Below are 53,512 nucleotides of genomic sequence, written 5' to 3'. Positions count from 1 at the left end.
GCCACAGCTGGTTTGCCCAGGTGGACGCGCAGGTGGTCTATGTGCTGATGGAGGTGCGCCAGGAAACCGACTATGTGCTGCACCACGCGCAGAAAATCCTCGCCATCTTCGCCGCCATGCGCGACTTTGCGCGCTACTTGCGCGCCGGCGGCCACCGCGTTCGCTACGTCGCATTGGATGACCCCAGCAACCGCCAGTCCATCCCTGGCAACCTGGCGGCGCTGGCCGCGCACTACGCCGCCCAATGCATCGAGTGGCAGCAGCCCGACGAATGGCGGCTGGACGCCCAGCTGCAGACCTGGGGCGCCGCCCAGCCGCTGAAATGGGCGGTGGTGAACAGCGAGCATTTTTTGACCGAACGTGGCGAGCTCGCCGCGCTGATGGGCCAGCGCAAGCAGTGGCTGATGGAACATTTCTACCGCCACATGCGCCGCCGCTGCAAGCTGCTGCTGGACGCCGATGGCGCCCCCGAAGGCGGGAAGTGGAACTTTGACCACGACAACCGCAAACGCTGGCCCGGCACCCCGCCCGAGCCGGCCGACTGGCGCCCCCGTCACGACCACAGCGACTTGTGGCGCATGGTGCAGCGCGCCGGGGTGCAGAGTTTTGGCGACCCGCAAGCGGCCGCCCTGCGCTGGCCGCTGAACCGCAGCGAAGCCCTGGCCTGCCTGGATGCATTCATCGACACGGCGCTGCCGCACTTTGGCGACTACGAGGATGCACTGGCGGCGCAGGCGCCGCGCCTGTTCCATTCGCTGCTGTCGTTTGCACTCAATGTGAAGATGCTGCAGCCGCTGGAGGTAGTGCAGCGCGCCGAGGCCGCCTGGCGCGCGGGCCAGGCGCCGCTGGCCGCGGTGGAAGGGTTTGTACGCCAGATCGTCGGCTGGCGCGAATACGTGCGCGGCATTTACTGGGCGCACATGCCCGGCTATGCGTCGCACAACGCCCTCGCTCAGCACACCTCGCTGCCGCGCTGGTTCTGGAGCGGTGACACGCACATGCGCTGCCTGCATCTGGCCATCACGCAGTCGCTGCAAACGGCGCACGCGCACCATATCCAGCGGCTGATGGTGATCGGCAATTTCGCGCTGCTTGCCGGGTTGGAGCCGCAGGCGCTGCACCGTTGGTATCTAGGTATCTACATCGACGCTTTCGAATGGGTGGAGCTGCCCAACACCCTGGGCATGAGCCAGCGCGCCGACGGCGGCGTGATTGCCACCAAGCCCTATGTGAGCAGCGCCGCCTATCTGCAGCGCATGGGCGACTACTGCCAGGGCTGCGCCTACGACCCAAAGCAAAAAACCGGCGCGCGCGCCTGCCCCTTCAACGCCCTGTACTGGGATTTTTTTGAGCGCCACGCCCCGATGCTGCAAGGCAACCCGCGCCTGGCGCTGGTGTACCGCCAGCTGAAAAAAATGCCCGACGTCGAGCGTGAGGCCCTGCGAACGCAAGCCGGGCATCTGCGCGAACGGCTGGACACGCTCTGACCCCGCCACCCGAAAGGACACTCCATGCAATCACTACCCGCCGGCTACCGCGCGCTGGTGCTGGGCGCCTCAGGCGCTATCGGTGGTGCACTGGCCGCCCAATTGCGAGACGACCCATACTGCGCAAAGATGCTCACGCTGGGGCGCTCCAGCACGCCAGCTGTGGACTTCGACGCCCCGGCTAGCATTGCCGAGGCGGCGCACTCATTGTTTACACAAGGCCCGTGGAACCTGGTGCTGGTGGCCACAGGCATGCTGCAAGGTCCCACGGGCAATCCCGAAAAGCGTCTGACAGACCTGAGTGCCGAGCACATGGCGGCCAGCTTTGCCGTCAACACCATTGGGCCAGCCCTGGCGCTGGCGCATTTCGCCCCGCAGCTGGCACACGGCGAGCGCAGCGTGCTCGCGGTGCTTTCAGCCAAGGTCGGTAGCATTGGCGACAACCGCCTGGGTGGCTGGTACAGCTACCGCGCCTCCAAGGCGGCGCTGAACATGGTGGTAAAGACCGCGGCCATCGAGCTGGCCCGTACCCACCCGCAGTCGGTGGTCGCGGCGCTGCACCCGGGCACGGTGGACTCGGCGCTCTCGGCCCCGTTTCGCGGTGCGCAGATCTGGCGGCCTGCCCGCGACGCTGCGCGCGACCTCTTGGCGGTGATCGATGGCTTGCAGCCCGAGGACAGCGGAGGCTTCTGGGCCTATGACGGCCAGCGCCTGCCCTGGTAACCCCCACAGCGATTGGAAGGAAACGCACCATGCGCATTCTGCTCACCGGCGGCACCGGCCTGATCGGCCAAGCCCTATGCCGGCATTGGCAGCGCCAGGGCCACGAACTATGGGTCTGGAGCCGCAACCCACTCCAAGTACCGCGCCTGTGCAGCGGCGCGCAGGGCATCGCGCAGCTGCAAGCGCTTAATGGCAGCGCGCCGCTGGACGCCGTGATCAACCTGGCGGGCGCGCCGATTGCAGACCGCCCCTGGACCGCTGCGCGGCGTGATCTGCTGTGGCGCAGTCGTGTGGACCTGACACGCGCCTTGGTCGACTGGATGGGCGAGCAAGCCACGCCGCCGCACGTACTGCTATCAGGCTCGGCCGTCGGCTGGTATGGCGACGGCGGCGAGCAATGGCTGGCCGAAGACAGCGCGCCGGGCAACGCCGACTTCGGCAGCCGCCTGTGCGTGGCCTGGGAGCAAGAGGCCGAGCGCGCGCGCCAGTGGGGTGTGCGCGTGGCGCTGCTGCGCACCGCGCCCGTGCTGGCCCCGCAGGGGGGCATGCTGGCGCGGCTGCTGCCGCCTTTCAAGCTGGGCCTCGGCGGGCGCCTGGGCAGCGGCCAGCAGTGGATGCCCTGGATCCATCTGGACGACCAGGTGGCTCTCATTGACCACTTGTTGCACAACGACGCCTGTAGCGGCCCCTACAACGCCTGCGCACCCGAGGCGGTGCGCAACACCGACTTCACCCAGACCCTGGCGCGCACGCTGCACCGCCCGGCCGTGTTACCTGCACCGGCCTGGGCACTGCGCCTGGCGCTGGGCGAAATGTCCGTGCTCCTGCTCGGTGGCCAGCGCCTGGTGCCGCGCCGCACGCAGGGGGCAGGGTTTGCTTGGCGCTATCCCCAGCTGGCAACGGCCCTGGGGCAACTACTACGAAATTCATAGCGTTAGCTGCGCTGATCCTGGGAGGGGGCGAAACCCGTGGTCAGCGCCTGTAATTGCTCAGCGCCCCATCAGGGTTTGGCAAGCAGTTTCTCCAGCTGCCCCAGAAACACGGTGCTTTCTGGCTCGACCGTGCTCGGGTAGTGAGTGACCGCACCCCCCGATCGGTCAATGAGGTATTTGTTGAAGTTCCACCCCGGCGCCTTGCCAGTCATCTGCGCCAGCTGCTTATAGAGTGGGTTGGCATCGGATCCCCGCACGGCAGAACGCGCGAACATCGGGAAGATCACGCCATAGGTGTTGTAGCAAAAGTCAGCGATTTCCTTGTTATCGTTTTTCTCCTGGAAAAAGTCGTTCGACGGGAAGCCCAGGACAACCAGCCCGCGATCTTTGTACTTTTGAAACAGCGCCTCCAGCCCCTGGTACTGGTACGTGAACCCGCAATAGCTGGCCGTATTGACCACCAGGATCACCTTACCCTTGTACTGGCACAGCGATTGCGGGCTGTCATCTTGCAATCTGGGAAACGTGTGCCTGAGCACCGCCGGACAACCAAACACGGCCTGCTCTCCCGCTGCGGCTGCGATAGCAGTCTTTGCCGGCGGGGCACTGGGGACACCCGCGAAGGCCATCGGGTGAGAAAGAACGAGCAAAAAGGCCAATGCACGACCAGTCATATGCAGCATTCGTGGGAAAGACGACGGTTTCATTGTCGTGCAGCGACTCTTGTCCAGTAATAACCATCCCGCCAACCCCGACGTGCCGGTTGCCTGCACGCGCCGCTGCCGTCACAGCGGGTGCCGTGCAAACAGCTTGCCACGCGCGGTGGCGGTGATGACGGATACAGCCGGATGTGTGATGCGCCGCTCCACCGAGATCGCGTAGAACTCCTCTACGAGATCATCCGCCGTACCAAGCCATTCCACCTGGTACTGCTGCGCGATTTCGTCCGCCAGCACCGCTGGCGCGGCGAAGAAGCCCTGGCCTTCGCGGCCAAACGCCTTGAGCAGCGCGCTGTCGTCGAACTCCGCCGCCAGCGGAGGCGTGAGTGCGTGCTGGCGCAGCCACGCATCGAGGCGCGGACGCAGCGCCGCCGGCGTGCCGGGCAGCAGCATGGGCATGGCCGCCAGGCAGGCCGGAAACGCCTGGCGCGCGCGCCGCGCCGTCCAGCTTGTCGCGCGCAACAACCGGGGCGCGGCAAAAAACGCGAGCTGCGAGCGCCCGAGCAGATGGGTGTAGACGCGCACGCTCAGGCTCGATGGCGCGGGCACGTCGGACACCACCAGGTCCAGCCGGTGCACCGCCAGCTCGCCCAGCAGGCTGGTCAAGCCGCCCTCGTGGCAGGCCAGGCGCGGCGGCTCGGCCAGGGCCATGGCCGGCTCCAGCACATGAAACGCGACCGCCTTGGGTACCGAATCGGCAATGCCTACGCGCAGCACCGCAGCCGGCCGGCTGTCGCGACCGCTGGCCAGCGCTTCCTGCAACGAAGCGCCCAGGGCGAAGATTTCATCGGCGTAGCGCATCGCCAGCCGGCCCGCATCGGTGGGCTCCACGCCGCGCCCGGCTTTGCGCAGCAGGCTCTGCCCGAGGCGCTCTTCCAGCTGCTTGATCTGGCCACTGAGCGTCTGGGGCGTGAGGTGCAGCTGCTCGCTGGCGCGCACGATGCCACCGGCGCGCAGCACGGTCCAGAAGTAATGCAGATGTTTGTAGTTCATGGTGTGCGTTGAGGAGCAACGTTTCGATTTATCGGAAATATCGCGTGCATTTTCTGATTTATTTCTGATCGTGCCATTTCTACAGTACGTCCATCGCAACCACCCACAGGAGCACATGCCATGAAATGTCCGCACTGCCCCACGGCCACGCTGGTCATCACCGAACGCAGCGGCATCGAGATCGACTACTGCCCGCAATGCCGCGGCGTCTGGCTCGACCGCGGCGAGCTCGACAAGCTGCTGGAGCGCGCCCAGAACGAATACGAGCCCGCCCATGGCAACGGATCCCTTGCGCGCTCACCGGCAGGCCGCAAGCGCAGGTCTTCCTGGCTCAACGAGCTGTTCGACTGAGCGCCCGCAAACCGTTTGCACACCCCCGAACACCCCTATTTTTTTCCCCTGACCAGGAGATTTCCATGCGAAGCTATCCGCGCAACAGCCCTGAGGCCGCCACACGCATCGTGGCCCTCATCATGGTCGCCGACGGCCATGTCAGCCACAGCGAGGTGGCGGCAATGTACCGCCAGCACGCCGGCAACTGGCTGGGCCTGACTACGGATCAGAGCGCGCGCGTGCTGCGCGAACTCTCGGAAGACCTGGTGAGCAGCGCGTTCGGGCCCTGGGGCAGCGCCGGGCACATCGATGAAGGCCTGCTGCGGTTGCTGCTGGCCGATGTGGACGACCCCGCGCTGCGTACCCAGACGCTGGCGCTGTGCAGGGAAGTGGCCCATGCAGACACACATGTCTCCGGCGCCGAGGAAAGCCTGATGGCCCTCGCCGCTGCCCTGTGGGCCGCGCCCCCCGCAGCGGCGCCCTTGCGCTGACGGGTGACAGCACCTCCATCCGCGCACCCATGCGCACTTGCACACACGCATAACCATGACTGAATTCCTGAACACTCCCTTCCTGGGCCAAGCCGTGTGGCTGTGGCTGGTATTTGTCAGTGTGGTGGTGGCACTGCTGGCGTTCGACCTTGGGGTGCTGCACCGCGACGACCACGAGATCGGTGTGCGAGAGAGCCTGTGGCTGTCGGCCGGTTACATCGGCGCCGCCATGCTGTTCGGCAGCTGGCTCTGGTGGCAGCTGGGGGCCAAGAGCGGCATCGATTACTTCACGGGCTTCATGGTCGAGAAATCGCTGTCCATGGACAACGTTTTCGTGATCGCGATGATTTTTTCCTTCTTCGCCATACCGCGGCAGTACCAGCACCGCGTGCTGTTCTGGGGCATCCTGGGCGTGATCGTGCTGCGCGCGCTCATGATCGGCCTCGGTGCTGCTCTGGTCACGCAGTTTTCCTGGACGCTCTACCTGTTTGGTGCGTTTCTGGTGTTCACCGGCATCAAGATGCTCTGGATGGCCAACCACACGCCGGACTTGGCAAAGAACCCTTTGCTCGGCTGGCTGCGCAGGCACCTGCGCGTAACGCCAGCGTTGCATGGAAATGCCTTCTTCGTGCGCGCGCCGCATCCGGTTCGGGGCGACTCCGTCGTCTGGGCAACGCCGCTGTTCCTGGCATTGTGCATGGTTGAGTTCGTCGACCTGGTGTTCGCCGTGGACTCCGTTCCCGCCATCTTCGCCATTACCACCGACCCCTTCATCGTCTACACCAGCAATATCTTCGCCATCCTGGGCCTGCGTGCGCTCTACTTCGCGCTGGCGGCCATGATCCATCGCTTCGCATACCTGAAATACGCGCTGGCTCTGGTACTGGTCTTCATCGGGGGCAAGATTTTCCTGGTCAACATCGTGGGCAAGATTCCCGCGCCGTGGAGCCTGGGCATCACGACGGGCCTGATTGTCGGCGGTGTGCTGGTGTCGCTGTGGAAGACGCGCGGCGCAGCAGCCGCGCGCCAAGCGTGAGCAGCATCGTGCAGCACTGCCGGGGCTGGGCGGATCGGGGGGGCTGTCCGGCATGGACGCTGTTTTTGGCGTTGGACCCTGGCTGCGGTGCTCACCGTAGTAATCGGCGCCTTCATCGTGCGGGTCGTGAAGGGGTCGGCGCAGTCAGGGCGGCGGCGAATGCGCTGCAGCCGGCAGGTCGGCGGATGGCCGCAGCAGCGGCTCGAGCAAGTCGATGCGGTGCCGGTGCGGCGCAGTGATGGCATAGAAGCTCTCGCGCAGGTCGGGCGACTGGCCCACCGTCACGAGCACGCCGGCGCGCAGTTCGTCCTGCACCACCACCTCGGGCAGCACGGTCAGCCAGCCGCTGTCGCGCGCAATCAGGCGCAGCATGGCCATGTCGTCTACCTCGGCACGCAGCCGGGGCGCCACGCCCGCCGACAGGCACAGCGCATCGAATTGCGCGCGCACGGCATGGCGCGGGCCAGGCAGCGCCAGATCCAGCCCGTCCAGGTCGTTCGGAATGCGCAGGCTGCACGAGTGCCACCGGCTGGCGGGGCCCACCAGCGAAATCGATTGGCTGCCAAGAAATCGGCAGTGCAGCGGGCGATCGGGGTGGGCGGGCACCGTCTCGTTCGCGAGCACCACGTCCAGCTGGTGCTGCAGCAGGCGTTCGATCAAGCCTTCGAGCACACCCGATTCCAGGGTCAGCGTCACGCCCGGGTCTGCCAGCAAAGGGCGGAGCCAATTTTCCTGGTAGTTGCGGGACATGGTCGCCACGCTGCCCACACGCAAGCGCGTGATGCCGGCCGCCTGGCCTTGCAGACGGCCCAGCATTTCCTGGCCCAGGCCAAAGATGTTCTCCGCGTAGGCCTGCACGAGCTGGCCGGTGGCGGTCAACACCATCCTGCGCCCCTCGCGGTCGAACAACGGCTCGCCGATGCGCTCCTCCAGTTGGCGAATCTGCGCCGACACCGCCGATTGCGAGGTGTTGAGCTCTTCGGCCGCACGGGTCAGGTGCTGTAGCTTGGCCACGCGCCAGAAATAAAACAGGTGGTGAAAGTTCAGCTGCTGCAGCTTCATTGTTCTTTTTTTAATATTAAAAAGTTCTTATAAATATATTTTACAGAACGTGATGCGGAAAGCACCATCGGGCCCATCGTTTTACAAAGGGTGCCTCCGATGGATTTTTCTCACAGTCTGCACGGGGCCAATGTGCTGGCCCCTGGGGTATTGATGGCCACGGTGGCCGTGGCGGCGCGGTTTTCGTCCTGGCCCACCGCCATGCTTTGGAAGGGGTTCCAGGCGCTCTCCGTCGCGGCCCTGGCCCTGTCGGTGGTGGCTCTGATTTCCGGCGCCTACCGCCTGCCCTGGAGCGGGTGGGCCGCCGCGTCGGTGTTCAGCCTCTGCCTGGCGGCGCTGGTTCAGGGGTTGGGCACGGTGATCGGCAGCTTTTCGTCACGCTATCTGCAGGGTGAAGCCGGGCAGCGCCGCTACATCGTGATGCTGGCCGCGGTTTTGGCCTGCGTGCACCTGCTGCTGCTGGCCGACCACTGGCTGCTGCTCATCGCGGCCTGGGCAGGCGTCGGCTTGGCCTTGCAGCACCTGCTGTGCTTTTACCCCGACCGGCCCTTCGCCCGTTTGGCCGCACTCAAGAAACGCATCGCAGACCGTCTGGCCGACGCCCTCTTGCTGGGCGCCGCCGCGCTGGCCTGGCTGGAAGTGGGCAGCGGGGCCTTGTCGGCCTTGTGGCTGCATATTGCCCAGCAGGGGATGGGCGCGCCATTGCACGCCAGCGCGGTGATGCTGGTGCTGGCCGTGGTGCTGCGCACGGCCTTGCTGCCCGTGCACGGCTGGCTGATCCAGGTGATGGAAGCGCCGACACCGGTTTCGGCCCTGCTGCATGCCGGCGTGGTCAACCTGGGCGGCTTCGTGTTGATTCGCTTTGCGCCGCTACTGGAACACGCCGCCGTGGCGCGCGGGCTGCTGCTGGCTTTTGGTTTGGTGACCGCGGTGCTGGCGGGCATGGTGATGCTCACCCGCATTACCATTAAGGTGCGGCTGGCCTGGTCCACCGTGGCGCAGATGGGTTTCATGCTGCTGGAGTGCGCGCTGGGCCTGTACACGCTCGCGGCGCTGCATCTCATCGGCCATTCGCTCTACAAGGCCCATGCCTTCCTGTCGGCCTCCACCGTGGTACGGCAGACCCGGCTGCAAGCCCTGCACAGCGCAGGCGCGCCTACCGCGTTGAGTGTGGTTGCCGCCCCCGTGCTTGCCGCGGGCATAGTGCTGGGCCTGGGGGCTTTGGTGCACCAAGGGGCCTGGCCCTGGTGGTGGAGCGCCTTGCTGGGCCTGGCATGGGCGCCCTTGCTGTGGATGTCCGGCAGCTTGGCCGGCGCGACCCATGTGGCCGCGCGCGGAGGCCAACTCATCGCCGGCATGCTGCTGGTGGCCGGTCTCACGCTGGCGGCCTATGCCGCGCACCTGCTGCCCCTGGGACTTAAGGATGCCCCGCACGCGGCCGGGGGGCCGGTGGCCTTGGCCGGCATGGCTGTGCTGTACATCGGCCTGGCGCTGCTGCAAACCAAGCCCCCGCTGCTGGAACGCTGGAGGCGCTGGAGCTACGCGGGCTTTTACGTGGACGAAGCCTATACCCGCTGGGCCCTGCAGTGGTGGCCCGCGCGCTGGGTGGCTGCACCCGCGGCACGCACGCGGCCCATCGCCCCCTCAATCGCCGCCACCGACTGACGCCGGATACCTTGGAGAACCACAGCATGAACACCCTGACCATTGACGTCCCGCCCGGCACCTTGCAGGGAGCAGCCGCCGACAGCACCCATTCGCACACTCTGCACGCCGTGCACGAGGCGATCGACCAGGCATGCGCCCAGGCCTGCCGCGCCATTGCCCCCGCATGGCCGCTGGATCGGGCCATCGCCGTCAATCCCCACTGGTCACGCATTGGCATGCCGGTGCGCCAGGTGGCCGCGCGCATGGCAGCGCTGGGCGGCATTCAGGTCTTCCCACCGCGCAGCGAACAGCAGCGCGCCTGGCAGACCGGACGGATCAGCCCCGCCGACCTGGCCCTGGCTCTGCGCCAACTGCCGCAGGCCCAGGCGCAAGGCATCACGCCCCAGCAGTGCGTCGAGGCCTTGGCATCGCCCCAACCCGTGGCGCAATTGCCGCTGCTGATCGATGTGCTGGACAACTACCCCCTGCGCCACCACCGGCTCAGCTGGCGCCAGGCCATCACGCACCAGGTCAGCCAGACCTGTGCCGCCTACTTCGATGCGCACCAGGCCGATTGGCAGCCCCAGCGCGCGCATGGCCTGTACGCGTTTTGGCGCGACACGTTGCAGCATGACCAGAGTATTGGTTTGCTGATGGGGCTGCCCACGCTGGGTGCGGCCGTGGATGCGCTGCCCGCCCGGGCCGAAGACGCCGAACGCTGGGTGCTCCAGCGCCTGGGCCTGCCCGAAGAAGTCTGGGCCGACTACCTGGAGTCGGTGCTGCTCACCGTCAACGGCTGGGCTTCCTGGTGTGCCTACCTGGGCTGGCAGGCGGGGCTGGAGGGCGGCACCGACCTGCACCTGCGCCAACTCCTGGCCATCCGCCTGGCCTGGGGCGTGTTGCTCCTGGAATGCAAAGACGACGCGGCCAGCCGCGACGCGTTCACCGCCTTGCGCCAAGCCTGGAGCATAGCCCCGCAGGTGCTCAGGAACGCGGAACACGCTCTGCGGGTGGATGAAGTCTGGCAACTGGCCCTCGAAGTCGGCTACCAGCGCGAGTTGGCGCAGCGCCTCTGCAGCGTCAGCGGAGCACACGTGCCGCCGCAAGACATCGAAGTCCAGGCCGCCTTCTGCATCGACGTGCGCAGCGAACCCATGCGGCGCGCGCTGGAAGCCGTGTGGCCCGGCATCCAGACACTCGGCTTTGCCGGTTTCTTCGGCCTGCCGGTGGCCTACACGCCCTTGGCTTCGCAAGCGCGGCGCCCGCAGTTGCCCGGGCTGCTCGCGCCCGCTATCGAAGTCACCGACCAGGTGCTGAGCGCCGACCCGGCCGACCGCGCCGCAGACGGTGTGCTGCAGGAGGCCGCGAGCCGCATGCGCCAAAGCCGGTTGGCCCTGGCCGACCGGTGGCAGGCGGCCAGTCGCTGGCCGGGGGCGGCGTTCTCGTATGTCGAGGCCGTGGGCGTGGGCTACCTCGGGAAGCTGGGCGGCTGGTTGCAACCCCGCCTGCAAGAGCGGGCCAGAGACGACCTGCAGGGCCTGCCCGCTCGCTACCGCGCTGTGTGCCGCCCGCAGTTGGCGGGGCTCGATCTGGACGCCAAGGTCGCGCTGGCCGCCCGGGTGCTGCATGCCATGGGCCTGGAGCAGCACCTGGCGCCGCTGGTGCTGTTGGTGGGGCACGGCAGCCAGTCGGCCAACAACGCGCATGCGGCCGCACTCGATTGCGGCGCGTGCTGCGGCCAGACCGGCGAGGTGAATGCCCGCAGCCTGGCGCTGCTGCTCAACGACCCGGCCGTGCGGCAAGGGCTGCGCGGCGCGGGTGTCGCCATCCCCGACAGCACCACCTTCATGGCCTGCCTGCACAACACCACCACGGACGAGATCGAGGGCTTCGACCTGGACCTGCTGCCGACGCCGGCGCGCCGGCGGTGGGAGTGCCTGCAGGACGTGCTGGCCCACGCCGGCGACCAGGTCCGGCGCGAGCGGGCCCCTGCCTTGCAGCTGGATCCGCGCGCGCCGCACGGTGCCTTGCTGCAGCAATTGCGCCGCCGGGCCAACGACGGCGCGCAAACGCGGCCCGAATGGGGGCTGGCCGGCAACGCGTCCTTTGTGATCGCGCCGCGCCACCGCACCCAGGGCGCGGCGCTGGGCGGGCGCAGTTTCTTGCACGACTACGACACCGACTTAGATGGCGATGGCAGTGTGCTGGAACTGCTGATGACCGCGCCGATGCTGGTCACCCACTGGATCAACTGGCAATACCACGCCTCCACCTGTGACCCCAGCCGGCTGGGCAGCGGCAACAAGGTGCTGCACAACGTGGTGGGTGGAACACTGGGCGTCTTCGAGGGCAACGGCGGCGATTTGCGCATCGGCCTGTCCCGCCAGTCGCTGCATGATGACCAGCGCTGGGTACACGAACCCTTGCGGCTCACCGTGATCATCGACGCTCCCCAGGCAGCCATCGACGCAGTGATTGCAAAGCACGCCGTTGTCCGGCAACTGCTGGACAACGGGTGGTTGCACCTGTGGCGCTTCCATAAATCGGGCTTCTTGCGGTATGCACAGGGCGCATGGTCGCCCTTGCTACTGACAAATGCTTGATTTGCGGTATCTTCCTGCAGCTTATTTTTGAGTCAGCCGCTATGAGGAATTCGGAGCTATGGGATTGTTGACCTTCAGCATCAACGTCACCCTCGACGGTTGCGTCGACCACCGGGAGGGGATCGCTGACGCCGAGACACACGCCTTTTTCACCCGCCTCATGGACGAAAGTGGGGCGATGCTTTGGGGCCGCGTTACCTACGAGATGATGGAAAGTTATTGGCCCGCAGTCGCGCGAGGCGACGTGGAGGCACCGCCAGCGCTCCGCGAGTGGGCGGTCAAGTTGGAGACCAAGCCGAAGTACGTGGTCTCTTCGACGCGCGAGGACTTTCCGTGGGCCAATAGCCACCACATCGCGGGCGCCCTAAGAACGGGCGTGCAGAACCTGAAAGACGCGACCCCGGCCGGTGTGCTGCTTGGAAGTGCTTCGCTCGCGACTGAGTTGGATCGGCTGGACCTGATCGACGAATACATGTTCCTCGTCCACCCTAGGATCGTCGGCCACGGCCCAACGCTGTACCAAGGCGGGCTGGCCAGCACACGACGGCTCGACCTTGCCTTTGCTAAGCCGCTCTCCAGCGGTGCAGTCGCTATGCACTACCGGCGTGCGCGCAGCTAACAATTTATTCAAGCCGACGCCGCTTCGCGGTGCGGCTTAATTCAAGCTTTCGGCGCCAGCAGGGCGCTGCATTTATGGCAACAGAAAAACCTATCGGCTTGCTTTTGTGCAATTTGGGCACCCCCGACGCGCCCACGCCGGCGGCCTTGCGTCCCTATCTGGCCCAATTCTTGTCGGATCCCCGGGTGGTGGAGATTCCGCGCCTCTTCTGGCTGCCGCTGCTCCACGGCGTCATCTTGCGTGTTCGGCCACGCCGGTCGGCGGCGAAATATGCATCGGTGTGGAGCGATGCCGGTTCACCTCTGGCGGTGTGGACTCAGCGCCAGGCCGAGTTGCTGGGCCAGCGCTTGCGTGAATCCGGCCTGCCAGCGCCGGTACTGCCCGCCATGCGCTACGGCCAACCGGCCGTTGGCACTCAGTTGCAGGCGCTGCTGGACGCGGGGGTGCAACGGGTGTTGGTGCTGCCGCTGTACCCGCAGTATTCGGCTGCCACCACGGCCAGCCTGTTCGACGGTGTCGCGGACTGGGTACGGCGCTCACGCCGGTACCCGGAGTTGCGCTTTGTCAACGATTACCACGATCACTCCGACTACATCGCGGCCCTGACCGGTAGCGTGCGTGCGCACTGGGAGCGCAAAGGGCAACGCGCACAGCATTTGGTGATGAGTTTCCATGGCATTCCCGAGCGCAACGTGCGGCTGGGCGACCCTTATGCCGACCAGTGTCGCAACACGGCCCGTCTTTTGGCGCAGGCGCTACAACTGCAGCCCGAGCAGTACACGGTGACTTTCCAATCTCGCTTTGGCCCCGCCCAATGGCTGCAACCCTATACCGAGCCGACGCTGCAAGCGCTCGCCAAGGCCGGAACCCGTAGCGTGGAAGTGATGTGCCCGGGTTTTGTCAGCGACTGCCTGGAGACACTTGAAGAAATCAACATAGAAGCGCGGCACACGTTTTTACAAGCTGGAGGGCAGGCGTTTGACTACATCCCTTGTCTAAATGACAGCCCGGCGTGGATCGTGGCATTGGAGCACATCACCGAGCAGCATCGCGCGGGTTGGACGACCGTACCCACCCAAATCACTTGATGCCATTAAATTCCAAGTTGTCGCTCAACCCGCCAAGTAACCCCGCTGCCGCGCACCGTGGCGGCAAGCTGCTGCCCAAGCCGCTGCTCGATCACCGGCTTCCACGGCACCAGGCTGAACCCCATGCCATCGTCAAGCATCGCGTAGCGCCCACTGACGAGCATCACGCTGCGCCGATAGATACCGGCCACACGCTGCCCTTCGGCTACCGGGCGATGCTCCAGGCCGGTTTCAGCAGCAATGTTTTTAGCGGCCTGCGCCAGCTCCCGATTGCGCAGCGTGCCCAGCAGGTTGCGCGCCAGGATCACGCGCTTTCCACGCCGCTCGGCCAGCCCCTGTTCGACCAGAAAGTCGGCACGCTGCTGCAGTGCTTCCTTGGTCTCGCCGCCAAAGCCCAGGTCGCCCAGCCCCTTGCCGCCGCCGATCAACTGCTGGTCGAGCCAGGTGGCCCCAATGACTCGGGCCTGCCGCTCAATGGGCAGGTGCGATTTCAGTTCCATGGCCACCCCGCCCAGGCGCCGCGCGTCGTACTGGCGGCCACGCTCGGGCAGGTCGTTCGGCACCTTCCATAGACCTTCGGCGACACGCTCCACGATACCGGCGCGGCGCAGGGCTTCCAGTCGGCGAACATGGGCCGCCACGACTTCCTGCGGGTCGCGTCCGGCCTTGGCCCGGCCTTGTTCGATGGCCAAGTGATGATCGGTGCGATACAGGCAATCACTCGCCAGCTCGGCGATGTTCTTGTCGGCCGCCCGCACCTCGGCGGAACCGCGCACCTCCACCACCGCACCGGCGGGATAGTTCGCCAGCTCGTCGCGGGCGTTAAGCGCGACGTAATGGGCCTTGCCGTTCACCCCGTCGATGATCAGATAGCCACGGTCGCGCAGCTCGTCGGCCAGCCCCTTCGCAGCCACGCGGCCGATGATGGTGCGGCCACCGTCACTTGGCTCGAACACCGCCAACTCGCGCGGCTCGCCGCGCATGGCCCGCTGCATGGTGCTGATGATGTCGTCGCGCTCGCCCAGGGCGCGCAAGGTCTTCTCCGCGTCGGCATGGACAGCCCAGGTGCCCGGCTGCGTCTCGTCGGCCAGGCCCATGCGCTGCAAGTGTTGCAGGCGGCCGATCAGCAGCAGGCGCTGGCGTTGCAGCTTCGGCTCGTTGAAGCGCTCGATCTGTACCTGGCCTTCGTCGTCCGCTTCGCGCTTGAGTGTGCGATCCAGGCTCGTCCACCGCTCTTGTTCCACCTCCCGCTGCAAGGCTTGCTGGATCTCCAGCTCGGTACGCGGCCCCAGCCATTCGGTCGCCAACTCGGCGGCACGATGGCGGAAGCCATCGGCGATGTAGTCGCCCGCGATGATGAGGTCTTTGCCGGTGTCGTCGCGCCCGCGCACGACGATGTGCGCATGCGGGTTGTCGGTGTTCCAGTGGTTGACGGCCACCCAATCGAGGCCCGTGCCCAGGTCGGCCTCCATGCGGCCCATGAGGTGCCGCGCGTAGGTGCTCAGGTCTTCCAGCTCTGCGCCGTCCTCGGGCGAGAGGATGAAGCGGAAATGGTGCCGGTCGTCGGCGCAGCGTTCCTTGAACGCGTCGAGGTCGGCTTCGTTGGTCTGCGGCCCGTAGGCTTGGCCCGGCTCGCCATCGCGGCCCACGCCATCGCGCTCGATGTAGCGCAGGTGCTTGGCGAGCGATTGCGGACTGGCCCGCTGCTGATTGACCAGCAGCGTCTTGATGGTCACGCGCCGCGACATGGGCGTCAGCTTCGCTCCCGCGAAGCGCGCCGCCGTGTGGCCACGCCCCAGGCGCCAGCCGGGCCGCTGGCCGGTGCCGGCGCCCTTGCCACTGCCGCCAGCGCGACGCATCGAGGACTTGCCGCTGCTGGCTTTGCCGGCCTGCTTGAGCACCTTTGAGACGAAGCCCTGGCCCCGGTTCTTCGGGGCCTTTGGAGGGTTCGGGCGGATGCGGAAATCATCGTCGCGGCGATTGGTCATGGCTTCTCTCCCTGCAAGCTCCAGCGTGTCCGGTCGTGCGAAGCACGCGAACATGCCTGCATTGACGCGGGCCTCGCGCCCCACGCGGCACGGCGGCGAAGCCGCTGCGTGCCGCGCCACCCCCACGTGCAGACGGGCTTTGCGGGCCGACAGGTGCCGTCCCCTTTTGTCTTGCCTTCCGCTTTTGCCCCTCGCTGTCGCTCCGGGCAGCGGCGGCCCGGCGGCGCTGCTGCGTGAGCAGCCAGCGCGCCGGCGAACGCGCAGATGGACGCGCGGAGGGCCGCAGGCCGTGCACGTACGAGGCAAGACGTCTGCACGTTGGACGGCTGCGCCGAAGGCAGCGCGAAGTGCGGTGCGAATGCTCCCGCACTGCACGCGCGACGACACGGTGACGAACAGCAGAACGACACGCCCGATGGCACGATGAGATGCACGGCGACGTGCAGCGAATCGACGGCCTTCATGGGCGGGATTCCAGCCAGACCGGATGCGCGATGCCAATCACGGCGGATGCGCTGACCGGCCCGAAATACCGGCTGTCGAACGACGCCGGGTTGGTCGCACTGAGCAGGAACAGTTCGTCGGGTTCAAGGCGACGGCACTGCTGCCAGGACGGCAGCGGACGGCCCAGCCGATCAGCGGGCATCACAGCGGCCGAAGGCACGCCGTCGATGCGGACGCTGCCGTCTGCGATGCACACCTCCTGCGGTGCCACAGCGCCCACGCGCTTGAGCAGCGGCACGCGCGCTGGCAGATAGCCGCGCTGCGCAGCCAGCGCGGCGGCATCTGGCGGCAGCGTGGTTAGGACGATGCTGCTCACTTCCAGCCGATATGGCAGCGAGCCGGTGCCGTGACCCAGCGGATCGACGCGATACCAGCCGACCGCCACGCTGTCGGACGGGTTGTAGATCAGGCGCGGCAGCGGCTGCACGAAGGACGCCCAGGCCAGCGCAGCGAGGCCGCAGGCGGACAGGCCCGCCAGCACGAGGCGAGCGCGCCACCGTGAATGGGGATGCGAGCGAGGACGCGGTGCGGTGCCGGTCGTGGAAACGGCGGTCATGGCAGTGCCCTCGCAGTCAGCCAGGCGGCGTGCCGCTCGGCGGTGTATTCGGGCAGCGGCAGGCGGGCAGCGAGCCGGTTGGCGAGCGTGCGCCAGTACGCCGGCGAGACGCCGACAGGCGCGATGCCCAGCGCCTCGATGGCGTCGATGCGCTCCAGCACGGCGCGCACCTGGTTCTCGCCCTCGGCGTGGAGCAGCAGGCGTGCGCCGGGTTGCACGCCGGGGATGCGCTGCGCCGCATCGAGTGGCGTGCAAGCCTGCATCACCATGAGCTGCCAGCGAATCGTGCCGTAGTCGTTGGCCTGCCAGCGGACGCGGCAGAACACCGCGCCCGGCAGGAACACCGCGCAGCGCCGCCAACGGTCGAGCTGGTGCGTGCGCGCGGGTTCGCCGAAGCGCAGGTAGAGCTTGAAGCGTGGTTCGATGTAGGCCAGCGCCACGCGCGTCAGTGGCCCGTTGGCCGCCTGGCCGGAAGGTGCTGCGAGCGCAGCCGTAGCCGCGAAGGCAACAGGCGTGGGGGCAGACGAAGCGGATGCAATCATGGGGTGTTCTCCCTGCGGTGTTCTGGAAACTCGCGCTCCAGCAGACCACGCAGCAGGTCAGCCACCGTCACGCCTTGCGTGAAGGCCGACACCTTGATGCGCGCCCGCATGGCGGGCGTGATGTCGAGGGTCAGGCGGGCGGTGTAGAAGTCGCCCTTGCCCAGCGCATCGGCGTCACCCTGCCGAATCCACGCTTCTGCGTGCGGATTCGCAGGCGGACGCGCGCCGATGCCGACGCGCTTTGCTGCGCGTTTGCTGTTCGGTGGCGGCTTTGCTGTCATGTCGGCCACCGCAGCAGTTCATCCACCAGGGCGGTGATTTCGAGCGCGGCGGCGCTGTCAGGCGCCGTCTCGCGTGCAAGCCGGCCAGCGGCCACGCTGTCGGCGAACACGATGCGTTGATGCACTTCCGCGCGCAGCGCGGGAAGCGGCTGGTCGGCGAGCGCGCCGCGTGCCTCGCGTCCGATCACAGTGGTGCTGACGCGCCGGTTGATGACGAAGGCTGCGGCGAGCAGCGGCCGGAACACCTGCGCCTCGCGGATCAGCCCCACCATCTCAGCGCTGGCCCACAGGTCGTAGGGGCTGGGCTGCACGGGGATCAGCACGCGCTCGGCCGCCAGCAGCGCGGAGCGCGCCAAGGCGGCGATCCTGGGCGGGCCGTCGATGACGACGTGATCGGCCCGCCTGGCGAGTTCTGGCGCCTCTTGGTGCAGTGTTTCGCGTGCGAGGCCCACGGCGCTGAACAGCCGTGGCAAGCCTTGCTGGCTTCTGCGCTGTGTCCAGTCCAGCGATGAACCCTGCGGATCGGCATCCAGCAGGATGACCGACTGCCCGCGCATCGCCAGCTCGCCGGCGATGTGGGTCGCGAGCGTGGTCTTGCCCACGCCGCCTTTTTGGTTGAGCAGAGCGACGATCATGGCGTGGCCCTCCATGCTGGAAAGCCTTGCTTCGATTCGCTTGCAAAACCTGTCGGCTGGTGGCTGAGATTGCCTGCCGTTTCTGGCCGCATGGTGGTTGTCCACCGCAGCGGCGTTTCCCTACTAAAAGTCAGAGAAATTAAGTTAGGGAAGTTAGAGGGCGCGCAAACCCAATGCTGGCGCGGGTTTGCGGCCGATCGGCACGCCTGATAGCACGATAGTCCCACGCCCGATAGCACGATACCCCGCACGCCTGATAGCACGACACCATTCACAGGCTCTCCCGGAGTTATCCCCGTGCCGTTTGCGGCACGGGCCGGAAGGTCAGCAATTCCGTTCCGTCGTCCGGCATCCGCTCGATTCCCAACACGTAGCCGGGCAGCGACTGCCGCGCGACCAGCGCGCGCAGGTCGCAGGCGAAGTCGTAAGGCTTCGCGGTGCTGCCCGATTTCTGGTGCAGGTAGCGAAAGTCGAACTGCCAGCCGTGCGCCTGCCTGCCGCCGTGCTTGCGCACCAGGCGATAAAGCCACCGCTCGATGCCACCCGTCAGCCGGAAGTACGCCGGGTCGATGGTCAGCACCAGGGCCGCATCGAACACGCCCGCATAGAACCAGTCCGGCAGGATCAGCTCGATGCCCAGCGGTGTGCCGCTGGCATCGGCCAGTTCCTTCCATTCGTTGATCCACGAGAAGCGGTGCAGGCGCCGCCCGGTCGTCTCGCGGATGGACGTGGCTACCGTGGTCGATTGCAGGCGATCCAGCGCGGCCTTGAGGCGCTGGTAGTCGCGCAGCGACTTGCCGCGCCCGATGAAGCGCAGGATCTCGTAGGGCGTGGCGCGCATCAGCCGCGACGGCCGCAGGCCTGCGTCCTTCGCCTCCACGATCTGCGAGGCCGCCCATATCAGCACATCGGCATCCCAAATCGTGGCGATGCCGTGCTCGGCCGTGCCTTCCACGCAGATCATCACGTTGCCCGCGCAGAAGTCGATGGGCTTGACCCGCTTGGACTTGCCGAGCGAGAAGAACGGATAGGCCATCAAGTCCTGGCTGTCGCGCGGCGCCATGTCGCCGGGCAAAGCGCGGAACAGGTCGAGCTGTTCGCGCTCCTGCAACGGCCGCTGCCGGGACGGCAGCGCGGTGCTGGACATGGCGATGGCCTGCCGCGCGCCGCCGATCAGCGCGCACGGCTGTCGGCCAAGTGCTGCTCGGCGTACTCGGGATCGGACGTGCTCTCGAAGCTGCGTTCTGCGGCCCAGGCATCGAGGTCGGCCACGGCGTACATGACGCGCCGGCCGAACTTGCGAAAGCGCGGGCCGCCGCCGATCACGCGTTGCTTTTCCAGCGTGCGCGGCGACAGGCGCAGGTAGTCGGCGGCTTCGTCGTTGGTGAGATAGCGTTGGGGCTGCGCGGCAGCGGTCGAGACAGCGGCGGCAGGCCGCAAGGGAGCGGGACGCATGGTGTGAACCTCCATCGGTTGAAAACGCCCGGCCACACAGCGCAACCGGATGGAGGCAGTCTCAGAAAACGAGGCCCCTCTGCTCAGGGTCGTTTTGCGTCGCCTTCAAAACGACCCTTCTCAAGCGGGGGCAGTTGTGCTAGGCGGCGATAGCCGCCGCGCATCAGCGCATCGCCGCGCCGCACCAGGCGGCGCACCTTGGAGCGCAGGCCGCCGTCGCTGTACCAATCGGCCACGGCGTCGGCACCGAACAGCCCTTCGCCGACCTCGCGCAAGGATGCGCCCGCCAGGGTGGCGTCGAGTGCATGCAGGGTGTGCAGTTCCAGCAGTACGGCGGGGGGCGGCCTGGGCCGGGCCATTGGCGCGGGCGTGTCGGGCGCATGCGTGACCCCGCGACCGCGATAGGCATAGGCCACGGCCATGCCGTCTTCCAGGCCAGGGGCCAGCACGAAGCGCTGCCAATGGCCGGGGCTTCGCGCAATCAGCGTCAGCCCCCTGCCGTCGTGCAGCAGTTGCTTATGGCCGGGGATGCGCCAAAAGGCGAAAAGCTCTGCATCCACGGGCGGATCGGCATCCGGATAGAGCTGCACCACGGCATCGTGGCCGGGCAGCCAGGCCGGATGCGCGTCGCGCGCGTCCATGGCCGGGTCTTCCAGCAGGCGCAAGCCCCAGCGCTGCCCAGCATCGGGGCGGCGCGCACGACGCCGCCAGTCGAGCCGGTAATCGGGATGCCTGCGCAGGTACTCCCAGGCCAGTGCAAGTGCATCCAGCCAAAGGACATACAAGTACGCAGCGGTCGGATACCAATGCGCGGCGTGGTGAGGATCGACCATGACGCTTCCTCCTGCGAACAGGAATCGCCGCCACGGCAGGACTACGCGCTACATCGCCATCGTCGAAACGTCATGGGTTAAGCAGGTGGATGAGGTTGTCCGATTGGCTCCGATGCGTTGCGGTTGCCGCGGCGGTAGTGTCCCGACCATGGGACGCTGTACAGACCAGCCTGCCGCAGTTCGCGCTGGGCATCATGACTATTTGGATCAGACTGGAGCCGTTACGCCGCAAGAATCCCGATTGAGACCCGCCCGGCATGGCACCAGACTGAAAAAGTCACAGTAAGCCGAATTCAGTCCGGGATGGCTCCATCACGCTCGGCCAGCCGGGTGTATTCCGACAGCGTGCGCGTGGGACGGAAGTAGAGGTCACGCATCACAGGCTGCTGGCGCGGCCCGACAATGCCGGCCAGCTCGGACAGCTTGACGGTGCCTTGCGCCGGCATCCCGATACTCAGGTCGATAAGACCCCAGGCGGTGTCGCCATCAGCGGGATCGAGCGCCGCCAGCAACCAGGTGACGTGCGCGTCCGGCGTGAATAGGCGCACCACAGGCATCGGGTCGATGTTTTTGCCAGCGGCGCGGGCCTTCCCGTGGGCCAGCAACCGCTCACGCTCGTCGTCGGTGGTGAGCCGGTTCACGGTGTTTCCTTCAGGTCGCACGAATCCGCCAAGGCGTGAAGGTGGCAAGCCGCATCAGGGGATTTGTGGAGAAGCACGATTGTGATTCCATGGATCGGCGCTTTCGTCAAGAACTGCAATGTGGATTTCTGTAGAAGCGCAAAGCAGCGAGGCTGCGAATGAGTTAAAGATAACGTGGTTTTAATTGTGCTGCGACTCGACGCTTCTGTCTATGCAGAAGCGATCCGTCCAGCGCGGCCGACCGGCTGGCTCCACCACCCATGACGCCGAGTTGGCTCACGCCTTCGGCGCGGCGGTGCGTGCGCTGCGGATGGAGCGCGGAATTGCGCAAGAATCACTGGCGCACCAGGCCGGGATCGAGCGTTCGCACATGGGCAAGATCGAGCGCGGCGAGCATATGCCTACGCTCGCGATCATCTTCAAGATCGCCGGTGCGCTCGAATGCAGCACAGCAGTGCTGATGAGCCAGACCGAAGGCCAGCTCGCAGGGGATCGCTCGTAGCCGCTGGCTTGGCCGATCCGGCGCAACCCGGTTCGGCGGTATCGAGGGGCGCCAAGCGCCGCGCGGCGGGGATAGCCGCAAGGCTTTCCCCTGGAGGCAAGCAAAGCGCGCAGCGCCGCAGGCGCGAAGGCGTGAGGGATTGAAGCCGAATGGCCGTGACGGCGCAGCCGGCACGGGGCCCAGCCCGAAAGCCCGGCGGTGCAAAGCACCGGCACGCCATGCTGTCCGCGCAACCACAGTCTCAACATTGGAAGCGGACCGACACGAGCCACGCTCCAGTGACGATGTTGCCTTCATGCCGTGCTGCGAAAGCAGCACCGCGCCCCGCCGCTCGGACGGGGCGCTGGGCGGCCGTCAGGCCGCCTGGGGCCTGCTGCGTGACCAGATCAGCGTGTGCGTGCCGTCTTCCTCCTCGATCAGCCGGGCATAGACCGTTGCCGGGAACGAAGGGTCGTCGAGGGTCACGGACACGTAGGGCCGTTCGGCCTTGCTGACCTTTTTCCACGCGGCGCCGATATCGAAGCCTGACGCCTGCACGCGGTAATCCGGGGCGTGCTCGTTGTCCCCCTTGTTGTTGGGAACCAGCTTGGCCTTGATGTTGAGAGTCAGGGTGCGCAGCGTGCCGGTGAAGCCGTCTTTGTCCGCGGTGAAGGTGCCGATGGTTGCCATGATGAATCTCCTTACGGTTGAACAAGGTTCGCGCCCATCGCGTCCTTGTTGTGATCCGACCGGCGGGGGACGGGCGGGCTGCACCGCTTGCGGGCGCAACACAGTGAAGCACCTGCAAGCCCCAATAATTTGTCCCGCGAGGAATGTGCGCAGCACAGGGGAAATTATTTGGGCTGGAAGGTTGCAGACATGAAGCCCGCGCCACCGCCAGGATTCACAACAACACAAGAACGCCATGGGCCGATCCAGCTCCGAAAGGAGGCATGGCCAGCTCGGCATCCCCGCACAACGACTCCAACGGCACGCCCTCTGACTCGGGCAAGGCCAATCCCCAACGACTGGCGGCAACGCACCCTGCACCGTGCGGCGGCCATGCTTGAGGCGTGGTTAGGAACTCCAAAGCAAGGCCGGGTGGCCATATTGTTGATTTCCACGCAGAAGTGACCCACTAACCCCCGGGATTTCCATCCAAACCTGACCCACGTACTAACCCTAACCTGCTGCTTTGCTGAGCAGCAGGAGACCAGGAGTGATAGACGTGGCAACACTGAGTGTCATCAGGCGCTGGGCCCTGCGAGAGCAGCTGTCCATCCGGGAGATAGCCCGCCGCACGGGCCTCTCGCGCAACACCATCCGCAAGTACCTGCGCGTAGGCGAGGCCGAGCCGCACTATGCCAAGCGGGTCAGTCCATCCAAGCTCGATCCCTTCGCCTTGAAGCTCGCTGGCTGGCTCAAGACGGAAGCTGGCCGATCCCGCAAGCAGCGCCGCACCGTCAAGCAGATGTACGTGGATCTGCAGGCGCTCGGTTATGGCGGCTCCTACAACCGCGTAGCGGCCTTTGCCCGCCTCTGGCACGAGCAGCGCCTTGTGGCCCAGCAGACCACTGGCCGCGGCACCTTCGTTCCCCTGGCCTTCGGTCCGGGTGAGGCCTTCCAGTTCGACTGGAGCGAGGACTGGGCTGTTCTCGCCGGCGTGCGCACCAAGCTGCAGGTAGCCCACTTCAAGCTCAGCCACAGCCGAGCGTTCTACCTGCGCGCCTATCCGCTGCAAACGCACGAGATGCTGTTCGATGCCCACAACCATGCATTCGCAGTCCTGGGCGGTGTGCCCCGCCGTGGCATCTACGACAACATGCGCACCGCCGTAGACCGGGTGCGCCGTGGCAAGGAGCGCGACGTCAATGCGCGCTTTGCGGCCATGGTCAGCCACTTCCTGTTCGAGGCCGAGTTCTGCAATCCTGCTTCGGGCTGGGAGAAGGGCCAGGTGGAGAAGAACGTGCGCGATGCCCGCCATCGCCTGTGGCAGGTAGTGCCGCCATTCCCAAGCCTGCCCGATCTCAATGCATGGCTTGAAGAGCGCTGCGTGGCGCTGTGGCACGAGATCGAGCACGGCAAGCTGCCGGGCACCGTCGCGGACATCTGGACCGAGGAGAAGAACGACTTGATGCCAATGCCCCGGCCCTTCGATGGCTTTGTGGAGCACACCAAACGCGTCTCACCCACCTGCCTCGTCCACTTCGAGCGCAACCGCTACAGCGTGCCGGCGCCTTATGCCAATCGGCCGGTGAGCCTGCGGGTCTACGCCGATCGCCTGGTGGTCGCCGCCGAAGGCCAGATCGTGTGCGAGCATCAGCGCCTGATCGAGCGTAACCACCATGGTGCGGGACAGACCGTGTACGACTGGCGCCACTACCTGGCAGTGCTGCAGCGCAAGCCCGGGGCCTTGCGCAATGGTGCTCCATTCCTGGAACTGCCAGCAGCCTTCAAGCGCCTGCAGGCCGCCCTCTTGAAGCAGCCAGGCGGCGACCGAGAGATGGTGGAGGTTCTGGCTCTGGTGCTGCACCACGATGAACAAGCTGTGCTCGCTGCAGTGGAGTTGGCACTGGAGTCAGGGGCTGCCAGCAAGACCCACATCCTGAACGTGCTGCACCGCCTGCTGGACGGTAAGCCCGCCCCAGCACCGGTCACCTCGCCCCAGGCCCTCAAGCTGTCTGTGGAACCCCAGGCCAACGTGCTGCGCTATGACCAATTGAGGGAGGTGCGCTATGCGTCATGACCCTGCCATCGCTTCCATCGTGATCATGCTGCGCGAGCTCAAGATGCACGGCATGGCCCAGGCGGTTGCGGAACTGGCTGAGCAAGGTGCGCCGGCCTTCGACGCAGCGCAGCCCATCCTGTCCCAACTGCTCAAGGCCGAGACCGCCGAGCGGGAGGTGCGCTCTGTGGCCTACCAACTCAAGGTGGCCAGGTTCCCTGCGTACCGGGACCTGGCTGGGTTTGACTTCAGCCACAGCGAGGTGAACGAGGCATTGGTACGCCAGTTGCACCGCTGCGAATTCTTGGAGAACGCCAACAACGTGGTGCTGGTGGGTGGACCGGGTACGGGCAAGACCCACATCGCCACAGCCCTCGGGGTGCAAGCCATTGAGCACCATCACCGCAGGGTGCGGTTCTTCTCCACGGTGGAGCTGGTCAATGCACTGGAAGAGGAGAAGGCCCAGGGCAAGCCGGGGCAGATCGCGCACCGCCTAGCCTATGCCGATCTGGTGATCCTGGATGAACTGGGCTACCTGCCATTCAGCACGTCAGGAGGAGCCTTGCTGTTCCACCTGCTGTCCAAGCTGTACGAGCGCACGAGCGTCGTGATCACCACCAACCTGAGCTTTAGCGAGTGGGCCAATGTGTTCGGAGATGCCAAGATGACCACGGCGCTGCTGGACCGGCTCACGCATCACTGCCATATTCTTGAGACCGGCAATGACAGCTACCGGTTCAAGAATAGCTCCGCACAGCAACCACCACAGACCACCAAGAAGGAGAAGGCGACCAAGAACTTATCCACAACGTGAGCGTGAAGCTCACGAACCAGGGTGGGTCAAGATTCGATGGAAATGGTGGGTCAGCTTTGCGTGGAAATCAACAGCCGCCCATGTAGTGTTGTCGCAGCCTGCAGTTCCGTGGCCCGATACCGACCCGGCCGACGAACTTGTCAATGCGAGCGACCTATCCGCCAGCGATACGCGCATCAAGGTCGAGGCATGCGCAGGCGGATTTCATCCGTATGGCGCCGCCGACATCGAGTTGGTGGCAGCGTTCGCGGCTGAGCGCGTGATTGCGATCCTGGACGACATGTCGCAGGCCTCGACGGTGTGGTCGTGGGTGCGGTCCAGTGCCTTCTTCGATTCGTTGCCGGTCGCCGCAAATACGCGCCTCATCGTGCCCACATCCAGTTCGAAGTCCGACAGTGCCACGACGACCCGAGAGCTTGCAGCGGTTCTGGGCCGACGATGACGGCGAGCACGCTGACCTACAAACTTCCGGGAGCACTCTGGTGCCTGCAGTTCCGCGCGGCGGCGTTGCGGACGCTGCGCGCTCACGTCCAGCGAAGGCCAGGGAGTCATGAGTCAGTGGGACAGCTCTATTCCCGCGACCTGACGTCCGACTGCATCGTCATCGAGGAAGCCACACTGTTAACGCCCACGTGGGCAGCGTGGGCTCGGGTCCAATTCGACCCGCGTCGTGCGGCAACTGAGCGAGCGAAGAAATTCGAGAGGGGCCTGCACTGCGTCGGCCTCTGGCATACGCATCCAGAGGAATTCCCGAGTCCCTCGTCCGACGACAGGGTGCTCGCAAGGGAGCACGCGCTGGCCGCCAGGGGTCAGCTCACGGGCCTGGTATTCGCCATTCTGGGCACTCGGCCCCTGCCGGTGGGCTTGCGCGTCTGGGTAGATGACGGTGAAGCAATGCAACTGACAGAACAAGTTCCTGCTCAACCCAATCCAGTCAGCTGAAGTCAAGCAACGCCGGCGGACTGACATGCCAGGGCGTGTCGGTTGAGCTCAGGCTCCGGAGACCTCAAGGCAACCGCGGGGCATCTGCTCCCGCATGCAACAGCGACGTGGTCGATGTGCGGCGTGGTGCCTGCGTTTCCGTTTGGAGGAGCCGCTCGTCGCTGCCCCTATGTCGGAGGGGAAAAATAAGAAACCCGCCATCGCTGGCGGGTCTCGGGCTTGAGTGTCGCTTGTCAGATCGAGGCGTCAGGCGCTTCAGCGATCTCCGGGTAGCGCCGATCCTTGTTCGGCGTGCGCGCCGCCGCCGTCATCTGCGCCCACATCTTGGCATCGACCGGAGGAACACCCTTGAGCGACAACTTGAAGACGCGACCGGCCACCGCCGCCTTCTGCGGCGTTTCAGTGGGCTTGCGGGGTGCGTGGATCTTGCTCATGGAAGCCTCCCGTGAGAGAGTTTTCTACTGACATAGGGTAGCAGTTTTTGCCAGGACGTGCTGTCGGCGGCCAGATCAAAGGTCATCAGTCGCTGGCTGCCTTGTTCCTCCCACCACGCCGGGTCGGCAGCCAGCACCTGCTGGACAGTGCTGCAGTGGGCCAGGTGGAGGACATGGGCGACTTCGCCGGGTTCCAGTGGTGCGTCGAAGCCGAGCTTGGGCCAGACCTTGTAGCCCACATACTGGTCGCCGAATCCGCGACCTCCTGCGGCCACCAGGGATACCTGGGAGAGCCCAGCGAGGTGCGCGGCGATCGCGCACAGAGCGAACGCGATGGTGCCGAGCGTGGGCGGGGTCTGGTGCTCGTTCAGGAAGTAGTGATCGACGTGCAGGCCATCGATGAAGAGGTCGGCTTCGCCTCTCTGGTCGGTGTAGATGCCCAGCCGATTCTTGTGCGGACTCTGGATAACGTGGTTGTTGACCACCGTGAAGTAGAGGCCGGGCGGGGCATCCCGCACGGGTTCCTTGGCGACCTGCTGATGCACGCGGCTGCCGTCGAATACGGAGAACAGATGGGCGAACTCCACTGTGGAGAAGCTGCCGAACGGTAGTTCGAACTGGTCGTCGGGCATCAGGTCCACGCCATCGAAGCGTATGCCTGTGCCGGTGAGGTAGGTGCGCGCGATCGGGCTATTCTGCAGTTGTTGGTGCAGGCCAGCCAAGCGCGTCCGGTAAAAGTCAGAAGGTGCGTGCGGCACGTGGGTTGTCCCTTGTCATGTAGCGCAACGATGCCGCACGAAAGCTGCGTGGAGAACCTGCTTCGGCGCAGGTGAGCGTAGGTGTGATGGCAGCCGTACGACATCGTAGGAATCTTCCATCGCTGCACAAACAGAAGCCCGCTTACGCGGGCTTCTTGTTGTTCATCCGCTACGCGCTGCGCAGTGGATCGACGTTTTTGGCGGCTGAATGGCGGCTGTCTTCGTAAGCTGTTGATTTTGCTTGTATTAATTCGATCTTGTAGCCGTCGGGGTCGGTCACGAAGGCGATCACCGTCGTGCCGCCCTTGACCGGACCCGCCTCGCGCGTCACGGTGCCGCCGGCGGCCTTGATCTTCTCGCAGGCCGCGTAGGCATCGGGCACGCCCAGGGCGATGTGGCCGTAGGCCGTGCCCATTTCGTAGTGGTCGACGCCCCAGTTGTAGGTCAGCTCGATCTCGGCCTGGCTGGGGTTGCCGCCCTCAAAGCCGAGGAAAGCCAGTGAGTACTTGTACTCGGGGTTCTCGGAGGTGCGCAGCAACTGCATGCCCAGCACCCGGGTGTAGAAGTCGATGGAGCGCTGGAGGTCGCCAACGCGCAGCATGGTGTGCAGGAATCTCATGGCCGTATTGTGCCGCCAAGCCAGACCTTGCCGCGGGGTGTGGCCGCTTCACGTTACCGCGTGAACCCCGGCACCTGGTTACCGCGCGCATACATGCACTGGGTGTAGGCGTTGTTGTATTGGTACTGGATCATCCCCTGCGAATAAGCCGTGCTGGGGCCGGCGACGCCGGTGCCCACGATCGCGCCGCTGGCGGCGCCGATGCCCGCGCCCTGGTGGTTGCCCACGGCCGCGCCCAGCACGCCGCCGAGCACGGCGCCGACGGCGGCCGACCCTACGGCGCGGTCGTTGGCCGCATGGGCCTGGCCGCCGACCATGGACTGCGCGTACTGCATGCACATCGCCTGGTCTTGCTGGAACACTTCGAACGGCTTGGTCGGCGCGGGCATGACGAGCACCGTCGGGCCCATGGGCTGCGTCGCGCAACCCACGAGCGCCAGCGTGCAGGAGAGCGCCAGGGCCAGCAGAGGTGAGGAAGTAGGCTTCATGATCGTCAACCCGGTGGGAGAACAAGAAAAACGAACCGCCCGCCGGTCACGGCTTGTCCGCCGGTGGCGGCGGCTCCACCGGCGTCACGGACTCGTGCCACGGCGTTCTGCATTGCGGCACCGCGGGGTAATAGCCCGGCGGGTCGTCGCAGTAGTACGAGAACGTCGGCTGCGGCGCCAGGCTGGCTGGCCCCGGCGTGGCCGCCGGAGCGTAGACCGGCGGCACGTATGTGATGGACGACACCACCGGCGGGTACGGATAGACAGGCGCGGCATAGAAGTACCACAGGCCCCCGGTGAACCACCACCAGCCGCAGCGTCCGCCCCAGCAGGTCTGGCGCCAGTGGCCACCGCTCCAGCGCACGAAGTCCGGCCGGCTGAAGCCGTGCACGGCATGGCCTGGCCGGTACGCCCATCGGCCCGGGCCCAGCCGGTAGCTGCCCCCGCCATGGATGTGCCCGCCGTCCCAATGGCTGCCGTGAGGGAAGCTGCCATGGGGGTGGCCGCCGCCATGGCCACCATGGCCACCGTGCTGCGCCAAGGCCGTGCCCGGACCCAGCAGGATGGCGGCGCCTGCGAGCAACCAGCGCAGCGCGCGGGCGCGAGGTGAAGAAGGTGCAGACATGTCCGTGCTCCTCGTCCGTCGGACTGCGCCCTCGACGGGCCGTGTGGGAGAGCGCAAGGCCGATCTTTTGCACGATACGCCTGCACTGTAAAGAGAGCATTGCCGCTGCGTAAATTTTGATCACTCGGCGCACGGACCGGTTGCTGGGTGCAAGCAGGGGCGGTTCATGGCGCCGCGCGATGTGTGGCACATTTTGCGCACCGAAGACGGAAGATGCCTGCAAGAAGCGGTGGACTTCACTCATCTGGCGCCAGCTGTCGCCAAGTGGCATGAAGTGACGCCGATTTTAGATGCCGGTTGCGCGCATTTGGCAGCGTGTTTTGAATGAAAGATAAATGAAATTAACTGAAGAAGTGTTTATTTGAGCGTGTGTTGTCGGATTTTTAGGTGGTTAGAATTTGCCGCACGACCACTTCGCCAGACCTGCCGAATGCCCCTGACCGCCCTTAATGCCTCCTCGGCCGCCGCTCCCCTGCTGGAGCTGCGCCAGGTGCACCTGCGCCGGGGCGCAACGCAGGTGTTCGCCGGCCTGAGCCTGGCGCTGGCAGAGCCGCGCATCGGTCTGATCGGCCACAACGGCGCGGGCAAGTCCAGTCTGCTGCGCCTGTTGTGCGCGCTGGAGCTGCCGGGCAGCGGCCAGGTGCTGTCGCAGGGGCAGGACTTGCAGGCGTTGCCGCAGGGACGGCTGCGCGCCCAGCGCGTGGGCATGATGTTCCAGAACCCCGACGACCAGATCGTCTTCCCCACGGTGGAGGAGGAGCTCGCCCTGGGCCTTGCGCCGCTGGGGCTGCCGCGGCGCGAGGCGCTGGCGCGCGCCCGCGACTTCCTGGCCGGGCGCGGTCTTGCCGGCTGGGCCGCGCGCGCCGTGGGCGCCCTGAGCCAGGGCCAGCGCCAGCAGCTGTGCTGGCTGGCCCTGCTGCTGGCCGGGCCGCGCACGCTGCTGCTCGACGAGCCCTTCGCCAGCCTGGACCTGCCGGGGCAGGCCCGGCTGGCGGACGATATCGCCGCCTGCGACCGGCAGGTGGTGGTGTCCACCCATGTGCTGGACCATGTGCGCGACTATGGGCGCGTGATCTGGCTGCACGAGGGCCATGTGCGCGCCGACGGGCCGGGGCGCGAGGTGTGCGCCGCCTACGAGACGGCCGTGGCGCGCGAGCTGGCCGATGCCCGGGGCGCGCGCGCAGGCATGCGCGTGGCTGCGTGAACGGCAGGGCAGGGCTTCATGGGCAGTCTCTACAGCGAACACCTCACCTGGCTGCACCGCTGGAGTGCGGGCCGCAAGCTGGCCTGCATGGCGCTGCTGGGCACGCTGCTGTTCCTGCTGTCGGCCCCCTGGGCGCTGGCGCTGGCGGCGCTGGCTTGCACGCTGCTGTGGCGCAGCCTGGGGCTGGCCACGCGCGTCGCGCGGCGGCTCATGGTGTCGGTGCTGGCGGCGGCGCTGCTCGTGGCGGTCTTCCACCTGTGGATGGGCCGGCCCGACATGGCGGCCGTGAGCGCCCTGCGCCTGGCCTGCGCCTCCACGCTGGGCGTGGCGCTCACCGTGAGCACGCGGCCCACGGACCTGCTTCTGGTGCTCGATGCGCTGCTCGCGCCCCTGGCGCGCCTGGGCCTGCAGCCCGGGCGCGTGTCGCTGCAGCTCGCCCTGATGCTGCGCTTCACCGAGCATTTCTTCGTGCAGTGGAAGCGGCTGGACGAAGCCCACCGCCTGCGCACCGGCCGCCCCGGCGGGCTGCGACTGATCGCGCCGCTTACCGTGCAGATGCTGCAGCGCGCGCAGCGCGTGGCCGATGCCCTCTACGCCCGCCTGGGCGGCTGAACTCCCCGTTTTTTCACTCTGGACCCAAGGACGTTCCATGACTACCGCCGTATCCCGCAAGGCTTCCCATTCCATGGCGCTGGTGGCGCTGTTCGCCGCCCTCATGGCCGTGATGGGGCTGATCCCCAAGATCGACCTGCCGCTGGGCGTGCCCATCACGCTGCAGTCGCTGGGTGTCATGCTCGCAGGCTGCCTGCTGGGCGCGCGCCGGGGCTTTCAGGCCATGCTGCTGTTCCTGGCGGCGGTGGCGGCGGGCCTGCCCCTGCTGGCTGGCGGGCGCGGCGGCCTGGGGGTGTTCATGGCGCCCTCGGCAGGCTACCTGGTGGGCTATGCGCTGGCAGCGGGGGTGACGGGCGCGCTGATGCGCCTGCTGCCCCAGGGCACGCCGCTGCGCACGGCGGCGAGCGCCTTCGCCGCGTCGGTGCTGGGCGGCCTGGTGTTCCTGCATGCCATGGGCATCGCGGGTCTGGTGCTGCTGGCGCAGATGCCGCTGGACAAGGCCCTGCTGGCCGACCTGGTCTTCGTACCCGGCGACCTGGTCAAGTGCGTGCTGTGCGCCGTGGTGGTGCACACCGTGGCCAGGGCGCTGCCGGACTGGCCGTTCGGCGGGCGCGAGCGTTGAGCGTGGCCCCCGCGCCCGGCGCGCCCGTGCGGCAGCTGCTGGCCGGCGGCCCGCTGCCGCCCCTGTTCGAATGGGTGCACGGGCCGCTGGCGCACTGGGCGCGCACGAGGCCCCAGGCCCTGGCGCTGGCGAATGAGCGGCGGCAACTCGGCTTTGCCGAACTGCATGCGCGGGTGCAGGCCCGCGCCCGCCAGCTCGATGCCGAGGGCGCGCCCGCGACCGTGCTGCTCGGCGGCGAGGCAGGCACCCTGGACGGCGTGGTGGCCTTCCTGGGCGTGGTCGCCAGCGGGCGCTGCGCCGCCATGGGCGATGCCCAGTGGCCGGCCAGCGTGGCCCAGGCCGTTGCCCGGCGGCTGCCCGCCTGCCCGGGCGCGGTGGCGGCGGCCACGCCGCAGTCGCCGTTCTACGTGGGCTTCACCTCGGGCAGCACGGGCCTGCCCAAGGGCTTCGTGCGCCACCATCGCTCGTGGGCCGAGAGCTTTCGCGTCAGCCTGCAGGACTTCGGCCCCGCCGCCGCCGCGCGCGTGCTGGCGCCGGGGCGCATGTCGCATTCGCTGTTCCTGTTCGGCGCGCTGCTGGGGCTGTGGACCGGTGCGGGCGCGGTGCTGCAGGAGCGCTTTTCCGCCCCGCGCGCGCTGGCCGCGCTGCAGTCGGGCGCCGCGCCCCTGCTGGTGGCCGTGCCCAGCCAGCTCGTGCTGATGCTGCAGTGGGCCGGGCGCCGCCGGCTCGCACCCATCGAGGGGGTGGAGCTGGTGCTCATCAGCGGAGCGCGCTGGCTGCGCGAGCGCACGCCCGCGCTGCGCCGCCTGTTCCCGCGCGCGCGCATCGTGGAGTTCTACGGCGCGTCCGAGGCCAGCTACATCGCCTGGATGGACGCCGACCCCGTGGCGCCCGCCCAGGCCGTGGGCCGGCCCTTCAGCAACGTGGACCTGCACATAGGCCCGCACCCGCACGCCCCCGCGCTGGCGCGGGGCACGCCGGGGCTGATCTGGGTGCGCAGCCCCATGCTGTTCATGGGCTATGCGGACCAGGCCGACGCCACCGCCGCGCTGCGCGCGGGCGAGTGGCTGTCGGTGCGCGATATGGGCTACCTGGACGATGGCGGGCTGCTGCACCTGTGCGGGCGCGAGAACCGCATGCTGGTCACGCAGGGCAAGAACCTGTTCCCCGAAGAGGTGGAGGCGCGCCTGCTGGCCCACCCCCGGGTGGCCCAGGCCAGCCTGCAGGGCGTGGCCGACGACCTGCGCGGCACCAGCGTGCATGCCGTGCTGCAGTGGCAGGGCGACGCGCCGCCGCCCGGCGCGCAGCAGCTGGCCGCCTGGTGCCGTGCCGCGCTGGAGCCCTTCAAGACGCCGCGCCACTGGTGGGTGTGCACGGGCGGCTGGCCGCAGACGGCCAGCGGCAAGACCGACCATGCGGCCCTGGGCCGCGCGCTGGCGGGTGCGTCGCCCCTGCTGGAGCCCTGGCGATGAACGTCGCGCCCGTGCCCATTCTGGCCTGGGCGCGCACGCCGGTGGCGCCCGTGGGCGGCGCGCTGGCGGCTTGCCAGCCGCACCAGCTCGCGGCCCCGCTGGTGGAGCGCCTGCTGGCCGATGCCGGGCTGCCGGCCCGGGCCGTGGACGCGGTGGTGCTGGGCAATGCCCTGGGCGCGGGCGGCAACCCTGCGCGCGTGCTGGCGCTGGCTGCCGGCCTGGGCGAGCGCATTCCCGCGGTGACGCTGGACAGCCAATGCTGCGCGGGCCTGGATGCCGTCACCCATGCCTGCGGCCTGCTGGCCCTGGGACAGGCCCAGGTGGTGGTCGCCGGCGGCGCCGAGGCCTGGAGCCGCGCGCCCCTGCGCATGCACCGGCCCGTGCAGGCCGGCGCCGCGCCGGTGGCCTATGAGAGCCCGGCGTTCACGCCCTGGCCCGAGCGCGACCCCGACATGCTGCAGGCCGCGCTCGACGCCGCGCGGCGCCTGCGCCTTTCGCGCGGCGCGCAGGATGCCTACGCCCTGGCCAGCCATGCACGCGCCGTGGCCGCGCGCGGCGGGATGGTGGCCGAGATCGTGCCCCTGTGCGGCCTGGCGTACGACGCCTATCCCCGCACGATGACCGCTGCGCGCCTGGCGCGCATGCCCGCCGTGGCGGCCGGCCAGGCGCAGGACGGCACCGACTGCGGCCTGGGCACCGCGGCCGTGTCGCCCAGGGCCGACGGCGCGGCCTTGCTGCTGCTGGCCACGCCGGCGGCCTGCGCGCGCTGGGGCCTGCGGCCGCGCGCGCACTGGTGCGGCAGCGCCAGCGTGGGCGGCGCGCCCGAGGCGCCCATGCTGTGCGCCATCGACGCCGCGCGCGCCGCGCAGGAGCGCAGCGGCTGGCGCCTCGACGCGCTGGACGCGCTGGAACTGCACGACGCCTTTGCCGCCCAGGGGCTGGCCTTCTGCAGCGCCCTGGGCCTGCCCCCCGGGGCCGTCAACCGCGGCGGCGGCGGCCTGGCGCGCGGCCACCCCATAGGCGCATCGGGTGCGATCGCCCTGGTGCGCGTGCTCGCGCAGCTCAATGCAGAGCGGCGGCGCCGGGCGGCCGGCGCGCTGCGCGGCCTGGCCTGCATTGCCGGCGCGGGCGGCCTGGGCACGGCGACGTGGGTGGCGATGGAGGAGGGGGCGCGCGTCCGCATGGATTGATGCCGGACGCGCTGGCGAGAACGCCGCGCCCGGGACTGGGATAATCGCCGCCCCTATGCTTTCGATCACCTTCCCCGAGTCCCTTCCCGTCAGTGCCCGCCGCTTCGACATCATGGCGGCCATGGGCGAGCACCAGGTCGTCATCGTCTGCGGCGAGACCGGCTCGGGCAAGACCACGCAGCTGCCCAAGATCGCCCTGGCGCTGGGGCGCGGGCGCTGCAACGCGCCCGAGGGCAGCAGGGGCCGGTTGATCGGTCATACCCAGCCCCGGCGCATCGCGGCCAGCAGCGTGGCCAAGCGCATCGCCGAGGAGCTGAACACGCCGCTGGGCGAGGTGGTGGGCTACAAGGTGCGCTTCCACGACAACCTGCAAAAGGGCGCCTCGGTCAAGCTGATGACCGACGGCATCCTGCTGGCGGAAACGCAGACCGACCCGCTGCTGAAGGCCTACGACACGCTGATCATCGACGAGGCGCACGAGCGCAGCCTGAACATCGACTTTCTGCTCGGCTACCTCAAGCAGATCCTGCCGCAGCGACCGGACCTCAAGGTGGTGGTCACCTCGGCCACCATTGACGCCGAGCGCTTCGCCCGGCATTTCGAGGGCAAGGGCGGCCCGGCGCCGGTCATCATGGTCTCGGGCCGCACCTACCCGGTGGAGGTGCGCTACAAGCCCTTCGAGGAGAAGAAGGACTTCGATCTCGACGACGCGATCGCCGATGGCGTGGACGAGCTCTGGCGGGGCGGGGCGGGGGGCGACATCCTCGTCTTCCTGCCCGGCGAGCGCGAGATCCGCGAGGCGGCGGACCACCTGCGCAAGCACCTGCAGCATTCGCCCGTGCTCAGGAACAGCGAGGTGCTGCCGCTGTTCTCGCGCCTGTCGCAGGCCGAGCAGGACCGCATCTTCGACAGCCACACGGGGCGGCGCATCGTGCTGGCCACCAACGTGGCCGAGACCTCGCTCACCGTGCCGGGCATCAGATACGTCATCGACGCAGGAACGGCGCGCGTCAAGCGCTATTCATTCCGTAGCAAGGTGGAGCAGCTGCTGGTCGAGCCCATCAGCCAGGCGGCGGCCAACCAGCGCGCGGGGCGCTGCGGGCGCGTGGCCAACGGTATCTGCATACGCCTGTATGGCGAGGAGGACTTCAACCAGCGCGACCGCTTCACCGACCCCGAGATCCTGCGCAGCTCGCTCGCCGGCGTCATCCTGCGCATGAAGAGCCTGGGCCTGGGCGACGTGGTGAACTTCCCCTTCCTCGAAGCGCCCTCGGGCCGCGCCATCGCCGACGGCTACCAGCTCCTGCAGGAGCTGGGCGCGGTCGACGAGCGCGGCAACCTGCTGCCCATGGGCAAGGAGCTCTCGCGCCTGCCGCTGGACCCGCGCGTGGGCCGCATGATCGTCGAGGCGCGCGCGCGCGGCGCGCTGTCCGAGGTGCTGGTGATCGCCTCGGCCCTGTCGGTGCAGGACGTGCGCGACCGGCCCCTGGAGGCGCAGGCCCAGGCCGACCAGGCGCACGCGAAGTTCGACGACGAGAAGAGCGAGTTCTCCGGCTACCTGCGGCTGTGGCACTGGCTCGCGGACGCGCGCGGCGGCAAGGCGGTGGCGACGAGCCGCAAGGAGATGGCGGCGCAGGCAGCGGGCGCGGCGCCCGCGCGCAACCAGGCGTTCCTTCCGGTCGGTAAAAGGGCCGGGGCGCACCCTCTCCCGCAGGCGGGAGAGGGCAGCGGCGACACGCACAAGCTCAGCAACCGCCAGTGGGAGCAGCTGCTGCGCCAGAACTTCTTGAACATCCGCCGCGTGCGCGAGTGGCGCGACATCCATTCGCAGCTGCTGACCGTGGTCAGGGAGCACCAGTGGCAGCCCAACGCCCAGCCCGCCGGCTACGAGGCCATTCACCTGTCCATGCTCTCGGGCCTGCTGGGCAACATCGGCTTCAAGGGCGAGGAGAGCGAGGCCTACCTGGGCGCGCACGGCATCCGGTTCCACCCGCACCCGGGCGCGCACCTGTCGAAGAAGCCGGGACGCTGGATCGTCGCCGCCGAACAGGTGGAGACCTCACGCCTGTACGGGCGCGGCATCGCCGCCATCGAACCGCAGTGGCTGGAGGAAGTCGGCGGCCATCTCTTGAGGAAGCAGCTGCTCGATCCGCACTGGTCCAAGAAGCAGGCCGACGTGGTCGCCTACGAGCGCGCCACGCTCTACGGCCTGGTGGTCTACAACAACCGGGGCGTGAGCTATGGCCGCGTCGATCCGGTGGAGGCGCGGCAGATGTTCATCCGCCGCGCCCTGGTCGAGGGCGAGTGGGAGACGCGTTGGCCCTTCCTCGCGGCCAACCTCAGGACCATACGCAAGGTCGAGGACCTGGAGCACAAGAGCCGGCGCCAGGACGTGCTCGTGGACGACGACCTGATCTACGCCTTCTACGACCAGCACATCCCCGAGGGGGTCTACAGCGGCGCGACCTTCGACAAGTGGTTCCGCCCCGCCGGCAAGGAGCAGCCGGGCCTGCTGGTGCTGTCGCGCGACGAGCTCATGCGCCACGAGGCCGCGGGCATCACCACCGACAAGTTCCCCAAGACCGTGAAGCTCGGCGGCGCGGACTGCTCGGCCAGCTACCTGCACAGCCCGGGCGACGCGCGCGACGGCATCACCGTGACGGTGCCGCTGTTCGTGCTCAACCAGGTCAGCGAGGAGCGCGCCGAATGGCTGGTGCCCGGCATGCTCAAGGAAAAGATCCAGGCGCTGCTCAAGAGCCTGCCGCAGCGCCCGCGCAGCCGCTTCGTGCCCCTGCCGGAACACGCCGAGCGGCTGGCGCAGATCTTCATCCAGGAGGAACGCTGGAACCAGGGCGGGCTGGTGGACGTGCTGCTGAAGCAGGTGCGCGACGAGACATCGCTCGACGTGAAGCGCGCCGACTTCAAGCTCGACATGCTCAGCCCCCACCTGTTCATGAACCTGCGCATCACCGACGAGCACGGCCGCCAGCTCGGCCAGGGGCGCAACCTCGCCGCGCTCAAGGCCGAATGGGGTGGCAAGGCGCGCGGGGCCTTCCAGGCGCTTGCTTCGTTAAAGATAGCTGGCAGCGCTGAGACCAAGCCACAATCGGATAAAAAACAGCCTGAAATAAAGGATGGACAAGCGCTAGGCGCTCCTGAAAAGAAAGCGCCGCCCGCCCACCCGCAGGGTCGGCGCCACACTGCCTGGGACTTCGGCGAGCTGCCCGAGCTTATGGAGATCCGGCAGGGTGGCCAGACCCTCATCGGCTTCCCGGCCCTGATCGACCAGGGCGACGCCGTGACCATCGAGGTCTTCGACGAGCCCGAGGTGGCCGCCGCACGCCACCGCCTGGGGCTGCGACGCCTGTTCGCCCTCACGATCCGGGACGCGCTCAAGTACCTGGAAAAGAACATCCCCGACCTGCAGAGGATGGCCGTGGCCTACATGCCCCTGGGCACGCAGGAAGAGTTGCGCGCGCAGATCATCGACGTCGCCATGGACCGCGCCTTCCTGCAGGAGCCCTTGCCCGTGGACGAGGCGCAGTTCAGGCAGCGCGTGCAGGACGGGCGCGGCCGCCTGACCCTGATCGCCAACGAGGTGGCGCGCCTGGCCGGCGTGATCCTGCAGGAATACGCCAGCGCCCAGCGCAAAATCAAGGACACGAAGAACGCCCCCGAGGCCACGCAGGACGCGGCCCGGCAGCTGAAGATCCTGATGCCCAGGGACTTCATCGCCCAGGCCCCCTGGGCGCAGCTGCAGCACTTTGCGCGCTACCTGAAGGTGATCACCGTGCGCCTGGACAAATACCGCGCCGACCCGGCGCGCGACGCCGCCAGGATGAAGGAGCTGCAGCCGCTGGAGCAGCGCTACTGGCGCCTGATGGCCGAGCGCAAGGGCCAGCAGGACGCGCGCATGCAGGAATACCGCTGGATGCTGGAGGAACTGCGCGTGAGCTTCTTCGCGCAGGAGCTGCGCACGCCGTACCCTGTCAGCGCCAAGCGGCTGGACAAGGTGTGGTTCCAGCTGGTGTCCTGACCCCCGCTCAATGCAGGACCAGGCGGTCCAGTTCCGCGCACACATCGGCCATGCGCCCCGAGATCACGAGCCGGCAGGCCGTGCCCTCGTGGCGGTTCAGGATCACGCGCAGGGGGCGCGATGCCGGTGCCGGGGCTCGCGCCGCGCTGGCGGCCGTGGCTGGTGGGACCCCATGGCCGCTGATGGCCGCGCACTGCGGGTCGTTGCTGGCGCGTGCGCCGGCCGGGTAGATGGCGTGCGCGTGGCCCGGCAGGCCGTGGTGCGCGGCCTGCGCGGGGCGCGGGCGCATGGAGCCGGCGATGCGGCGCAGGGGTTGGCAGAGCGAGGAGAGAGCGAAGAGGGCGATTCCCATGTGAAGACTCCGGCATGCCAGGGCATGGAGGTGGAACACAGGCGGGATTGCCAGGAGGAAGGCGCGCATCCGCGGGGTTGGCATGGGGCGGCCGGCGCAATGCCCGCGCCGCCGCATGCCAGACGCCCGCCACCTGCGGCGGCGCCGGTGCACGCTACATGAGCATGGTGTTGCGGATCAGGCCCACGGCCAGGCCCTCGATCTCGAAGGGCTCGCCGGGCTCGACGCGGATCACGGGATAGTCGGGGTTCTCGGGCAGCAGCTCGATGGCGCTGCCGGTGCGGCGCAGGCGCTTGACGGTGACGTCGTCGCCCAGGCGGGCCACGATGATCTGGCCGCTGCGCGCCTCGCGCGTGGCCTGCACGGCCAGCAGGTCGCCGTCCATGATGCCCGCGTCGCGCATGGACATGCCGCGCACCTTGAGCAGGTAGTCGGGCTTGTGTGCGAACAGGCTGCCTTCGACCGTGTAGGTCTGGTCCACATGCTCCTGCGCGAGAATCGGCGAACCCGCGGCGACGCGGCCGATCAGCGGCAGCGTGAGCTGCGACAGGCCCGGGATCGGCAGGCTGAACTGCGTGCCGCGCACGGCGTTGATGTTGCGCACGGTCTCGCCGCACAGGCGGATGCCGCGCGAGGTGCCGCTCACCAGCTCGATGACGCCCTTGCGCGCCAGGGCCTGCAGGTGCTCCTCGGCCGCGTTGGCGGACTTGAAGCCCAGCTCGGCCGCGATCTCGGCGCGCGTGGGGGGCGCGCCGGTGCGCGCGATGGCGGTCTGGATCAGATCCAGGATCTGCTGCTGGCGGGCGGTGAGCTTGGGGCTGTCGAGCATGGTGCGAGTCCGATGCGGTTGGGTGGCGGGTAACTGTTTTTTAATCCAGTACCTGTATTTTTGAACAGTTTCTAAAAGGATGCAAGTGGCTGCTACAAGAAAAATCGTGGTGCTGGGCACCGGGGGCACGATTGCCGGCACGTCCAGCGTGGCCGGCGCCAGCGTGGGCTACACGGCGGCGCAGATCGGCGTGCGGCAGCTGCTGGCCGCCGTGCCCGGCCTGGCGCAGGCCGCCGGGGGCGTGCTGGAGGCCGAGCAGGTAGCGCAGATCGACAGCAAGGACATGGATGCGGATGTCTGGGCGCGCCTGGCGCAGCGCTGTGCCGCGCACCTGGCCGATCCGGCCGTGGCTGGCATCGTCGTCACGCATGGCACGGACACGCTGGAGGAGACGGCCTGGCTGCTGCACGAGCTGCTCGACGCGGCCAAGCCCGTGGTGTTGACCTGCGCCATGCGCCCGGCCACGGCGCTCGTGCCCGATGGGCCGCAGAACCTGCTCGATGCGGTGACCCTGGCCGCAGACCCGTCGGCGCGTGGCGTGCTGGTGGTGGCAGCGGGCGTGGTGCACGGCGCGCGCGAGGTGGGCAAGGTGCATCCGCTGCGGCTGGACGCGTTCGCGTCGGGCGACGGCGGGCCCCTGGGCTGGGTGGAGGCGGGCCAGGTGCGCTGGGCGCATGGGCGCGCCCCGCTGGCGCAGCCGCCGTCCCATGCCGCGCTGCTGCCTGCCCTGGGCGCCACCGCCTGGCCGCGCGTGGAGATCGTGACGAGCCATGCGGGCGCCGACGGCGCCCTGGTGGACTGGCTGGTGGAGAAGGGCGCCCGGGGCATCGTGGCCGCGGCCACGGGCAACGGCACGCTGCACAAGGCACTGGAGGCGGCCCTTGCGCGCGCAGTGGCCGCAGGCGTCGCGGTGCGCGTGGCCTTGCGCTGCCCGCAGGGGCGCATGCTGGACGTGTACGATGCGCCCTGGCAAGGTGCGGACGGCCTGAGCCCGGTGAAGGCGCGGATCAGCCTGATGCTGGAGCTGATGCGCTCGCCATAAGTGGCTTTGAATACGCTCTAAAGCAAGAAGCCCCGCAGCGCGGGGCTTCCGTCATGCGCCCGGAGGGGGCGGTCAGCTGGACAGGGCGGCGAGGGCGCGCTCGGTGATCTCCTCCACGCTGCCCGTGCCGTTGATGGCGCGGTACTTGGGCGCATTGGCGGGGTCGGCCTTGGCCCAACTGGAGTAGTAGTCCACCAGCGGGCGCGTCTGGTCGCTGTAGACCTGCAGGCGCTTCTTGACGGTTTCTTCCTTGTCGTCGTCGCGCTGCACCAGGGGCTCGCCGGTCACGTCGTCCTTGCCTTCCACCTTGGGCGGGTTGAACTTGACGTGGTAGGTGCGGCCCGAGGCGGGGTGCGAGCGGCGCCCGCTCATGCGCTCGATGATGGCGTCGAACGGCACGTCGATCTCCAGCACGTAGTCCAGCTTGACGCCGGCGGCCTTCATGGCGTCGGCCTGGGGGATGGTGCGCGGGAAGCCGTCGAACAGGAAGCCCTTGGCGCAGTCTGCTTCAGCGATGCGCTCCTTCACGAGGTTGATGATCAGGTCGTCGCTCACGAGTTGGCCCGCGTCCATGACGGCCTTGGCCTGCTGCCCCAGCGGCGTGCCGGCCTTGACGGCGGCGCGCAGCATGTCGCCCGTCGAGATTTGCGGAATGCCGAATTTCTGGCAGATGAAGGCGGCCTGCGTGCCCTTACCGGCGCCGGGAGCGCCGAGCAGAATCAGTCTCATGGATGTCCTCTCGTGTTTTTGAAAATCGGCCGGCACGGCTGGCGCGAGCGTGCCCTTTGTGCGGGCGGTGAGGATAGCACGCGATACTTTTGGCGGGCTTACGCGGCCAGCAGGGCGCGCACGCGTTCCAGGTCCTCCGGCGTGTCCACGCCCGCGCCGGGGGCGCTGGCGGCCACGTGCACGGCAATGCGGTGGCCGTGCCACAGCGCGCGCAGCTGCTCCAGCGCCTCGATCTGCTCCGTGGGCGCGGGCGGCAGCTCCGGGAAGCGGCGCAGGAAGCCCGCGCGGTAGCTGTAGATGCCGATGTGGCGCAGCGGCGCGAAGCCCGCGGGCACGCCCCGGCCCTGCCGCCACCAAGCGCTGCCGGCGGCGTGGTCGCGCGCATGGGGGATGGGGGCGCGGCTGAAGTAGTGCGCCAGGCCCTGCGCGTCCAGCACCACCTTCACCACGTTGGGGTTGGCGAAGTCGGCGGCGCTTTCCATGGCGTGGGCGGCCGTGCCCATGCTGGCGTCGGCGCGCGCGTGCAGCAGCGCGGCCACGGCGTCGATGAGACGCGGGTCGATGAGCGGCTCGTCGCCCTGCACGTTGACCACGATGTCGTCGCCCGCAAGGCCGAGCAGCGCGCAGGCCTCGGCCAGGCGGTCGCTGCCGCTCGCGTGGTCGGCGCGCGTCAGCAGGGCCTGCACGCCGTGCGCCAGGCAGGCGTCGATGATGCGCGCGTCGTCGGCCGCGACCACGCAGCGCCGGGCGCCGCTTTGCGCGGCGCGGCGCGCCACGTGCACCACCATGGGCAGGCCGGCGATGTCGGCCAGCGGCTTGTCGGGCAGGCGCGTGGAGGCCAGGCGCGCCGGGATCAGCACCGTGAACGGCGCGGCGGCGCTCACTGCTCCAGCTCCTCGTCGGTGAGCGTGCGGGCCTCGTTCTCCAGCAGCACGGGGATGCCGTCGCGCACGGGGTAGGCCAGGCGCGCGCTGCGCGAGACGAGCTCCTGGCGCTCGCGGTCGTAGGTCAGCGGGCCCTTGGTGACGGGGCAGACCAGCAGTTCAAGCAGTTTGGGGTCCATGGCGGTGCTCCTCTCAATGGGGTGGCGATGATAGCGAGGCCAGGCGCGCGTCCAGTGCGCCGAAGAAGGCGGGGGCGATGGACAGGCGCAGCGGCACGGCCAGCGCGTCGGGATGCGCGGGCCAGAGCTTGACGGCGTCCTTTTCGGTACAAATCAGCCTCAAGTGCTTGTCTGGCGGGCACTTCCAGCTAGAAAAATCGTAGTGGTCGGGCAGCGCCTCTTCGGTGGCGGGTCTCAGCCCTTTGGCGTGCAGCAGGGCAAAGAAGTCCTGCGGCCTGGCGATGGCGGCCAGCGCGTGCAGGGGCTCGCCCTGCAGCTGCGCCAGCGGCACCTGCCGGCCCGCGGCGTCCACGGCGTGGTCCGCCAGGGCGCGCGACAGCGCGAACTGCGGCGCGGGCCCGCCGGGCGCGGGGCCGGCGTGCAGCACGAGATCGACGGCGCGCGGCCAGGGCTCGCGCAGGGGGCCGGCGGGCAGCAGCCAGCCGTTGCCCACGCCTTCGTCGTTGAAGACGCAGACCTCCACGTCGCGCGCCAGCGCCAGGTGCTGCAGGCCGTCGTCGCAGACGATGATGTCTGTGGCGGGGTGGGCGACCAGCAGCGCGCGGCCGGCGTCCGCGCGCCGGCGTGCCACGAAGACCGGCACGCCGGCCGCGCGCGCGATCAGCAGCGGCTCGTCGCCCGCCTCGGCGGCGCTGGCCGTGGGCAGCACCTCGCGGCAATCACCGGTGGCGCGCCCGTAGCCGCGCGAGATGACGCCCGGGCGCCAGCCCGCAGCCCGCAGGTGGCGCACCACGGCCAGGGTCACGGGGGTCTTGCCGGCGCCGCCCGCGATGACGTTACCGACCACGATGACCGGCACGGGCAGGCGTTCGCTGCGCAGCAGCCGGGCGCGGTAGAGCGCGCGGCGCAGCGCCGTGAGCGTGCCGTACAGCAGGGACAGCGGCCACAGCGCCATGGCCAGCGGGCCGCGGCGCCGCCAGGCCTGGCGCAGCCGCGCGGCGTGGTCGGCCATTGGTTCACTTGCCGGCCGTGGCCGACGACTGGGTGGCGAAGGTGATCTGCGACAGGCCCACGCGGCGCGCGGCCTCCATCACCGTGACCACGGACTGGTGCGGCGCGGCGGCGTCGGCGCTGATGATGACCACGCTGTCGCGGCCCGCGGTGGCGGCCTCGGTGAGCGCCTGCGCCACCTGCTCGACGCGCTTGCCTTCCAGCGTGCTCTTGTTGACGGCGTAGCGCCCGTCGGCGGCCACCGAGACGATGACTTCCCGGGGATGGTCGCGCAGCTGCTGCGCGTCCGCCACGGGCAGGGTCAGCTGCAGCGCGGTGAACTTGCTGTAGGTGGTGGACAGCATCAGGAAGATCAGGATCACCAGCAGCACGTCGATGAACGGGATCAGGTTGATCTCCGGCTCTTCCTTCTGGCGGGGGCGGAAGTTCATGGCGGGGTTACTTGCGCAGGCGGCTGATGTGGCGCACGAACTGCTCGGAGGCGAGCTCCAGCGTCAGCAGGTAGGCGTCCACGCGGCTCCTGAAGTAGCGCCAGAAGATCAGCGTGGGAATGGCGATGATCAGGCCGAAGGCCGTGTTGTACAGGGCGATGGAGATGCCGTGCGCCAGCTGCGCCGGGTTGCCGCCGCCGGTGGCGCCCACGGCGCCCGTGCCGGCCTGCGAGCCGAAGATCTCGATCATGCCGATCACCGTGCCCAAGAGGCCCAGCAGCGGCGCGGCCGAGGCGATCGTGGCCAGGGCCGTGAGGTATTTCTCCAGGCGGTGGGCCACTTTGCGCCCCGCGCCCTCCATGGCGGCGCGCAGGTCTGCCTCGCTGCTCTGCGGGTTGCCGTTCAAGGCGCGCAGGCCGCTGGCCAGCACCTCGCCCAGGGCGGAGTTCTGCTCCAGCTGGGCCACCACGTCGGGCGCGGGAACGGCGCGCGAAGACACCGAGATGGCCTCGTCGAGCAGCTTCGGCGGGGCGACGCGGGCCGTCTTCAGGGCCATGAAGCGCTCGAACACCAGCGCCAGCGCCAGGATGGAGCACGCAATCAGGGGCCAGATGGGCCAGCCGGCGGCTTGTATGATCGACAGCAATTCTCACTCCGCACACGGTTGAAGGCAGCGCAGGATTATGGCGCAGCTTGCACGGGCGGCTTTTCGGCGGGCCCGGCGAACGCCGCAGCGCCGCCGCCTCTTCGCCAGCGGCGCTCGACCCACATTTTCTGTGGATAACTTTGTGGGAAACCACATGCACAGACCGCTCTGGACGGCGCCAATGCGTGGTTTGCTTGGAATGATGAAAATTTACGCATCAAAAAATTGTTCTGAATCAATGGGTTGCACGTGTCTGCGTGGTTTGCGGCGGGTCATGGGCAGTGCCTGCCGGATGCGCCCCGCTCGCCGGATTCTGTGGACTAGTCCGGCCGTCGCGGCGCCCTGCAGGCTCGGAGGGGCCTGTGTTTGAGCCCCCGCAGGCAGGCGTGGCGCCGCGTATCTGGGAAGTTGGCGCGCTATGCCGCGCCATTGCTGACACTTTGCAGGCGCGCTTCAACCCGATAGCTGTGCGCGGCGAGATCACGGGCTTCTCGCGCGCGTCCAGCGGGCATTGCTACTTCACGCTCAAGGACGGGCAGGGGCAGATCCGCTGCGCCATGTTCCGCCGCGCGGCCGACCTGCTGGACTTCATGCCGCGCGACGGCGAGCTGGTGGAGGTGCGCGGGCGCCTGGGCGTGTACGAGGCGCGCGGCGACCTGCAGCTCATCGTCGAGGGCCTGCGGCGCGCGGGGCAGGGGGCGCTGTTCGAGCAGTTCCTGCGGCTGAAGGCCCAGCTGGAGGCCGAGGGCCTGTTCGACGGCGCGCGCAAGCGGCCGCTGCCCGTCATGCCGCGCGGCATAGGCCTGGTCACCTCGCCGGGCGCGGCCGCCCTGCGCGACGTGGTGACGGCGCTCGCGCGGCGCGTGCCGCACATCCCGGTGGTGCTGGTGCCGGCCCTGGTGCAAGGCGCGCAGGCGCCCGCGTCGATCTGCGATGCGCTATCGAAACTGTATCTGCTTGCGCAGGCTGGGAGCGCCATGGAGGGCGATCCGGCATCGAAAACCGGGGCGCCGCCGCCCATCGACGTGATCCTGCTGGTGCGCGGCGGCGGCTCCATCGAGGACCTGTGGGCCTTCAACGACGAGCGCGTGGCCCGCACCATCGTGCAAAGCCCCGTGCCCCTGGTGAGCGGCGTGGGGCACGAGACCGACTTCACCATCGCCGACTTCTGCGCCGACCTGCGCGCGCCCACGCCCACGGCCGCGGCCGAGCTGGTGAGCGAGCCGCGCGCCGTCTGGCTGGGCGCGCTTGACTTGCTGGCCGGGCGGCTGCAGGACGCCGCGCAGCGCCAGATCGACCTGCGCCACCAACGGCTGGACCAGGCGTCCCAGCGCCTGGGACGGCCCTCGGGCCTCGTCGCCCAGCAGCGGCTGCGGCTGGCGGCTCTGGCCCAGCGCATGCGCCATGGAGTACTACTGAAAATGCAGCGCATGGCGCAGGCCAGCCAAGCGCTGGAGGCCAGTTTGCCGCAAGGCGTGCGGCGCAGCCTGGCGCAGCGCGGCGAGCGCCTGGAGCGCGCTGCGCTGCGGCTGGAGCTGCTCAACCCGCAGCTGGTGCTCGAACGCGGCTACGCCTTGCTGACCGACGCCGAGGGCCGCGCCGTGCTGCGGCCGTCCCAGGTGCGCCTGGGCGACGCCGTGCACGCCCGGCTGGCCGAGGGCGAGCTGGACCTCACCGTTGCGCAGCGCCGCCTCCTGTGACGGCGGCAATCCCGCACGCGTTGACGGGAGTCACGCTTCGCCTACAGCGGGGTTCGTCATTGCTTTCTAGAATGGCCGATGCCGCGCCGCGCCAATGGCGCCGGCGACCCGTTACCTACTACGACCCACGAAGGACTTGACCATGGAACACAAACTGCCTGCGCTGCCCTACGCCATCGACGCCCTCGCCCCCCACTACAGCCAGGAAACGCTGGAATACCACCACGGCAAGCACCACAACGCCTACGTGGTGAACCTGAACAATCTGCAGAAGGGCACCGAGTTCGAGAACATGACGCTCGAGGAGATCGTCAAGAAGTCCTCCGGCGGCATCTACAACAACGCGGCCCAGATCTGGAACCACACCTTCTTCTGGAACTGCATGACGCCCAACGGCGGCGGCGAGCCCGGCGGCGCGCTGGCCGCGGCCATCAACGCCAAGTGGGGCAGCTACGCCGCCTTCAAGGAAGCGTTCGTCAAGAGCGCCGTGGGCAACTTCGGCTCGGGCTGGACGTGGCTCGTGAAGAAGGCCGACGGCAGCGTGGACATCGTCAACACCGGCGCCGCCGGCACGCCCCTGACCACGGCCGACAAGGCCCTGCTGACGGTGGACGTGTGGGAGCACGCCTACTACATCGACTACCGCAACCTGCGTCCCAAGTTCGTCGAGACCTTCCTGGACAAGCTGGTGAACTGGAAGTTCGCCGAGGCCAACTTCGCCTGAGCCCGGCGAGGCCAAGCCGTACCGCGCAGGCCGAGTCAGGCCTAGTTGCCCACAGGGGCCCGGAGAGCGATCTCCGGGCCCCTTTTCGCATGTTTGGAATCGTGGCGACAGTCTTGTAGAAGACTTGCAAAAAAAAGTGCCAGTTTTCCCCATGATTTTTCGCAATACGATATTCGATTGCAAATTGCACGATTTTCCGGCGGCGACTCGCGCACAATCCGCCATGTCACATCGGATGACCGCGCGCATGGCCGCCGATCGGCGGCACAAACCTCTGTTTTTGTTACCTGAGAGACGAGATGAGCACCCAACAACCCACCATCATCTACACCCTGACCGATGAAGCGCCGCGCCTGGCAACGGCCTCATTCCTGCCCATCGTGCGCGGCTTCACGTCGGTGGCTGGTATCAACGTGGCCGAGAGCGACATCTCGGTGGCGGCCCGCATCCTGGGCGAGTTCGCGGACTATCTGACCGAGGAGCAGCGCGTGCCCAACACCCTGGCCGAGCTCGGCAAGAAGACGCTGGAGCCCGACGCCAACATCATCAAGCTGCCCAACATCAGCGCCTCGGTGAGCCAGCTCATGGCAGCCATCAAGGAACTGCAGTCCAAGGGCTACAAGATCCCCGACTACCCCGAGAACCCCGCCAACGAGCAGGACAAGGAAATCAAGGCGCGCTACGGCAAGTGCCTGGGCTCGGCCGTGAATCCCGTGCTGCGCGAGGGCAACTCCGACCGCCGCGCGCCCGCCGCCGTGAAGAACTACGCCAAGAAGCACCCGCACTCCATGGGCGAGTGGAAGCAGTGGTCGCAGACGCATGTCTCGCACATGCACCACGGCGACTTCTATCACGGCGAGAAGTCGATGACGCTGGACAAGGCGCGCGACGTGAAGATGGAGCTCATCACGGCCAGCGGCAAGGCCATCGTGCTCAAGCCCAAGGTCGCGCTGCAGGCCGGCGAGATCATCGACTCGATGTTCATGAGCAAGAAGGCGCTGTGCGAGTTCTACGAGCGCGAGCTCGACGACTGCAAGGAGGCCGGCATCCTGTTCTCGCTGCACGTCAAGGCCACGATGATGAAGGTTTCGCACCCCATCGTGTTCGGCCACTGCGTGAAAATCTACTACAAGGAAGCCTTCGAGAAGCACGGCAAGCTGTTCGACGAGCTGGGCATCAACGTCAACAACGGCATGGTCGATCTGTACGAGAAGATCAAGGTCCTGCCCGAGTCCAAGCGCGAGGAGATCATCCGCGACCTGCACGCCTGCCAGGAGGACCGCCCCGCGCTGGCCATGGTCGATTCGGCCAAGGGCATCACCAACTTCCACTCGCCCAACGACGTGATCGTCGATGCCTCGATGCCCGCCATGATCCGCGGCGGCGGCAAGATGTGGGGCGCAGACGGCAAGCCCTACGACTGCAAGGCCGTGATGCCCGAGTCCACCTTCGCGCGCATCTACCAGGAGATGATCAACTTCTGCAAGTGGCACGGCAACTTCGACCCGCGCACCATGGGCACCGTGCCCAACGTGGGCCTGATGGCGCAGAAGGCCGAGGAATACGGCTCGCACGACAAGACCTTCGAGATCGCGGAAGCCGGCGTGGCCAACATCGTGGACCTGGCCACCGGCGAGGTGCTGCTTTCGCAGAACGTGGAGCAGGGCGACATCTGGCGCATGTGCCAGGTCAAGGACGCGCCGATCCGCGACTGGGTCAAGCTCGCCGTCACGCGCGCGCGCAACTCGGGCATGCCGGCCGTGTTCTGGCTCGATCCCTATCGCCCGCACGAGAACGAGCTCATCAAGAAGGTCAACGCTTACCTCAAGGACCACGACACCGCGGGCCTGGACATCCAGATCATGAGCCAGGTGCGCGCCATGCGCTTCACGCTCGAACGCGTCGCCCGCGGCCTGGACACCATCTCGGTCACCGGCAACATCCTGCGCGACTACCTGACCGACCTGTTCCCCATCATGGAACTGGGCACCAGCGCCAAGATGCTGTCCATCGTGCCCCTGATGGCCGGCGGCGGCATGTACGAGACCGGCGCGGGCGGCTCCGCGCCCAAGCACGTGCAGCAGCTCGTGGAGGAGAACTACCTGCGCTGGGATTCGCTGGGCGAGTTCCTGGCGCTGGCCGTGTCGCTCGAAGACCTGGGCCTGAAGACCGGCAACGCCAGCGCCAAGCTGCTGGCCAAGACGCTGGACCAAGCCACGGGCAAGCTGTTGGACGAGAACAAGTCGCCCTCGCGCAAGGTCGGCGAGATCGACAACCGCGGCAGCCAGTTCTACCTGTCCCTGTACTGGGCCCAGGCACTGGCAGCGCAGACCGAGGACGCCGCGCTGGCCGCCAGGTTCGCTCCGCTGGCCAGGCAACTGGCCGCTGACGAGGCCAGGATCGTCGAAGAACTGCGTGCCGTGCAGGGCAAGCCGGCCGACATCGGCGGCTACTACCAGCCCGACCTCGCCAAGCTGGACGCGGTGATGCGCCCGAGCGCCACCTTCAACGCCGCCATCGCCTCGCTGGCCGCCTGAGAACGGCTTGGCGCACAAGAGAAACCGGCCCATGGGCCGGTTTCTTTTTTGGGGGGCGGGGAGCGCGGCCTATGGGCGCGCCGCCTTGAAGGGCTCGCCCGCCAACCTGCTGCCCGCCTTCAGTCCCTTCCTGGCGAACCAGCCCTGGTTCATCTCCAGCACGAAGCGCACGGGCCTGGCGGAGCAGTGGGAGTCCTCGCTCATGGGCTTCATGTCGGCAAGGTTCACGATGGTGCCGTCATCGGCCACGAAGGCGGCGGTGAGCGGCAGCAGCGTGTTCTTCATCCAGAAGCACTGCGTGGCGGGCTGCTCGAAGACGAACAGCATCCCCTCGTGCTGCGGCATGTCGCGGCGGAACATCAGGCCGATCTGGCGCTCCTGCGGCGAGGCAGCCACCTGGGCGTCAATGCGGTGCATGCCCGCCGTGATCTCCACGCGCCGCAGATCCATCTGCGGGCCCACCTGCGCCCATGTTCCGGTGCAGACAAGGGCCAGGGCCAGAAGATGCGTCGGGCGCGGCAAGCGCAGGGGCGAGATATTCATGGGGCGAAACAAAGGCTGAAGTGGAGCGGGGCTTGAATCCGGGCAAGAAAAAACCCGCAAAACAGGAAGCTATTTTGCGGGTTTTCGGGCCAGGACCCCGGAAGGGGGCTCAGGCCGCGGACTTCTTGGTGCGCTTTTTGGCGTGCTTCTTGTGGGGCGCCTTGGTCGCCTTCTTGGCAGCAGCCTTGGCTTCGGGGGCTGGCGCGGCCGCGGCAGGCGCTGCGGTTACCGCTGGAGCGGCCGGAACAGCGGGGGCAGCCGGAGCCTGTGCGAATGCACCTGCAGCGAACATACCGGCGGTCAGGACAGCTAGGAGTTTTTTCATATATGCCAATTCCTTGTAGGGGTCGGTGATCGCCACGCGCAAACCCGCGCATGGCCTCCCTTCAACGGCCTGCCGTTGCCGCCGTTGACAGGGATATGCGAGGGACATGGTGAACAGGCCCTAGAATCTTTGGACTTTTGCGGCCAGGCCGGACATAAGCGGGAACAGCCTGGCGACAACCACCGGAGACCCATTCCATGACCAGCTACCAGCACATCAAGGTGCCTGCCGAAGGCCAGAAGATCACCGTCCAAGCCGACATGTCCTTGAACGTGCCGGACCAGCCCATCATCCCCTACATCGAGGGCGACGGCACGGGCGTGGACATCACGCCCGTGATGCTCAAGGTGGTGGATGCGGCTGTGGCCAAGGCCTATGGCGGCCGCCGCAAGATCCACTGGATGGAGGTCTATGCGGGCGAGAAATCCACCCGCGTCTATGGCCCCGACGTGTGGCTGCCCGAGGAAACCCTGCACGCCGTGCGCGACTACGTGGTCTCGATCAAGGGGCCGCTGACCACGCCGGTGGGCGGCGGCATCCGTTCGCTGAACGTGGCCCTGCGCCAGGAGCTGGATCTCTACGTCTGCCTGCGGCCCGTGCAGTATTTCAAGGGCGTGCCCTCGCCGGTCAAGGAGCCGCACAAGACCAACATGGTGATCTTCCGCGAGAACTCGGAGGACATCTATGCCGGCGTCGAGTTCGAGGCCCAGTCCGACAAGGCGAAGAAGCTCATCAAGATCCTGCAGGACGAGTTCGGCGTCAAGAAGATCCGCTTTCCGGAAACCTCCGGCATCGGCATCAAGCCCGTGTCCAGGGAAGGCACGCAGCGCCTGGTGCGCAAGGCCATCCAGTATGCGATCGACAACGACAAGCCCAGCGTGACCCTGGTGCACAAGGGCAACATCATGAAGTTCACGGAAGGCGCCTTCCGCGACTGGGGCTATGAGCTCGCGGCCGAGGAGTTCGGCGCCACGCCGATCGACGGCGGCCCGTGGATGCGCCTGAAGAACCCGCGCACGGGCAAGGAAATCACCATCAAGGACAGCATCGCCGACGCCTTCCTGCAGCAGATCCTGCTGCGCCCGGCCGAGTACAGCGTGATCGCCACGCTCAACCTCAACGGCGACTACATCTCCGACGCGCTGGCCGCGCAGGTGGGCGGCATCGGCATCGCGCCCGGCGCCAACATGTCCGACTCCGTGGCCATGTTCGAGGCCACGCACGGTACGGCGCCCAAGTACGCGGGCAAGGACTACGTGAACCCCGGCTCGGAAATCCTGTCGGCCGAGATGATGCTGCGCCACATGGGCTGGACCGAGGCCGCCGACCTCATCATCCAGTCCATGGAAAAGGCCATCCAGAGCAAGAAGGTGACCTACGACTTCGCGCGCCTCATGGAGGGCGCGACCCAGGTGAGCTGCTCGGGCTTCGGGCAGGTCATGATCGACAACATGTGATCCCGTTCCATCCCGGTGTTCCAGGTGGCATGAAAGCCCTGTGTCCCTCTGTGGTTACAACCACGACCGAGTTCAAGCCTTCGGGCTTTGGCCTCTGATCGTCCAACTTCTGGGGGCAGTTCAACCGGAGCGGGGCGGGCTTATCAAAATAAATAGCGGCTACTGCTTGTCAATCCTTGGTTTCATGCACGAAGTGCATTGAAACCAAGGAGGGGAGCGCGATAAAAGCTATTTTTTCAGTAGCGCACGAAGCCTGGCACCTGCGGCCGGGCGTGCTGCCGGCGCTACCTGCCCAGCATCGTCCGCGCCCATGCCGGCAGGGAGCCGGCCGGTTCGATGGTGCCTGCCCCGCTGCGCACCGCGACCAGGCGGGGGCCGCCCGCGCTCGTATCGACGGCATCGTAGAGATAGGCAACGTCCGCCAGCCGCACCGCCTGGGCGAGCAGGACCATGGTGCGCGGGTAGCGCGCCAGGATGCGCTCGGGCGGTACCGGATGGCCGCCTTCGCGCACGCGCTGCGCCACGCGCCCGAGCAGGCGCTGAGGATCGTCCAGTGCGACCACGTGCAGCGCAACCGTGTAGCCCTGGCGCTGCGCGCTGGCGATCAATTCGAGCTTGGAGGGGTGCGAGAACACCGTCTCGCTGGCGAAAGGCTGGCGCGCGGCCAGGAGCGCGGCGCGGCGTCCGTCGGCCCAGGCCCGTGCGGCCTGTGAGCGCCGCAGAGGATCGGTAATGTGCTGCAGGTGGTCGCGTTCGTGCAGGTCGGCATTCACGAACTCCAGCGGCGGCCCGAGGATGCCTTCGCGCACCAGCGCGCGGTAGAGCGTGGACTTGCCCGCGCCATTGGGGCCGGCCAGCAGGTGGAACCAGAGCGGGGCAGCCGCCATGTCAGGCGGTGCGGGCCTGGTTGCCCTGCACCACCTCGCGCACGCGCTCGGCCAGCGAGCCGCGCGCCTGGGCCGCCAATAGCCGCGCGGTCAGGGCATCGACCGAGGCCGGCGCGGTGGCGCTGGAGCGTTCGGCGGCGGCTTCGTATTGCTCGATGGCGGTGCGCGCTTCCTGCACGCTCAGGCCCGTGTGCTCGACGATCTGGCCCAGCGTGGCCCAGTATTCGATCTGGCTGGCCACCGAGCGGCGCATGGGCTGCGCGGCCTGGCGGGCCTGCTCGACGAGCGTGTTAGGAAGCTTGACGGATGCGAAAGCGGTCTGGGCCATGGCGTTCTCCTGATTGGCGCATTTTGCGCCAATTTGCCGAGCATTGCCATCGCTGCTCCCGCAGGCCGGCAAAAGGCCGTTGCGACGGCTCGCACGAAAAAAAGAGGACTGGGGCGTGATCCGGGAGGCCTACGCACACCGGCGCGACTGGGTGCAGGAACGTGCCGAGCGCCGGGGCGTAATCGTGAAGGACCTGCGCTCGCTGGAGCGGTCGCGCTCCAAGCTGTTCTCCATCCTGGAAGAGCACGGGCGCGATACGCCGAACCTGGGCGACCTGACCAAGCGCCTGCGCGAGCTCAACGAGAACATCAAGCTGCTGGAGAAGGCCCTGACGGATCTGGAAAACGAGACGCTGGCGCCGCCCGAAGTCGGGGCCATCGACCCGGCCGAGGCCTCGCAAGCGTTGCGGGGGTTGGTGATGGACTGCAACGACCCGAAGAAACTGCGCGAGTTTGTGAGATCGTTCGTCAAGGAAATAACGGTGGGCGACGTGGAAGTTCTGGTGGACTACCACCCCGAATGCCTGGTGCAGTTGGACAACCGCACCAGGATTCGCAGTGCCGAGAATTGGCTCCTCAACCTGGGCTCGAACCAGGGACCTACGGATTAACAGTCCGGCGCTCTACCGACTGAGCTATTGAGGAATGATCGGTATCGTTATGGGAAGGCCTTGTGCGATTGCAAGGCCTGAAATGTTGGCTCCCCGACCTGGGCTCGA

At 67.7% G+C, this 53,512-nt stretch carries 57 protein-coding genes and 2 tRNA genes (2 of these 59 cut by a window edge); 27 read left to right on the top strand and 32 right to left on the bottom strand.

Annotated elements, in window-relative coordinates; translation table 11 throughout:
• The 3 genes in view from ALIDE2_RS14855 to ALIDE2_RS14845 are tightly spaced (at most 29 nt apart) and all read left to right on the top strand, a layout consistent with a single transcriptional unit that may run on beyond the window.
• Nucleotides 1-1,487, top strand: the 3' portion of a protein-coding gene (locus ALIDE2_RS14855; protein ID WP_013722463.1) for a cryptochrome/photolyase family protein. The gene continues 52 nt to the left of window position 1, outside the view; the window shows 1,487 of its 1,539 coding nt (coding positions 53-1,539); its start codon lies beyond the left edge, outside the window; the stop codon is at nt 1,485-1,487.
• Between the two features lie 24 nt (nt 1,488-1,511).
• On the top strand, nt 1,512-2,210 hold the full coding sequence (locus ALIDE2_RS14850) for an SDR family NAD(P)-dependent oxidoreductase (RefSeq protein WP_013722462.1): 699 nt from the start codon (nt 1,512-1,514) through the stop codon (nt 2,208-2,210).
• 29 nt (nt 2,211-2,239) lie between these two features.
• A complete protein-coding gene (locus ALIDE2_RS14845) occupies nt 2,240-3,142 on the top strand; it encodes a TIGR01777 family oxidoreductase (protein WP_013722461.1) in 903 nt (300 codons plus the stop codon).
• 68 nt (nt 3,143-3,210) lie between these two features.
• Here the strand turns inward: ALIDE2_RS14845 and ALIDE2_RS14840 are convergent, their stop codons facing one another.
• Nucleotides 3,211-3,816 (bottom strand): glutathione peroxidase, encoded by a 606-nt coding sequence (locus ALIDE2_RS14840; protein WP_049791391.1) that lies wholly within the window; start codon nt 3,814-3,816, stop codon nt 3,211-3,213.
• 111 nt (nt 3,817-3,927) lie between these two features.
• Entirely contained in the window at nt 3,928-4,854 is a 927-nt protein-coding gene (nhaR, locus tag ALIDE2_RS14835) for a transcriptional activator NhaR (RefSeq protein WP_013722459.1), read from the bottom strand.
• A 120-nt stretch (nt 4,855-4,974) separates the two neighbouring features.
• On the opposite strand from nhaR, the gene ALIDE2_RS14830 reads away from it, so the two are divergent.
• The 3 genes from ALIDE2_RS14830 to ALIDE2_RS14820 all read left to right on the top strand — a co-directional run bounded on the left by ALIDE2_RS14830 (nt 4,975) and on the right by ALIDE2_RS14820 (nt 6,714).
• Nucleotides 4,975-5,205: a TFIIB-type zinc ribbon-containing protein gene (locus ALIDE2_RS14830; protein ID WP_013722458.1), complete on the top strand. Its 231-nt coding sequence runs from the start codon at nt 4,975-4,977 to the stop codon at nt 5,203-5,205.
• A 65-nt stretch (nt 5,206-5,270) separates the two neighbouring features.
• The gene (locus ALIDE2_RS14825; RefSeq protein ID WP_013722457.1) at nt 5,271-5,678 is read left to right on the top strand and encodes a tellurite resistance TerB family protein; all 408 of its coding nucleotides are present in this window, start codon (nt 5,271-5,273) and stop codon (nt 5,676-5,678) included.
• 55 nt (nt 5,679-5,733) lie between these two features.
• Nucleotides 5,734-6,714, top strand: coding sequence for a TerC family protein (locus ALIDE2_RS14820; RefSeq protein WP_013722456.1), 981 nt, complete (start codon nt 5,734-5,736; stop codon nt 6,712-6,714).
• Between the two features lie 144 nt (nt 6,715-6,858).
• Here ALIDE2_RS14820 and ALIDE2_RS14815 read toward each other — a convergent pair whose 3' ends face one another.
• Nucleotides 6,859-7,776: a LysR family transcriptional regulator gene (locus tag ALIDE2_RS14815; protein WP_013722455.1), complete on the bottom strand. Its 918-nt coding sequence runs from the start codon at nt 7,774-7,776 to the stop codon at nt 6,859-6,861.
• Nucleotides 7,777-7,875: 99 nt separating this feature from the next.
• Here ALIDE2_RS14815 and ALIDE2_RS14810 point away from each other — a divergent pair, with 99 nt between their 5' ends.
• From ALIDE2_RS14810 to hemH, 4 genes are all read left to right on the top strand, one after another.
• Nucleotides 7,876-9,441 (top strand): NADH-quinone oxidoreductase subunit L, encoded by a 1,566-nt coding sequence (locus tag ALIDE2_RS14810; RefSeq protein ID WP_013722454.1) that lies wholly within the window; start codon nt 7,876-7,878, stop codon nt 9,439-9,441.
• A 26-nt stretch (nt 9,442-9,467) separates the two neighbouring features.
• Complete coding sequence (locus ALIDE2_RS14805; protein WP_013722453.1) at nt 9,468-12,026, top strand: YbcC family protein; 2,559 nt, start codon at nt 9,468-9,470, stop codon at nt 12,024-12,026.
• 58 nt (nt 12,027-12,084) lie between these two features.
• Nucleotides 12,085-12,645 (top strand): dihydrofolate reductase family protein, encoded by a 561-nt coding sequence (locus tag ALIDE2_RS14800; protein WP_013722452.1) that lies wholly within the window; start codon nt 12,085-12,087, stop codon nt 12,643-12,645.
• A gap of 74 nt (nt 12,646-12,719) precedes the next feature.
• On the top strand, nt 12,720-13,733 hold the full coding sequence (gene hemH, locus ALIDE2_RS14795) for a ferrochelatase (protein WP_013722451.1): 1,014 nt from the start codon (nt 12,720-12,722) through the stop codon (nt 13,731-13,733).
• Nucleotides 13,734-13,738: 5 nt separating this feature from the next.
• On the opposite strand, the gene ALIDE2_RS14790 is transcribed toward hemH, so the two are convergent.
• From ALIDE2_RS14790 to ALIDE2_RS14750, 9 genes are all read right to left on the bottom strand, one after another.
• Entirely contained in the window at nt 13,739-15,721 is a 1,983-nt protein-coding gene (locus ALIDE2_RS14790; protein WP_013722450.1) for a relaxase/mobilization nuclease domain-containing protein, read from the bottom strand.
• Between the two features lie 460 nt (nt 15,722-16,181).
• On the bottom strand, nt 16,182-16,781 hold the full coding sequence (locus ALIDE2_RS14785) for a S26 family signal peptidase (RefSeq protein ID WP_013722449.1): 600 nt from the start codon (nt 16,779-16,781) through the stop codon (nt 16,182-16,184).
• The gene (locus tag ALIDE2_RS14780; RefSeq protein WP_013722448.1) at nt 16,778-17,323 is read right to left on the bottom strand and encodes a DUF2840 domain-containing protein; all 546 of its coding nucleotides are present in this window, start codon (nt 17,321-17,323) and stop codon (nt 16,778-16,780) included. The genes ALIDE2_RS14785 and ALIDE2_RS14780 overlap by 4 nt, the downstream gene beginning before the upstream one ends.
• Nucleotides 17,320-17,604 carry a hypothetical protein gene (locus ALIDE2_RS14775; protein ID WP_013722447.1) on the bottom strand — a complete coding sequence of 95 codons (285 nt, stop codon included), beginning with the start codon at nt 17,602-17,604 and terminating at the stop codon, nt 17,320-17,322. Before ALIDE2_RS14775 ends, ALIDE2_RS14780 begins: the two co-directional genes overlap by 4 nt.
• On the bottom strand, nt 17,601-18,239 hold the full coding sequence (gene parA, locus ALIDE2_RS14770) for a ParA family partition ATPase (protein ID WP_013722446.1): 639 nt from the start codon (nt 18,237-18,239) through the stop codon (nt 17,601-17,603). The genes ALIDE2_RS14775 and parA overlap by 4 nt, the downstream gene beginning before the upstream one ends.
• A 289-nt stretch (nt 18,240-18,528) precedes the next feature.
• Nucleotides 18,529-19,386 carry a replication initiator protein A gene (locus tag ALIDE2_RS14765; protein ID WP_013722445.1) on the bottom strand — a complete coding sequence of 286 codons (858 nt, stop codon included), beginning with the start codon at nt 19,384-19,386 and terminating at the stop codon, nt 18,529-18,531.
• A gap of 26 nt (nt 19,387-19,412) precedes the next feature.
• Nucleotides 19,413-19,694: a helix-turn-helix transcriptional regulator gene (locus ALIDE2_RS14760; RefSeq protein ID WP_013722444.1), complete on the bottom strand. Its 282-nt coding sequence runs from the start codon at nt 19,692-19,694 to the stop codon at nt 19,413-19,415.
• Nucleotides 19,695-19,777: 83 nt separating this feature from the next.
• Nucleotides 19,778-20,527 (bottom strand): DUF2285 domain-containing protein, encoded by a 750-nt coding sequence (locus ALIDE2_RS14755; protein WP_013722443.1) that lies wholly within the window; start codon nt 20,525-20,527, stop codon nt 19,778-19,780.
• Between the two features lie 293 nt (nt 20,528-20,820).
• A complete protein-coding gene (locus ALIDE2_RS14750; protein ID WP_013722442.1) occupies nt 20,821-21,168 on the bottom strand; it encodes a DUF2958 domain-containing protein in 348 nt (115 codons plus the stop codon).
• Nucleotides 21,169-21,379: 211 nt separating this feature from the next.
• Here ALIDE2_RS14750 and ALIDE2_RS14745 point away from each other — a divergent pair, with 211 nt between their 5' ends.
• On the top strand, nt 21,380-21,670 hold the full coding sequence (locus tag ALIDE2_RS14745) for a helix-turn-helix domain-containing protein (RefSeq protein WP_013722441.1): 291 nt from the start codon (nt 21,380-21,382) through the stop codon (nt 21,668-21,670).
• 354 nt (nt 21,671-22,024) lie between these two features.
• Here ALIDE2_RS14745 and ALIDE2_RS14740 read toward each other — a convergent pair whose 3' ends face one another.
• A complete protein-coding gene (locus ALIDE2_RS14740; protein WP_013722440.1) occupies nt 22,025-22,339 on the bottom strand; it encodes a DUF736 domain-containing protein in 315 nt (104 codons plus the stop codon).
• 529 nt (nt 22,340-22,868) lie between these two features.
• On the opposite strand from ALIDE2_RS14740, the gene istA reads away from it, so the two are divergent.
• The 4 genes from istA (at nt 22,869) to ALIDE2_RS14720 (ending at nt 26,130) form a co-directional block, all read left to right on the top strand.
• Nucleotides 22,869-24,395, top strand: a complete 1,527-nt coding sequence (istA, locus tag ALIDE2_RS14735; protein ID WP_013721393.1) for an IS21 family transposase — start codon at nt 22,869-22,871, stop codon at nt 24,393-24,395.
• Nucleotides 24,385-25,188: an IS21-like element ISThsp10 family helper ATPase IstB gene (gene istB, locus ALIDE2_RS14730; RefSeq protein ID WP_005800888.1), complete on the top strand. Its 804-nt coding sequence runs from the start codon at nt 24,385-24,387 to the stop codon at nt 25,186-25,188. The genes istA and istB overlap by 11 nt, the downstream gene beginning before the upstream one ends.
• A gap of 85 nt (nt 25,189-25,273) precedes the next feature.
• Entirely contained in the window at nt 25,274-25,630 is a 357-nt protein-coding gene (locus ALIDE2_RS25230) for a hypothetical protein (protein ID WP_041700984.1), read from the top strand.
• On the top strand, nt 25,627-26,130 hold the full coding sequence (locus tag ALIDE2_RS14720; RefSeq protein ID WP_013722439.1) for a Mov34/MPN/PAD-1 family protein: 504 nt from the start codon (nt 25,627-25,629) through the stop codon (nt 26,128-26,130). The genes ALIDE2_RS25230 and ALIDE2_RS14720 overlap by 4 nt, the downstream gene beginning before the upstream one ends.
• Before the next feature lie 233 nt (nt 26,131-26,363).
• Here the strand turns inward: ALIDE2_RS14720 and ALIDE2_RS14715 are convergent, their stop codons facing one another.
• The 5 genes from ALIDE2_RS14715 to ALIDE2_RS14695 all read right to left on the bottom strand — a co-directional run bounded on the left by ALIDE2_RS14715 (nt 26,364) and on the right by ALIDE2_RS14695 (nt 29,054).
• Nucleotides 26,364-26,564 carry a hypothetical protein gene (locus tag ALIDE2_RS14715; RefSeq protein WP_013722438.1) on the bottom strand — a complete coding sequence of 67 codons (201 nt, stop codon included), beginning with the start codon at nt 26,562-26,564 and terminating at the stop codon, nt 26,364-26,366.
• Nucleotides 26,561-27,322 carry a hypothetical protein gene (locus tag ALIDE2_RS14710; protein WP_013722437.1) on the bottom strand — a complete coding sequence of 254 codons (762 nt, stop codon included), beginning with the start codon at nt 27,320-27,322 and terminating at the stop codon, nt 26,561-26,563. The genes ALIDE2_RS14715 and ALIDE2_RS14710 overlap by 4 nt, the downstream gene beginning before the upstream one ends.
• 169 nt (nt 27,323-27,491) lie before the next feature.
• Nucleotides 27,492-27,941, bottom strand: a complete 450-nt coding sequence (gene gloA, locus ALIDE2_RS14705) for a lactoylglutathione lyase (RefSeq protein WP_013722436.1) — start codon at nt 27,939-27,941, stop codon at nt 27,492-27,494.
• 53 nt (nt 27,942-27,994) lie between these two features.
• Complete coding sequence (locus ALIDE2_RS14700) at nt 27,995-28,429, bottom strand: YMGG-like glycine zipper-containing protein (RefSeq protein WP_013519462.1); 435 nt, start codon at nt 28,427-28,429, stop codon at nt 27,995-27,997.
• Nucleotides 28,430-28,475: 46 nt separating this feature from the next.
• On the bottom strand, nt 28,476-29,054 hold the full coding sequence (locus ALIDE2_RS14695; RefSeq protein WP_013722435.1) for a hypothetical protein: 579 nt from the start codon (nt 29,052-29,054) through the stop codon (nt 28,476-28,478).
• Between the two features lie 166 nt (nt 29,055-29,220).
• Between ALIDE2_RS14695 and ALIDE2_RS25195 the strand changes: the two genes are divergently transcribed.
• From ALIDE2_RS25195 to hrpA, 7 genes are all read left to right on the top strand, one after another.
• On the top strand, nt 29,221-29,382 hold the full coding sequence (locus ALIDE2_RS25195) for a hypothetical protein (RefSeq protein WP_158307695.1): 162 nt from the start codon (nt 29,221-29,223) through the stop codon (nt 29,380-29,382).
• 102 nt (nt 29,383-29,484) lie between these two features.
• Nucleotides 29,485-30,258: an energy-coupling factor ABC transporter ATP-binding protein gene (locus ALIDE2_RS14690; RefSeq protein WP_013519460.1), complete on the top strand. Its 774-nt coding sequence runs from the start codon at nt 29,485-29,487 to the stop codon at nt 30,256-30,258.
• A gap of 18 nt (nt 30,259-30,276) precedes the next feature.
• Nucleotides 30,277-30,870, top strand: coding sequence for a CbiQ family ECF transporter T component (locus tag ALIDE2_RS14685; RefSeq protein ID WP_013519459.1), 594 nt, complete (start codon nt 30,277-30,279; stop codon nt 30,868-30,870).
• A 37-nt stretch (nt 30,871-30,907) separates the two neighbouring features.
• On the top strand, nt 30,908-31,492 hold the full coding sequence (locus ALIDE2_RS14680; RefSeq protein WP_013519458.1) for a biotin transporter BioY: 585 nt from the start codon (nt 30,908-30,910) through the stop codon (nt 31,490-31,492).
• Nucleotides 31,493-31,494: 2 nt separating this feature from the next.
• Nucleotides 31,495-32,964: an AMP-binding protein gene (locus ALIDE2_RS14675; RefSeq protein WP_013519457.1), complete on the top strand. Its 1,470-nt coding sequence runs from the start codon at nt 31,495-31,497 to the stop codon at nt 32,962-32,964.
• Nucleotides 32,961-34,154, top strand: a complete 1,194-nt coding sequence (locus ALIDE2_RS14670; protein ID WP_013519456.1) for a thiolase family protein — start codon at nt 32,961-32,963, stop codon at nt 34,152-34,154. Before ALIDE2_RS14675 ends, ALIDE2_RS14670 begins: the two co-directional genes overlap by 4 nt.
• 55 nt (nt 34,155-34,209) lie before the next feature.
• Complete coding sequence (hrpA, locus tag ALIDE2_RS14665; protein WP_013722433.1) at nt 34,210-38,190, top strand: ATP-dependent RNA helicase HrpA; 3,981 nt, start codon at nt 34,210-34,212, stop codon at nt 38,188-38,190.
• A 7-nt stretch (nt 38,191-38,197) separates the two neighbouring features.
• Here hrpA and ALIDE2_RS14660 read toward each other — a convergent pair whose 3' ends face one another.
• Together ALIDE2_RS14660 and lexA are read right to left on the bottom strand one after the other, a co-directional pair.
• Nucleotides 38,198-38,542, bottom strand: coding sequence for a hypothetical protein (locus tag ALIDE2_RS14660; protein WP_013722432.1), 345 nt, complete (start codon nt 38,540-38,542; stop codon nt 38,198-38,200).
• A gap of 154 nt (nt 38,543-38,696) precedes the next feature.
• Nucleotides 38,697-39,371 (bottom strand): transcriptional repressor LexA, encoded by a 675-nt coding sequence (gene lexA, locus ALIDE2_RS14655; RefSeq protein WP_013519453.1) that lies wholly within the window; start codon nt 39,369-39,371, stop codon nt 38,697-38,699.
• Nucleotides 39,372-39,450: 79 nt separating this feature from the next.
• Between lexA and ALIDE2_RS14650 the strand changes: the two genes are divergently transcribed.
• The gene (locus ALIDE2_RS14650) at nt 39,451-40,413 is read left to right on the top strand and encodes an asparaginase (RefSeq protein WP_013722431.1); all 963 of its coding nucleotides are present in this window, start codon (nt 39,451-39,453) and stop codon (nt 40,411-40,413) included.
• Nucleotides 40,414-40,485: 72 nt separating this feature from the next.
• Here the strand turns inward: ALIDE2_RS14650 and adk are convergent, their stop codons facing one another.
• From adk to ALIDE2_RS14620, 6 genes are all read right to left on the bottom strand, one after another.
• A complete protein-coding gene (gene adk / locus ALIDE2_RS14645; RefSeq protein WP_013519451.1) occupies nt 40,486-41,142 on the bottom strand; it encodes an adenylate kinase in 657 nt (218 codons plus the stop codon).
• A gap of 98 nt (nt 41,143-41,240) precedes the next feature.
• A complete protein-coding gene (gene kdsB / locus ALIDE2_RS14640; RefSeq protein ID WP_013519450.1) occupies nt 41,241-42,026 on the bottom strand; it encodes a 3-deoxy-manno-octulosonate cytidylyltransferase in 786 nt (261 codons plus the stop codon).
• Nucleotides 42,023-42,205 (bottom strand): Trm112 family protein, encoded by a 183-nt coding sequence (locus tag ALIDE2_RS14635; RefSeq protein WP_013519449.1) that lies wholly within the window; start codon nt 42,203-42,205, stop codon nt 42,023-42,025. The genes kdsB and ALIDE2_RS14635 overlap by 4 nt, the downstream gene beginning before the upstream one ends.
• Nucleotides 42,206-42,218: 13 nt before the next feature.
• Nucleotides 42,219-43,217 (bottom strand): tetraacyldisaccharide 4'-kinase, encoded by a 999-nt coding sequence (gene lpxK / locus ALIDE2_RS14630; RefSeq protein WP_013519448.1) that lies wholly within the window; start codon nt 43,215-43,217, stop codon nt 42,219-42,221.
• A 4-nt stretch (nt 43,218-43,221) separates the two neighbouring features.
• Complete coding sequence (locus ALIDE2_RS14625; RefSeq protein ID WP_013519447.1) at nt 43,222-43,647, bottom strand: ExbD/TolR family protein; 426 nt, start codon at nt 43,645-43,647, stop codon at nt 43,222-43,224.
• A 7-nt stretch (nt 43,648-43,654) separates the two neighbouring features.
• The gene (locus tag ALIDE2_RS14620; protein ID WP_013519446.1) at nt 43,655-44,293 is read right to left on the bottom strand and encodes a MotA/TolQ/ExbB proton channel family protein; all 639 of its coding nucleotides are present in this window, start codon (nt 44,291-44,293) and stop codon (nt 43,655-43,657) included.
• A gap of 362 nt (nt 44,294-44,655) precedes the next feature.
• Between ALIDE2_RS14620 and xseA the strand changes: the two genes are divergently transcribed.
• The 3 genes from xseA to ALIDE2_RS14605 all read left to right on the top strand — a co-directional run bounded on the left by xseA (nt 44,656) and on the right by ALIDE2_RS14605 (nt 49,254).
• A complete protein-coding gene (gene xseA, locus ALIDE2_RS14615; protein WP_013519445.1) occupies nt 44,656-45,993 on the top strand; it encodes an exodeoxyribonuclease VII large subunit in 1,338 nt (445 codons plus the stop codon).
• A 142-nt stretch (nt 45,994-46,135) separates the two neighbouring features.
• Nucleotides 46,136-46,717: a Fe-Mn family superoxide dismutase gene (locus tag ALIDE2_RS14610; RefSeq protein ID WP_013722430.1), complete on the top strand. Its 582-nt coding sequence runs from the start codon at nt 46,136-46,138 to the stop codon at nt 46,715-46,717.
• Nucleotides 46,718-47,016: 299 nt separating this feature from the next.
• A complete protein-coding gene (locus tag ALIDE2_RS14605) occupies nt 47,017-49,254 on the top strand; it encodes an NADP-dependent isocitrate dehydrogenase (RefSeq protein ID WP_013722429.1) in 2,238 nt (745 codons plus the stop codon).
• 69 nt (nt 49,255-49,323) lie between these two features.
• On the opposite strand, the gene ALIDE2_RS14600 is transcribed toward ALIDE2_RS14605, so the two are convergent.
• A complete protein-coding gene (locus tag ALIDE2_RS14600) occupies nt 49,324-49,797 on the bottom strand; it encodes a DUF192 domain-containing protein (RefSeq protein WP_013519442.1) in 474 nt (157 codons plus the stop codon).
• A gap of 109 nt (nt 49,798-49,906) precedes the next feature.
• Entirely contained in the window at nt 49,907-50,158 is a 252-nt protein-coding gene (locus ALIDE2_RS24515; RefSeq protein WP_308411478.1) for a hypothetical protein, read from the bottom strand.
• Between the two features lie 161 nt (nt 50,159-50,319).
• Here ALIDE2_RS24515 and icd point away from each other — a divergent pair, with 161 nt between their 5' ends.
• Nucleotides 50,320-51,579 (top strand): NADP-dependent isocitrate dehydrogenase, encoded by a 1,260-nt coding sequence (gene icd, locus ALIDE2_RS14595; RefSeq protein ID WP_013722428.1) that lies wholly within the window; start codon nt 50,320-50,322, stop codon nt 51,577-51,579.
• A gap of 284 nt (nt 51,580-51,863) precedes the next feature.
• On the opposite strand, the gene ALIDE2_RS14590 is transcribed toward icd, so the two are convergent.
• The 4 genes from ALIDE2_RS14590 to ALIDE2_RS14575 all read right to left on the bottom strand — a co-directional run.
• Nucleotides 51,864-52,466: an ATPase gene (locus ALIDE2_RS14590; protein WP_013722427.1), complete on the bottom strand. Its 603-nt coding sequence runs from the start codon at nt 52,464-52,466 to the stop codon at nt 51,864-51,866.
• Nucleotide 52,467: 1 nt separating this feature from the next.
• Nucleotides 52,468-52,794 carry a TA system antitoxin ParD family protein gene (locus ALIDE2_RS14585; protein ID WP_013519439.1) on the bottom strand — a complete coding sequence of 109 codons (327 nt, stop codon included), beginning with the start codon at nt 52,792-52,794 and terminating at the stop codon, nt 52,468-52,470.
• A gap of 568 nt (nt 52,795-53,362) precedes the next feature.
• Nucleotides 53,363-53,438 (bottom strand) — tRNA-Asn (locus tag ALIDE2_RS14580).
• Between the two features lie 52 nt (nt 53,439-53,490).
• A tRNA-Asn gene (locus ALIDE2_RS14575) sits at nt 53,491-53,512 on the bottom strand (it continues 54 nt past the right edge of the window).

Source organism: Alicycliphilus denitrificans K601 (assembly GCF_000204645.1).
Classification (GTDB): Bacteria; Pseudomonadota; Gammaproteobacteria; order Burkholderiales; family Burkholderiaceae_C; genus Alicycliphilus; species Alicycliphilus denitrificans.
The sequence above is the reverse complement of the archived record's forward strand: the minus strand, read 5'-3'. Positions and strand labels throughout refer to the sequence as shown.

What these genes read in the sequence shown, in the direction of transcription:
- ALIDE2_RS14850 (WP_013722462.1), top strand. Translation starts at nt 1,512, where the DNA reads ATGCAATCACTACCCGCCGGCTACCGCGCGCTGGTGCTGGGCGCCTCA.
- ALIDE2_RS14845 (WP_013722461.1), top strand. Translation starts at nt 2,240, where the DNA reads ATGCGCATTCTGCTCACCGGCGGCACCGGCCTGATCGGCCAAGCCCTA.
- ALIDE2_RS14840 (WP_049791391.1), bottom strand. Translation starts at nt 3,816, where the DNA reads ATGACTGGTCGTGCATTGGCCTTTTTGCTCGTTCTTTCTCACCCGATG.
- nhaR (WP_013722459.1), bottom strand. Translation starts at nt 4,854, where the DNA reads ATGAACTACAAACATCTGCATTACTTCTGGACCGTGCTGCGCGCCGGT.
- ALIDE2_RS14830 (WP_013722458.1), top strand. Translation starts at nt 4,975, where the DNA reads ATGAAATGTCCGCACTGCCCCACGGCCACGCTGGTCATCACCGAACGC.
- ALIDE2_RS14825 (WP_013722457.1), top strand. Translation starts at nt 5,271, where the DNA reads ATGCGAAGCTATCCGCGCAACAGCCCTGAGGCCGCCACACGCATCGTG.
- ALIDE2_RS14820 (WP_013722456.1), top strand. Translation starts at nt 5,734, where the DNA reads ATGACTGAATTCCTGAACACTCCCTTCCTGGGCCAAGCCGTGTGGCTG.
- ALIDE2_RS14815 (WP_013722455.1), bottom strand. Translation starts at nt 7,776, where the DNA reads ATGAAGCTGCAGCAGCTGAACTTTCACCACCTGTTTTATTTCTGGCGC.
- ALIDE2_RS14810 (WP_013722454.1), top strand. Translation starts at nt 7,876, where the DNA reads ATGGATTTTTCTCACAGTCTGCACGGGGCCAATGTGCTGGCCCCTGGG.
- ALIDE2_RS14805 (WP_013722453.1), top strand. Translation starts at nt 9,468, where the DNA reads ATGAACACCCTGACCATTGACGTCCCGCCCGGCACCTTGCAGGGAGCA.
- ALIDE2_RS14800 (WP_013722452.1), top strand. Translation starts at nt 12,085, where the DNA reads ATGGGATTGTTGACCTTCAGCATCAACGTCACCCTCGACGGTTGCGTC.
- hemH (WP_013722451.1), top strand. Translation starts at nt 12,720, where the DNA reads ATGGCAACAGAAAAACCTATCGGCTTGCTTTTGTGCAATTTGGGCACC.
- ALIDE2_RS14790 (WP_013722450.1), bottom strand. Translation starts at nt 15,721, where the DNA reads ATGACCAATCGCCGCGACGATGATTTCCGCATCCGCCCGAACCCTCCA.
- ALIDE2_RS14785 (WP_013722449.1), bottom strand. Translation starts at nt 16,781, where the DNA reads ATGACCGCCGTTTCCACGACCGGCACCGCACCGCGTCCTCGCTCGCAT.
- ALIDE2_RS14780 (WP_013722448.1), bottom strand. Translation starts at nt 17,323, where the DNA reads ATGATTGCATCCGCTTCGTCTGCCCCCACGCCTGTTGCCTTCGCGGCT.
- ALIDE2_RS14775 (WP_013722447.1), bottom strand. Translation starts at nt 17,604, where the DNA reads ATGACAGCAAAGCCGCCACCGAACAGCAAACGCGCAGCAAAGCGCGTC.
- parA (WP_013722446.1), bottom strand. Translation starts at nt 18,239, where the DNA reads ATGATCGTCGCTCTGCTCAACCAAAAAGGCGGCGTGGGCAAGACCACG.
- ALIDE2_RS14765 (WP_013722445.1), bottom strand. Translation starts at nt 19,386, where the DNA reads ATGTCCAGCACCGCGCTGCCGTCCCGGCAGCGGCCGTTGCAGGAGCGC.
- ALIDE2_RS14760 (WP_013722444.1), bottom strand. Translation starts at nt 19,694, where the DNA reads ATGCGTCCCGCTCCCTTGCGGCCTGCCGCCGCTGTCTCGACCGCTGCC.
- ALIDE2_RS14755 (WP_013722443.1), bottom strand. Translation starts at nt 20,527, where the DNA reads ATGGTCGATCCTCACCACGCCGCGCATTGGTATCCGACCGCTGCGTAC.
- ALIDE2_RS14745 (WP_013722441.1), top strand. Translation starts at nt 21,380, where the DNA reads ATGCAGAAGCGATCCGTCCAGCGCGGCCGACCGGCTGGCTCCACCACC.
- ALIDE2_RS14740 (WP_013722440.1), bottom strand. Translation starts at nt 22,339, where the DNA reads ATGGCAACCATCGGCACCTTCACCGCGGACAAAGACGGCTTCACCGGC.
- istB (WP_005800888.1), top strand. Translation starts at nt 24,385, where the DNA reads ATGCGTCATGACCCTGCCATCGCTTCCATCGTGATCATGCTGCGCGAG.
- ALIDE2_RS14720 (WP_013722439.1), top strand. Translation starts at nt 25,627, where the DNA reads ATGACGGCGAGCACGCTGACCTACAAACTTCCGGGAGCACTCTGGTGC.
- ALIDE2_RS14715 (WP_013722438.1), bottom strand. Translation starts at nt 26,564, where the DNA reads ATGAGCAAGATCCACGCACCCCGCAAGCCCACTGAAACGCCGCAGAAG.
- gloA (WP_013722436.1), bottom strand. Translation starts at nt 27,941, where the DNA reads ATGAGATTCCTGCACACCATGCTGCGCGTTGGCGACCTCCAGCGCTCC.
- ALIDE2_RS14700 (WP_013519462.1), bottom strand. Translation starts at nt 28,429, where the DNA reads ATGAAGCCTACTTCCTCACCTCTGCTGGCCCTGGCGCTCTCCTGCACG.
- ALIDE2_RS14695 (WP_013722435.1), bottom strand. Translation starts at nt 29,054, where the DNA reads ATGTCTGCACCTTCTTCACCTCGCGCCCGCGCGCTGCGCTGGTTGCTC.
- ALIDE2_RS25195 (WP_158307695.1), top strand. Translation starts at nt 29,221, where the DNA reads ATGGCGCCGCGCGATGTGTGGCACATTTTGCGCACCGAAGACGGAAGA.
- ALIDE2_RS14690 (WP_013519460.1), top strand. Translation starts at nt 29,485, where the DNA reads ATGCCCCTGACCGCCCTTAATGCCTCCTCGGCCGCCGCTCCCCTGCTG.
- ALIDE2_RS14685 (WP_013519459.1), top strand. Translation starts at nt 30,277, where the DNA reads ATGGGCAGTCTCTACAGCGAACACCTCACCTGGCTGCACCGCTGGAGT.
- ALIDE2_RS14680 (WP_013519458.1), top strand. Translation starts at nt 30,908, where the DNA reads ATGACTACCGCCGTATCCCGCAAGGCTTCCCATTCCATGGCGCTGGTG.
- ALIDE2_RS14670 (WP_013519456.1), top strand. Translation starts at nt 32,961, where the DNA reads ATGAACGTCGCGCCCGTGCCCATTCTGGCCTGGGCGCGCACGCCGGTG.
- hrpA (WP_013722433.1), top strand. Translation starts at nt 34,210, where the DNA reads ATGCTTTCGATCACCTTCCCCGAGTCCCTTCCCGTCAGTGCCCGCCGC.
- ALIDE2_RS14660 (WP_013722432.1), bottom strand. Translation starts at nt 38,542, where the DNA reads ATGGGAATCGCCCTCTTCGCTCTCTCCTCGCTCTGCCAACCCCTGCGC.
- lexA (WP_013519453.1), bottom strand. Translation starts at nt 39,371, where the DNA reads ATGCTCGACAGCCCCAAGCTCACCGCCCGCCAGCAGCAGATCCTGGAT.
- ALIDE2_RS14650 (WP_013722431.1), top strand. Translation starts at nt 39,451, where the DNA reads ATGCAAGTGGCTGCTACAAGAAAAATCGTGGTGCTGGGCACCGGGGGC.
- adk (WP_013519451.1), bottom strand. Translation starts at nt 41,142, where the DNA reads ATGAGACTGATTCTGCTCGGCGCTCCCGGCGCCGGTAAGGGCACGCAG.
- ALIDE2_RS14635 (WP_013519449.1), bottom strand. Translation starts at nt 42,205, where the DNA reads ATGGACCCCAAACTGCTTGAACTGCTGGTCTGCCCCGTCACCAAGGGC.
- lpxK (WP_013519448.1), bottom strand. Translation starts at nt 43,217, where the DNA reads ATGGCCGACCACGCCGCGCGGCTGCGCCAGGCCTGGCGGCGCCGCGGC.
- ALIDE2_RS14625 (WP_013519447.1), bottom strand. Translation starts at nt 43,647, where the DNA reads ATGAACTTCCGCCCCCGCCAGAAGGAAGAGCCGGAGATCAACCTGATC.
- ALIDE2_RS14610 (WP_013722430.1), top strand. Translation starts at nt 46,136, where the DNA reads ATGGAACACAAACTGCCTGCGCTGCCCTACGCCATCGACGCCCTCGCC.
- ALIDE2_RS14605 (WP_013722429.1), top strand. Translation starts at nt 47,017, where the DNA reads ATGAGCACCCAACAACCCACCATCATCTACACCCTGACCGATGAAGCG.
- ALIDE2_RS14600 (WP_013519442.1), bottom strand. Translation starts at nt 49,797, where the DNA reads ATGAATATCTCGCCCCTGCGCTTGCCGCGCCCGACGCATCTTCTGGCC.
- icd (WP_013722428.1), top strand. Translation starts at nt 50,320, where the DNA reads ATGACCAGCTACCAGCACATCAAGGTGCCTGCCGAAGGCCAGAAGATC.
- ALIDE2_RS14590 (WP_013722427.1), bottom strand. Translation starts at nt 52,466, where the DNA reads ATGGCGGCTGCCCCGCTCTGGTTCCACCTGCTGGCCGGCCCCAATGGC.
- ALIDE2_RS14585 (WP_013519439.1), bottom strand. Translation starts at nt 52,794, where the DNA reads ATGGCCCAGACCGCTTTCGCATCCGTCAAGCTTCCTAACACGCTCGTC.